Genomic DNA, 57,308 nt, shown 5'->3' on the forward strand with positions numbered 1-57,308 from the left:
CTCCGGGCGAGGCTGCTGCTCCCAGAGCCGCTCGTCCTCGGAGAGGACGATCATCGGGATATCCGGCCACAGCTCCCGGCGCAGCTGCAGGGCCAACTGGACGGCGTCGGAGCGGAAGGCGATGAGGGCATCCGGCCGGCGCTCCCGGTACTTGGCCAGATACCAGGTGTGCAGGGCGTGTGTGTAGGCAGGCCCGCGGGCCCAACCCAGATCCAGGCTCTCGACATCCAGAGTGATCGGGCCGTCCTGGGCCTCCCACAAGGAGGAGCGGAGACTGGCGACGAGCGTCGCCATGGCGGGCAGCGCCGTATCCTCGGGAATGAGCAGGAGCACGGACTTTCCAGCCGGACGCGCCTCCTGGGCCACCGCCTGGGAGGGCAGCAGCGATAGGATGCAGAAGACAAAGACCATGCGCCAGGACATGGTGGACACTTTGAACCGCATGAGGGGTATCAGGAGACTCCAACGCTGGACGGCGAGGAGCGGTTCCTCGTGTGGGCACGTTGGAGGGTGTTGAGAAGAGGTAATCAGGCCCAAGATATAGGGGTGAGGGCTGGAGCGGAGGGGCCGAGAAGGGCCGCTGCCGGGGCCAGCAAGGCCGCGCGCCGCGCCGGTACACGGGACGGTGCAACCCGTTGGGGCACACCCCTGCCCTGGCCGCCCTGGCTCGAGGAGAGAGGCAGGGAGTTGGGGCGTATTGACAGCGGCTGCGCCAGCGCCGTGCCCAGCGATGCCGCGGAAATGGCCAGACACGCCCCCTGCGTCACCGCCAGCACGGTTCCCTGGGTGCGCCGGCCGTGCTGGAAGTGGCCCACGCCGAAGGGCACCAGGTACCAGCCACGCGAGGGGGAGGCTGTTCCCCGGAGTGCCAGATCCGCCGGAGAGGGCGAGCTTCGTGTCATGACTCGCGCCGAGCCCCAGCACCGCCTCGTTTTCGGCGCGGGCCGGATCCTCCTGAGCGTGGTAGGTGGCGGCCAGCAGCAGATGGGCCTCGCCCTCCAGTTCGTCCCCGTGCAGTTGCAGTGGGTAGCATTGTAGGGCCCGGCCTCCCGGGAGCAACCTTCGTCTCAGGGCAGGCGGCAGGCGCGGAGCGCCGTCGAGCCCACCTGCACGCACGAGCCCACCGCGCCTCCGGGGCAGTCCCGGTCGAGTTGGCAGGGCTGGCGGCACTGCTTCACGGCACCGGAGGCCACACAAAAGCCGCAGCGGGCGCAGTCCATGGAGGATTCACACGTGAGGCCCACCGTCTCCGGCGGCGCGCTGGTGCACTCGTTCACGCACACCGAGTCTGGGGCACACCGGTAGTCGAGCGGGCAACTCGAATCCGTCTTGCAGATCGTCGTGCAGCGGTGCTGGGCATTGCATGTCGCGGAGCCCTGGCAGTCGAAGCTGTCGCGGCACGCCTCACCGAGCCGCGGCCCCTTCTCGCACTGGTTCCACACTTCGTTGCAGCGCGAGCCGTCCGGGCAGTCCGAGTCCCGGGTGCACGTTCGGACGCACACGCTGTCGACGCAGTCCGCCCCGGGGGTGGCGCAGTCGCAGGCCTGGGCACAGCGCTCGTTCAGGGGCACCTGTCCCGTGCAGCCCGCGTCCTCCGAAGGAGCCGAGGTCCCCCCGTCCCCTCCGTTGCTGGAGGTGGGCGCGCAGGCCCAGGTGTTGCTCCCAGGCTGCGGCACGGGCCCGCACGCGTAGCCCGGGCGGCTGCATGCCTCGCCACAGGCGCGCATGCACCGGCCCAGCTCCTTCACACACACCGAGCCCGAGGCGCAGGTGCTTCCTTCGCCGCATGGCGCAAGGCAGTAGCCGCCAGGGAAGCCCGTTCCACAGGTGAGCCCGGCGCCACACGCGGCGTCGGAGGTGCAGGCCGCACCCACCTGCGCGGACTCCCACTCCACCCGGACACACGCGCCCGCCACGCATGCCTCGCCGTCGTTGCATGGGAAGGACTCGTCGCAGCGGACCTGGATGGTGAGCGGGCACCCGGCGGCCACCAGGGCGATGAGTGCGGAGGCGATGAAGAGGAGTCGGCGCATGGGGAAACAGGGGGACTCTATGTGAGCAGGGGCGGAAGGACAGCTCCGGCAGGGGAGCCGTCCGACCGCCCTCCTGTCACAGGTTCACGCGTGGTGGAGCGAGGGTCGCGCTACATGCACACGCCGCTCATGCCCGGGAAGGAAGCGCAGTTGTTGCTGGCGCACTGTTCGTTGCTCGCGCAGGGCATGCCAGGAGCGCCGGAGCTGCAGAAGCCGAGGACCGCATTGGTATAGGGCTTCACGCAGTTCCAGTTGGAGGGGCAGTTCGAGTTGTCCTTGCACATGCCCTCCATGCAGAAGCGTCCCTTGCCGCTGAGGTAGCCGTCGTTGCAGACGGCGCCGAACTGGCCCGTCGGGCACACGCCGCTCTGCGGGCACGGCGGGAACGAGGCGCAGTAGGCGTCCTGCTTCGTGTTATTCTGCTCGTTCGGGTCGACGCAGATGGCGTACTTGTCGCAGCCGTCCTCCGCGGAGCCCGCCCTGTCCGGGTCGCACGTGGGCTTCACCTCGGGCGGCTTGAGGCTGCAGAAGTTCTTGAGACACACCTGCGTCTCGGCGCACTGGCTGTCCGAGGTGCACGTGGGCACCGTCTTGTTCTTGCAGAAGAACGGCGGGCCGATGTCCTCGGTGTCGCAGTACATGCTGTCACCGCAGTCCTTGTTGGAGGTGCAGCCCAGGGCGCAGATGCCGTTGAAGCAGAACTGGCCGTCGGGACACCTGTGGGTGGCGTTGCACAGGCCCTGCGGGAGGGTGTCTCCGCCGCCGTTGTTGCTCCCGCCGTTGTTGCCGCCTCCGTTGTTGGTGCCATTGCCTTCGCCGCCCGAGCTGTTGCCACAGCCCACCGCCAGCACCAGGAGGAAAGCCATCATCATCCGCTTCATGTGTTTGCCCTCGTGAGTCCTGCGCATCGGCCCCTGCCGGCGCAGCTGGGCACTCCCTGGGCAAGTGGAGTGCCAGGGGGCTTCGGCGCGGTGGAAGCCCACCATTTCGCGGACTTGCACGCCTGGGAGTCCCGGGAAGGCCCTCCGGCGCGGGAGGAACGTGCCAGAACTGGCACGCGCGAGGGCCCTCCCGAGGGGACACGCGTGTCAGTCCCCTTCGCCCAAGTAGCGGAACAGCGAGCCGGGGGTGACCCTGCTCGGCGACGCCTCCCACCTCATGCTTCCGTCGGGCGAAGGCGCCAACCTCGCCATGTACGACGGCGCCGAGCTCGGCAAGGCCATCGCCGCGCACCCCAATGACGTCGAGGCCGCGCTTGCGGAGTACGAGACGGCCCTGTTCCCCCGCGCCGTCGCGGTCGCCATCGACGGTGATCGCCTCCACAAGGCCCTCAGAGACGACGACGCACCTCGAGGCTTCCTCGACCTGCTCACTGGACACGCGCAGAACTGAGGTCGCCGTTTCATTGCGGTTTCGGGCCGTCCGAAATCGCAACGTCGCGAAGATCAGCGAAGGCCGGGAGCAGTGCGACAGGGCCGGAGAAGATCACGCTCTCGACGATGGACCAGGCGGGATGGCCGACGAGGGGATCGCCGGGCGCGGCGTTCCACTCCACTTCGACCGGAAGGCCGTGGTGGAACGTGCGCACACGCTGGAAAGGACGGGCGAGGCGCGGCCGCTCGTCGTCGAGGAGCCGCTCGTGACGTTTGAGCTGGCGGTGGGTGAGGTTCTCGGCGCAATCGAGGGTGATGAATTGGAGCGATGGGGTGCACGAGGCGAGGCGATCGGAGTAGTCCTTCGCGGCGAGCGCGTCGAACCACTTGATGCAGGCGGTGAGCTCGGCCCGGGTGGACTCGACATCGCCGCGCACGCTAGCAACGAAGCCCGACGTGTGTAGGAAGGAAAGGAGCCCTGTTGGGGGTAGAGGGCGGGAGCAGAGCGGGAGGTGAGGGGCGGCGAGGGACTGCTGCGCGTCGGCGAGGTGCAGCGCATGACGGCGGGAACCGGCGTCCTCCATGGCGAGATGAACGGCGCGGACGAGGAACTGCACTTCCTGCAGATCTGGCTCCTCCCCAACCAGCGCGCACTGGCCCTGCCCGCGGGCGAGTGGAGCGTCCACGCGGGGTCTCATCCCTGACATGGGTGATGGGTCTCATCCCTGACATGGGTGATGACAATGCCGCCTTTCTCCAACATTTTGAGTGGGAATTCAGCGGGGAGCCACATCGCGACCCGCCGACCTTCAGGAGAAAGACATGCGCCTCACACTGAAGCACGAGCTGCTCGCCCTGGGTCTTGTTCTCACACTCGGTGCGTCATGGCCAGCACTCGCCGAGAACGCGAAGCCGCCGCCCGAGAAGAAATTCGAGACACCGGTGGGGCTTGCGTTGAGCGTCAAGCAGATCGGCCCGGTCACCCAGACCACCGACCTGCAGATCCTCTGTGTGTTGAAGCACGATCCCGCAGGGGACCAGTACATCGAGGCGATGCAAGACTTCAATGAGAAGCAGGGGGGACTGCTCTCGGCGCTGCGCGAGCGGGGCGAGTTCGTGGGCGAGCTGGGGGAGACGCTGCTCTACACGCCGCCGCCGCGCTCCATCACGCCGAAGCGGGTGCTGCTGATTGGCATTGGGGATGCCAGGGAGCTGTCGCTGGACAGGCTGCGGTTGGCGGGACGGATCGCGGTGCGCGAGGCCGTGCGCCTGGGAGTGAAGCACGCGTCGTTCGCGCCTACGCTGCGCGATCAGGGAAGCTCGGTCATCGATGTGGGCGAGGGAGACGCGGCCGTGGTGGAGCAGGTGCTGCTGGCCTTCGACACGGAGAAGCGGCTGCAGCAACAGGGCCTGGCGCCCAGACTCCAGCTCTCGTCGTGGGTCATCGAGGCGGGTCCGAAGTACTTCGATGGCGTCATCACCCACGTGGGCGAGACGCTCCAGACCGTCAGCAAGACGCTCGAGCAGCGCGAGAAGAAACCGTACGTGAACGCGGCCCCGGCCCCCGCGAAGTAGCCACCTGCTTGGGAGGACATCAAGTCGCTCGAGTCCGTCCCCCGCCCACTCCCATGGAGCCCGCCTGTTCCCCCGTGGCCAGGGACGGGGGCTCATCATCGAGGTGATTATGCGAACCCGGCAACGTCGAATGCACCGCCTGCCCCATCGCGGATGGACCGTGCTCGCGCTGCTCGTCGTGGGGCTGCTCGTTGGCGGGCGCGCCCGGGCACAGGCCCCGCGGAAGCCGTCCTCGCCACCCCCCTTCGAGGTGCTACGCGCGGAGGAGGACTACCGCTACCTCCGCGACCCGGACGCGCCTCGCGCGCCCCTCGACGGAATGAAGTACCTCCCGCTCAACGAGAAGGGCTCTGTGTTCCTCTCGCTGGGGGGCGATCTGCGCCAGCGGGTGGAGTATTACCGCCACCCCGACTGGGCCGAGGCACCCGCTGCGGACGGCGCCTGGCTGCAGCGCTACATGCTGCACGGGGATGTGTGGCTGTGGAATCTGGCCCGGGCCTTCTTCCAGCTCAAGAGCGGGTGGACACACGGACGCGAGGGAGGCCCCGGCCCCACGGACGAGGACCGGCTGGATGTACACCAGGCCTTCGTGGAGGCCCGCCCATGGGAGCGCGCGGACGAGGGACTCCAGGTGCGGCTGGGACGCCAGGAATTGCAATTCGGCTCGGCCCGCCTCGTCTCGGTGCGCGAGGGCCCCAACGTACGCCGGACCTTCGATGGGGCACGCACGCGGCTTCGGCTCCACCAATGGGACCTCTCCGCCTTCGCCGTGAGGCCTGTCGCCACGGAGCCCGGCGTCTTCGATGACGGCCCGTTGCGCACCCAGGGCTTCTGGGGACTGTACGCGGAGCATCCCCTGCCCGTACTCCCGGGTGGGAACGTGGACCTCTACTACCTCGGCTTCTCCAACAGTCAGGCCCGCTACGCACAGGGCGAGGGCCGCGAACAGCGCCACTCCTTCGGTACCCGGTGGTGGGGGACATCCGGGCGGTGGGATTACAACCTCGAAGCCGTGCTGCAGGTGGGACGCTTCTCGGGCGCGCCCCTCCTCGCCTGGACGGTGGCGAGCGACACCGGCTTCACTCTCGAGCGCCTGCCGCTGTCCCCGAGGCTGGGGGTGATGGCGGACATCGCCTCCGGGGACCCGGACGCGGAGGCCCCGTCGCTGGGGACCTTCAATCCGCTCTTCCCGCGCGGCAGCTACTTCGGGGAGATCGCCCTGCTGGGACCCTACAACTTCATCGACCTCCACCCCGTGCTGCGCCTGCACCCCAGCCGCTCACTCGTGCTGTCGGCCGAGTGGACCGGCTTCTGGCGGCAGAGGGTGGAGGATGGCATCTATGGTCCGAGCGGTGCGCTGGTGAGACCGCCCGGCGGGAGCAGCAGCCGCTGGGTGGGGCATCAAGTGAACTTCACGGCCAACTGGCAACTCGGCCGGTACACGCACGTGTACGCCACCGCGTCACGCTTCTTCGCCGGCACCTTCCTCCAGCAGACGGGCTCCTCCCGCGACGTCATCTTCCTCCAGGCCGAGGTGTCGCTGCGCTTCTGAGGCCGGGCTTCCTTCTGAGACGCGACAGGTGCTCCTCGCCGCTCTCCACGAAGCGCCGCGCCAGCTCGACCTGGCCCTCCGCGCCATGCTCCAGCAGGTACGCCAGCTCCGAGGGCAGCAGCGCCTTGACGGTGACGAGCTTCACCTCCCCATACGGTGTGGAGAAGTATGTGGGCGGCCTACGAAGCGGCCGGGTTCTCGCGCCTCACCGTCAACCCCGCGCCCATGATCGACGTCGCCGCCCGGGTACACCTCACCGTGCACGGCTTGCTGTCAGCGACGGCGCGCGATCGCGTGAGCGAGAAGGGGTCTCGCTCTCTTGCCCGTCGTCTTCGCGGCGGCGGCTTGATAGACCGATCTACCCATGACTCGCCGCCACCTCCGCCTTCTCGCGCTCGGCGCTTTCGTCGTGGCCGTTCTCGTGGCCATGCTCCTCGAGCCCGCGTGGGTCGCCCGCAACACGGTCTTCTTGGTAGGTTTGATCGCGGCCATGCTCTGGACCATCGCACGAGATTTCGTGATGGGGGTGGTCTCCGCAGAGGACTACGATGCGCTGACGTCGTGGCTCTTCGTCGCCGGTCGTCGTGACACCTATCCGGTCGCCCAAGTCGCCATCGTGGGGTGCCAAGGCTGCTCGCGCGCCGACAGCAAGAAGCTCCGTGACGAGCTTCGCGCCGCTCGACGAGCGCTCGCCGCCGACGGCGTGTACGTCGAGCGCACGAGCTGGGAGGCGTTCGCGGATCGGCTCGACGAGGCACCGCTCGTCCCCGAGGGCGAGGACGACCTGTTCCGGCTCGCCGTGCTCGGCCAGCTCGACCGCGGGCGCGAGCGCATCGTCACCAAGGTCTCCGAGCTGCGGCAGGGCGGAAACGAGGAGGCCCACGCCCTCGCGCTGGTGCTCGAATGGATGGCATCCGGTTCGACCGACGACGCGGAGATGGATCGGCTCGCAGAGAGGCTCGAGCCCGACGAGGCGTGGGCCGGCGACTTCGACTCCTGCTGGCCATGGCTCCTCTTCGCTCGACCCAACGAGCGAGCCCGGCGCCTGCTGTTGCGGGCGCGCAAGACGTGGAACAAGGACCGCCGCGCGCTCGCGTCGGACGGCGACGGGGACTTCGCCGAGTACGTCCATCGTGAGGGCGCCGCGGTCGAGCTCTTGGCCGCCGTGGTGTCGGCTTGGGAGGGCGGCGTCTCGCGCGCCGCGCTCTCGAATGCGTTCCGCGCGTACTACGACAAGACCGTCGACTTTTACGGGCTCGCCGGCCCCGTTTCGGCCACCTGGCTCGAGATGAAGATCGCCGAAGAGCCGCTCTTGCCCGGCGAGGCGCTGGCTCGGCTTCGACCCTTGATCCACCCGCCGATCACGCCGCGCCCCGATCGAAGGGCCGCCGCCGCCCCCGCGCTCCGGGCCGTCGACGCGATCCTCGAAAAGCTCGTGCTCGGCATGGGGCTGACCGTTCGTCAGGGCCACGATGGGGTCTGGCTCGTGGCGAAGCCGGGGGAAGTCAGCCGGGACTTCATCTGATTTGAGGGTGAGGGCTGGAGCGGAGGCGCCGAGGAGGGCCGCTGACGGGGGCCGCCCGAGCAGTGAGCCCCGCACCTGCCGTGGGCAAGCCTTCAAGCGCCTCGTCCACCGTGCTCCGGGGCAGCCTCGCGAGCCGGGCCGGCACCTGCTGGTTGTCTGCCTGGAGGAGTGGCGCGTTCACGCCCGGCCTCGGACGTGAACGCTTCGAGCAATTCCACCCCGGAAGGCACCAGGGATCAGAGCGACTTCACGAAGTCGATCAGCTTGCCGCGCTCTTCCTTTGACATGGCCTTGAAGCGGTCCCGGCTCGCGCGGCCCTGCCCTCCGTGCCACAAGATGGCCTCTTCGATGGTGCGGGCACGACCATCGTGGAGGAAACGCGCACCGGGATTGGTGTGCTCGAGCAGACCCAGGCTCCACAGCGGCGCGGTGCGCCACTCCCGCCCGGTGGCGACACCTTGAGGGAAGTTGTCTCCAAGCTCAGGCCCCATGTCGTGCAGCAGCAGATCCGTGTACGGATGAATGGTCTGCTCCCGCAGCTCGGCATAGCGGTGTTCGGTTCCAGTGGTCAGCGTCGCCACGTGGCACGCATTGCAGCGAGCCTGCGTGAACAGCACGGAGCCGGCAGCGACGCGCTCCTGCATCTGACGCTCGGCCGCTTCGTCCTCCCGCATCTTCGCCAACTCAGCCTCGAGCTTGGACTGATCCGGATCCTGGACCAGCGCTCCGAAGTCCACGGCGTAATTCCGGAGAGGCTGCTCACCGGGGAAGTGGCGCTGGGGCGGGACCGCCAGGAGGCTCGTGTAATCCACGATGAGGCGCACGTTCTCGTTGCTGAGCTCCGGAGTGGTGGAATTCGCATTGCGGCAATCCACGTCGTCCTTGGCCAGGCTGCAGTTGTGGGTGGGGAACATCGACGTCGTCACGCCCATGTCGTTGTTCAGGGCGCCTGAGACCTGCTCCTCCACGGTCGAAGCCGTGCCGCGCCAACCGAAGCGACCCACGCGGATGACCGACGGGGAACGTGGATCCGGAATCAACTGAAGCTTGCCGACCGCACCATCGGGATCGTGTTGGCTCGCTTCGGCAAGGGCCTTCAGCTGCTTCTCCGGCACTGCCTCCAGGAGGCCCATCCCCACCATGTGCGGAGCCGTGTGCACCGACATGCGGGCAGGCATCTCCAGCGTATTGCCCATCCGATCCGTCAGCGAATAGATGGGCTCTTGCAGCGTGTATGCAGTGCCATCCGGATACTGCCCCGGGATCTCTCGATACGAGGTGATCTTCAGTACCGCGTTGCGTCCGTCGTACACGGTCTTGCCGTTGTTCACCACTCCCTGCCAGAGGTGCCCGCCGAAGCGGCTGTCCGGCACGAGCTCGCCGGTGGCGTCCACGTCCGCGGTGAGCACCACCATCGTCGACAATGGCGTGTTGAGCGCAGGAGAGCTCTTGCCGTTGTTCACGTGGCAGTCGATGCATGAGGCCTGCTGGAACCTGGGGCCTGCCTTGTTCATGGCAGCCGTGACAGGCGGATTGCCAGGCTCGTGGTGGCCACCGGTGAGGAAGGAGGTATGGATCAGGCGTCGCCCTTCGGTGAAGGCCTGGATGTTGCGACCCGCGATATTGAGGCTCGCCTGCATGAAATTGATGTGAGTGAACCCCGAGGTGTTTTCCTGCAGGGTCATCATCTTGCCGCCAGCCAGAGCGCTGTCCGGGATGGGAGTCGAGTCCCAGGGAATCGAGGGGGCATCACAGCAGGGGCCTCGGTACCAGGGCACGATGCCGGGAGAGCCGACGCGGTAGACGAGCGCATCCGAGTAGTAGTTGAAGCGACCGAGTTCGTCGCCCTTGGGGCCGTCCAGGAAGATGCCGAGCTCGAACTCATACAGGTCGCCCTCTCGCAGATCCCGATTGAGCGCGGGAGAGCGCGTGATCTGCTTCACCAACACGAACTCGCCGTCCGCGAGAGGAACATTGAGATCCCGATAGGTGCTTGGGCTGTTGTTGTCCGGCAGGGCGTCGTAGTTCTCGATCGGAGTCTTCAGCTCCTGGTCCTTCAGAAGGGTCCCGGGGGGCAGCTGCTTCATGCCACCGTTGTCGCCGTAGAGCGCCACCGACATCGGCAGGTAGGGCTCGTCTCCGCGCCGCCCGATGTATCCGCCCCGGAAGTTCGTCCCGTACAACCACCATTGCGGACGCACGACGATCGTCAGGATGCGGGTACCGGGCTTCTTGGAATTGGGATTGTCGTAGATGGTGATGTCGTGGGTGCGGCGCTCGAAATAGTGCGCCGCGAAGGTCATGTAGTTGTCCCCGCCCATCGGATCGCCCTTCGGGGGCATCTCGCGTGCGTGGCGGTCGCGCGTGCGTCCGCCGACCTTCGTCACGAGCGTGCCACTGGGGAGCGTGTAATGGGTCGTGGGCTGCTGCTCGGGCCAGGTCAGCTCGGTATAGCCGTCAGATCCATTGGCCGGCGCTGGCCCGTCGCCGATTTGCGCGGTGCCGGGGCTGCATGCGGCAACCGCCAGACATACCCAGGAAACCGCCGCGAACAGTGCGGGCCGGATGCTCACTCCCTGCTTTGGATTCCGACAATAGATGGCCACCTGCGAAGAACTGCTCGCGGGGGCGAACTTTTCAGGAACGCAGCTCACATTTCGACTCCTTTCAAGACAACGTGCCGCCACAACGACGAGACGACGCCGACGTCGAATCAGCTCAAGGCGCGTAGAGGCTCTTGAGCGCCTCGTACGCGGGCCGCGTGTTTCGGTCGACGTCGACGAGACCCCACCACTCCTCATTGAAGGTGCTGTCAGGGTAGGGGCCACCGCCGGGGGCAGTGCCGCCGTTGTCGTGCTGGGAGGGATTCCCGGACTTCCACCACTCGTCCGACCACTCGAAGATGGTGCCGCCGGAGCACACGCCGCCTTTGTTCGCGGTCGAGTGAGCGAGAATCTCCTGGGTCAGCTCGTGGGTCGCCTTGCCCTGGCTTTCGGGATCGTATCCGGGGATCTTCGCATTGAAGGCATCCGCACCGTACTCGGCGACGAACATGGGCTTGGGGCTGAGGTCCTTCCACCTGGTGAAGGCGTCTCCGAACGTGATTCCGCGATACATGTTCAGGCCCCAGACGTCGATGTCCGGCATTGCTTCGATGGTGGCCTTGGAGGGCAGCTCGCCATAGACGGTCGCGATGGGGTGCTTGGAATCGAGCGCCTTGATCGCGGCGGCGATCTGGTTCAAGCGAGCCATCGAGTCATTGAAGGACATATTGGTATACAGGCCGTTGTAGTTCCATTCATTGCCAAGGGACCACATGAGGATGGAGGGGTGATCCTTGAGCGCCGTGACGTGCTCGGAGGCGCGAGAAGCGGGGTCGCCACCGTAGGCGTACACGCTCATGATCACGCGGATGCCCGCGGCGTGCAGCTTGTCCAGCACCGCGGTGTCGCGGATGGTGTCGTAGGTGCGGACCACGTTGATGCCCGCGGCCTTCATCAGCGCGATATCCTTGTCGGCGAAGGCGGCGTAGTCACCCCTGGGCGGGTGGTCGTGACCCTTTCCGACAGGATTCCAGCAGACGCCCTTCAACTGGACGGCCTTGCCACCTGCCTTGATGGCTCGCCCATCCACCGAGATCGCACCGTTGCCCCAGTCGTCTGTGCCACCATCAGCGGAACCACCGTCGGGAACTCCTCCATCCGCACGCGGGCTCCCGCCATCCCCGATGGGATCGTTCGGCTCGCTGGGAGCGACCGCACAGGACTGGATTGAAACCATCAGGAGGCTGAAAACGAGGCCACGAAGTATCATAAGCGCTTTTGAAGTGGGTTGGGGTGGAAGTGCTCTTAGAAGGATGCGCCCAACGTCCAGGTCAGGCCGGAATAGCTCTCCTGGGAGATGCCTCCCTTGGTCCAGTCCGTCCCCGCTCCGGAGAATGTGTCCGCGTATTTCTGGAAGCGGTAGCGAATGCTGTAGTCGAGCGGCCCGAAGAGATCGCCACTGACTCCCGCCTCGAACCCGAAGCCGCTGCTCGACACCTCGGGACCATAACGCTCCTTCTGCTCCTGGCCCGGCTGCGGCCGGATGAAGTACAGGAAGCCCGCCTCGACCCGAGCCAGACGGGTCAGGGTCACTGACACATCCAGGCCCAACGACGCATGTGTGCGACTCGTCTTGGGAAGCAGCGCCTGGTACTCCTCGGCCACCTCGAACGAGCGGGAAATCATCCCCCCCCGAAGCCCCACGAACGCGGGGAGGGGCGTGGCCGTAAACGATAGCGGGAAGTACAAACGATAGGTGCCGAAGAGCGACCAATACATGTCCGCGGCGCTCGTGGTTCCCTCACGTCCGCCTCCGTTGACACTGACCTGGGGCCAGCGACGCGACAGCTCGGCGGTTACGCCCAGGCCCTTCAGCGCCGTGTCTCCCAGGAGGACCAGCGGAAACACATCGAGCTCGGCGCTCAAGCCCGAGTACGGACTCTGCGTTCCGAACAACAGGTAGTTCCCCGGCCTCTCCTCCACCGGCTGCGATTCCAGTTGACCGCACGACGCGATGCCGGGGGCCGCACAATAGGAGCGCCAGGTGGTGGCTCCACCGAACCTCACGGAGACCCATCGAGGCCCCATCATCGGCGCAGGAGCCTTCACCAGCGGCACTTCCTCCCCTGGAACTGCTGGAGCTGCGGGAACTGCCTCGACCTTGGCCGTGGGTTCGGCGGTGCCGGCGCCACTCGAAGCGAGTGCATCTGCCGTGGCTGGCATTGCCGCCTCCACGGACTCCTGGGGGACGACCTCCGCTGCGGCTCCGCGCAACGTCGTCAAGATCGCTTCCGCAACGCGGAAGGCGTCCTTCTGTGAAAGCTTTCCCTTCTTGAGCGGGTATGACTCGGTTCCGAGCAACCTTCCTGACGTGCTCACCACTTTCACGGTGAGCGTAGGTCCCGACACGGCTCCCCGGACGGTTGCCGCGAGCCCCAGTTCCCGCGAGAGCACGGCGATGGCCGCATCCGTGTAGGCCTCGCGTCCCCGGAACCCCAACCGTCGCGCACGGGTTTCATACAGCTTGCCCTTGACGACCTCGGAGCCCTTGGCCTGCAACGAACGTTCGAGCTGTCCCCGAACCGCGTCCCGACGGTCCCCGATGAGCTCGAGAACCGTGACGCCCTGCTCCGCACGAGCCCAGAAGGACATCAAGAGCACGCACAGAGAAACCACTGCATTCGACCACTGGCCGCGAAGAATCACTCGTCCCATACCTCTGTCACGTCGCCTTCAAAAGTGAACCGAACTCGCCTATCACCTGGGCAGCCGCAAGGTCCGGACTGCTTCGACGGTCGACGCCTCCATCTGGGCCGGCAATCCGGGGAGCAGCGCGCCGACCGAGGCGGGAACATTGAGCGGATGGATGATCGCCAACTGGACGGTCCGGTTCGGAACGTCGAGGAGGATCAAGAAGTAGCGATAGCCAGACACCGGACGGCGGAGCGCTGCACCAGGCCCACGGGTGGGGCTGGCGACCGCGCCCCGCGCCGCTTCGGTACTCGTCGATTTGTCGATCAGATCGGCCTCACTGCCCAGAGAGCCGACCTTGCACCTCGAGCCACAGGGGCCCTCGCCGACGTAGCCCGCATAGCCGAACATGTTGGTGCTGAAGACGTCGAAGTTCCGGAAGTCGTTGTTGTCGTTCACGACCTCGAAGACGTTGAACTGACCGCAGCCGTCACCCAGGTACCACTTGTCAGGCTCCTTGGCATAACAGTGGCAGCTGCCGAAGGCGCCAGCGCGCACGAGCTCTCCATGACTGAGGCCCACCCACGGGGCATCGAACCAGTTTCCGCCCGAACCCTGCGAGCAAGCATGGCCCAGCGAACCCGCGTGGGGCATGGTGGCGAGCATCACGAAGAGCTTCGAGCCAGACCAACCCCAGGTCTTCTTCTTTCCGCTACCTTGCGGCGGGCAGTACGGCACGCTTCCCGGACCGCACGCGAAGTCCTCGCTCGTCGAGACGTCGACCAGACATTCGGTCCCGATGATGCCGTCGAACCCCTTCTCCTCGGTGCTGTTCCCCTCGAAGTGGAGGCCCCGCGGGCTTTTCGGGCTCCGATCGTCCCAAGAAGACACCAGGTTCCAGGGACCCTTCGAATCGCCCGCCGGTTGATACACGGCAAACTGCTTGACCTTCATCGGACCACGCAGGGTCACGATGAGATCCTCGTCCCACGGGGTCAGCGCATTGCTTTCGATGGTATGCTTGCTGAGACAACAACCCGAGGCCTGGTAGGCATCGCAGGGCCCCGTCTCGGGATCACGCCGACTCGGGTACCAACCCGGCGCACCGATGGACTCGAAGGTGATGGTACCTCCATGCGAGACCGGGTCCAGCTCCGAAGGATCCAGGTCCGCTCCCAAGCCACCATCGACGGGACCCGGCTTGGGACCGGGGTTCTGCGTCTGGGGGCCGCCATCCGGCGACTGCGAACCGAGACCTTGCGAACATGCACACAGCAGCGCCAGGAGCAGACTCTTCACTTTGAAGTTCATACGGGTTGTCGTTGTCTCGGGTTCGTTCGTTCCGGTCAGCTTCCGGTCCTCAGCGCCGGCTGCGCCGACGACTCTGGAGGACAACCACCGTGGCGCCGAGTAGCGCGAACGTGGAAGGAGCCGAGGCGGCCGTGCATCCAAAGCCATAGTGAATGGGGGGCGCCACTGCCACTCCGTGCTGCTGGCTGTCGTTGGAGTCGGTGCGGGTCACCGCCCTGGCCCAAAGCGTGTGCTCGACCGAGCGGATTCCGAATGGAAGTGTCAAACGCCCTGCCCTGATGAACAGCGCATCATCCAGCAGGGTGGCTCCCAGCCAATGCTCGCGGCTGATGAGCTTCGGCCCGTCGATGTCGCCGACAGGGGTCAGGCTGGCCGCGAAGGCGCGGCGGGGTGCCACACCGAGCGAGGCCATGGCCCGGAAGGCTCCCGCCACCACCGCGGCGCGAACATCGGCGGCCATCACCACGGGGACCAGCACGTCGCGGACCTGGCCCTCGTTGCTCGAGGCTCCGAGATTCACCGAGCGCGAGAAGAGGCCACCCGCGCGCACCGACAACTCCGGCAGAAACCACTCCGGGCGCGAGGAACCGAGCGCGCCATGGAGGAACTGGGTGTTGGGGTTCGCTTCACCCTCCAGGTTGGGCGTCCCCCATTGGGTCTCGAGGAGCGTCTGCTGCTGGCGTGAGCCCTCGAGGCGGCTCCGTGGTTGAAGGCACGCACCCAAGAGAGAGCTCACGCGAGGAGCTCGGTGAGCTCCGCGTTCGCCACGCCTCGGGCGTCCTCTCCGAACGAGGTCACAGGCATGCCGAAGACGTGCCGCATGATGGTGTACCACATATCGCGGAGCTGCCGGTCGTTGCCCACCGAGTCATAGGCGATGTGCGTGTTCCGCTTCAGGACACCGTTGCCACCGGCGATCAGGATCGGCAGATCGAACGCATCGTGGTCGTGCGTGCGCATCTCGCTGAGGAACACGAGCGTGGTGTGATCGAGCACGGTGCCATCGCCTTCGGGGATGGCATCCAGCTTGAGAGCGAGTTCCGCCACCTTGCGGCCCATCCAGGCGTTGATGGCCGCGAAGTCGCGGTTGCTCGGCCTCACGATCTTGTACTTGCCATTCTCCGTCGTATCGGCCAGCTCGCCCTCTCCGTGCTGGCTGCCGTGGTAGTGGAGGCTGGCTCCCGCATTGTACGCGAGCCCCACGCGCGTACGGTCCGAGGCGGGGATGTTGCGATATTCGAACTCGGAACGCGCGTCATCGAGCAGGTGGGTCACCACGCGCGTGCGATCGCACTCGAAGGCGAGTGTGATGAGATCGTTCATCACGTCGGCGTGGAGCTCGTGATCGTACCCGTCCTGTCCCTGGGACAGACCCTGCTGCGGGCCGGGCGGCTCGGGCACTGCGTTGGGGGCGGGAAGCGTACGGCATGTGGCCGAGACCTGATCGGCGGCGAGCTCGAGGCTCCGCACGGTCGTCAGATACTGGTCCAGCACCTGCTGATCGCGGCTGCTCACGCGCTTCTTGATGCGATTCGTGTCCTCGCGGACCGCGTCCAGCACGCTCTTCTCTCGCGCCTTGAGCCTGGCGAGCTCCGCCGGAGTCTGAGCGTTGCCGCTTCCGACCAACGCGTCGAAAATGACACGTGGATTGACGTTCCGCTTGAGCGGCTCGGTCGGCGACTTCCACGACAGCACTTGGTTGTAGGCGTAGCTGCGGTAGTCGAAGAAGCCGGGCTTGACGCCCAGACCGGTCTGCATCGAGTTGAGGCCGGTCTGGCCCCGCAGGGTCTGCGCGATGAGCTGATCCACCGAGGTGGTGCTTCGCACCGCGGAGTCGAGGGGGAGGTTCGCCTTACGCGCGGCCTCATCGGCATCGATGCAGGTGGTGACGGCCGACATGCAACGCGCGTGCGACGGCTCGACGCTCGGGGTCGGCTTGTCGCCGTCGTTGCTCCACGTGTAGTTGCCCAGTCGGCTCACCATCATCACCTTGTGCTTGATGGGCTGGAAGGGCGTGAGCACGTTGGGCAGCTGGAACGCGTCACCCGAGACCGACGTTCCGAACGCGGGAGCCGTGCTCCACCAATCGTGCGGAGCGCCGTTGGGGAAGGCGCAGATCAACAAACGGCGAGGAATGCTCCCGGCCGCGGCGCGGGCGACGCGAGGCGCGAGCGCCTCCAACCAGGGAAGGAAAAGCGCGACGCCTGCTCCACGCAGGACGGTTCGGCGCGACAATTGGGTCTTCATGGAGCCTCCTCGGCGTGCCCACGGAAGGCGGGCGAAACCACGACCTGGTGAAGGAGCTCGCGGAGCGTTCCTGCATTCCAGGTGGATGTTAACCTGGCGACCTGTGGCTCATCGTCCGGCCCCAGGCTGCGGCGCATGGCGAAGCTGTACAGCTTCCGCGGCGCGCAAGCGCCGAGTCGCGAATCCTTCGCAAGCAGCGGCAGCAGCTCCGACACGTTGGCGATGGGTGTGCCCTCGTAGACGCCGCTCGCGTCAATGGGCTGCCCCTCGTCCTGGGTGCGGTAGCGGCCCACTGCATCGAAGTTCTCGAGGCTGAGTCCGAGTGGATCGAGCATGTTGTGGCAGCCCGCGCAGGACGGATTACGCCGGTGCGCCTCGAGTCGCTCACGGACGGTTTTGGGCGTCGGGCCATCCTGCGGCGGAAGCTCCGTGATGACTCCTGGCGGAGGCGTCATGTCGGTGCAGAAGAGCGACGTGATGACGCCCTTGGCTCGGGAGGTGGGCGAGGTGCGATCGCTGTGGGAGCTGAGCGTCAGGAAGGCCGGCAGCGTCAGGAAGCCGCGGCGCTGCAGGGTCGTCGGGTCCGCGGCGAGCAGCGGCTGGATCGCCGTGTTCGCCGGGTGCGGGGCCAGGAACAGCTCTCTCCAGGGAGTGGTCCCGGTCACGAAGCCATACAAGAAGTCGTTGGCCTGCGCCTCGACCCCCTTTGCCACCGTCGGCGTCCATTGGGGGAAGCGGCTGGTGTCGACGCTGTGGCTCGAGAGGCGCACGGTGCCGAGCCATTGGCCGAGGAAGTGGGAGACGAAGCGCTGACCTCGCGGATCCGCGAGCATCTTGTCCGTCATGGCGATCAGCGCCGCGTCATCGTCGAGCTTGCCGCTCTCGGCGATATCGAGCAGCTCATCGTCGGGCATGGAGCCCCAGAGCAGGTAGGAGAGGCGGCTCGCCAGCGCCGCGGACTCGAATGCGCTCTTCCCTTGTCCGGGACGCTCGATGCGAAGGAAGAACGATGGACTGCTGAGCATCACCCGGAGCACGTGCGCGACCGCGTCCACGTGGCCCATCTCCAGCGACTGTCTCGCCTTGTGGTAGGTCGCCATGTACGCGTCCACCTCTTCGGCGTCGAGGGAGCGGCGAAACGCGCGGCGACCCAGCTTCTTCACGAGGGACTTCGGACATTCATCATCCGTGTCACTGGTGGGAGTGCAGGTGACCAGGCGCGCGGTAAGCGCGGGCGACTCGAAGGCCTTGTCCACCACGTCGCGGGCGGCGTTGAAGACCGCTTCACTTTGAACCTGTGACAGGGAGGCGAGCACGCCCACGTTCGCGTCGAACTCGGACGCTGAAACCGCTGGGAAGTAGTCGGCCGGCCGAGACGTGACTCCGAGCAGATCCTGAATCGTCGCGTTGTATTCCGACGCTGTCAGCAGATGCGCCGACATCGTCTCGCCCTCACCTCGGTTCGACAGAGAAAGATAGGAAGATCCCTCGCATGCCGAGAGCCCGAGAAAAACACAGACTCCAACACGTTTGAAGGCCAAGCCGAGACGCATGGTCGCTCCTTGCAGAGACGCCGAAGGACCGAAAGGAGCTTCGGGAAAAGCGCATGTCTGCGAATGCCATCGCGTCTGTAGAGACTCTTGCGGCTGTATTCGGCTCAACAAAATCGACAAGCCTTGTTCGTTTGCTCGAGGTGTGGAGGCAGGCAGCGCCCGGTGTAGGTGAAGGAAGCACCTTGAGCTCTCAGTGTGCTGTGGTGTGGGTGACCATGCGTGAACACCGTGGCGTGACCTGGTTTTGCGCGGTAGTGTCTCTAAAGAGTCATGTCTGTACCCGGGCGACTCATTCCATTGCACCAGGACCCCACCGAGCTGGAGGTCGACCCGGCCGACTTCACAGCCGTGGTTCGGGCGTACCGCCCCTACATAGCGGGGGTGGTGAAGCGCATGTTGGGGCGTGACGACGAGGTCGACGACATCGTGCAGGACACCTTCGTGCGTGCCCTCGATGGTCTCAAGCGGCTCGAAAACCCCCTGCGGATCAAGCCCTACCTGGCGTCGACCGCGGTGCGGCTGACGCTGAGGCGGCTGCGAAGGCGGCGGGTGCAGCGCGCTTTCGGCCTGTGGGAGCGTTGGCACCCCACGCTGCTCTCCACGCCCCGCGCCAACGGCGAGCACCGGGCGCTGTTGAGCGACGTGTACCGGGTGCTCGACGGCAGGTCGGCGGACGAGCAGGTGGCGTGGAGCCTGCGCTATCTCGAGGGGGAGCGGCTCGAGCGCGTCGCCGAGCTGTTGGGCTGCTCGCTCTCGACGGCCAAACGACGCATCGCCGCGGTGGACGCGGCGATGGAGGAGGCGCACCGTGACTGAACTGCACCAGCGTCTGGCTGAGGCGGCGCGCTCGCTCGAACCGCAGTACTCGACCCACGAGGCGACCCTGTTCGAAGCGGAGGTGCGCCGGCGCTACCACCAACGGGCGGTGCGCCGGCGGGTGGCTCTGGCCGGGCTCGGCGTTGCGGTGCTCCTGCTGGTCGGGCTCTTCGTCCCGTCGAAGCTGCGCGGGCCCGGCGTTCCCGAGGTCGCGATCGGTGAAGACGCGCGGGTGGTGATGCCCATCGGCGCGCCGGTGCGCACCCTCCGCTCGGAGCCGGGACTCTTGTGGCTCGAGGTCGAGCGTGGCGCCATGCGCTTCAGTGTCGCCCCGCAGCACGGGCGGCTGGTGCGGGTGTCGGCTGGCGCGGTGGATGTCGAGGTGGTCGGCACTGTGTTTTCGGTCACCCGAGGTGACGAGCAGGTGAGCGTGGTGGTCACCGAGGGCCGCGTTCGGGTGCGCGCCGGAGCTCGGGAGACGCTGCTGGCGGCGGGCGAGCAAGGCACCTTCCGCGCCGAGGCGCTCGCCCCTGAAGCTGCCGGCGCGCCCGCCGGGCCTGAGAAGGTGACGACCGAGGCGGGCGAGGACGGTGGTGTGCCCGCGATGCCCGGGGCGCCGAGCGTGGCGTCGGCACCGCAGCCCCCGGGCAGGAAGAGCGTGCGTCGTCCGGCCACCTGGCGAGCGCTCGCCGAGCAGGGCAATTTCCAGACTGCATGGTCGGCGCTGCAGCGCGAGGGCGCTCCCGATGACGAGCCCGGCGATCTGCTCCGCGCCGCCGACGTGGCCCGTCTCAGTGGCCACCCCGAGGCTGCGCTCGCCCCGCTCCGCCGGGTGCTGTCGCGCTTTCGCGGTGACCCGCGCGCGTCGCTCGCCGCCTTTACCCTTGGTCGGGTGCTGCTCGACGACCTGGGCAACCCGCGAGAGGCGGCCGACGCGTTTCTCGAGGCGCACGCGCTGGCCCCGAAGGGCCCGCTCGCCCCCGACGCGCTTGCCCGCGCCGTCGAGGCCCAGGCCCGGGCGGGAGACGCCGCGGCCGCCCGCAGCACTGCCGAGCGCTTCGTCGACGAGTTTCCGCGGTCGGGGCGGGTCGACGCCGTGAGACAGTGGGGAAGGCTCGGAGCACCGTGATGTCCCCTCTTTCGTCCAGGTACCCCGGCGCCGCGCAGGGGGCCCAGGCGTGATGGTCGCTGTGGTGTGGTTGGTGGCCGCCGTCTCGATGCCTGGCTCGGGGCGTGTAGCGATGCGCGCCACGGGTTGCCCACCAGGCGTCGAACCTGAGCTGCGCCGGCTGCTGGCGGTCGAGCTCAAGGTGCCCGTCGACGCGGCGTCCAGCGAGGGTGACACGCTGGTGACCGTCGACTGCACGGCGCCGCGCTACAGGGTGGCGCTCGAGGTGTTGAGCCGAAAGCCCGAGCAGTTCGAGGTCGACACCTCCGACATCAGCGGGTTGGCCGTTCCCCGAACGGTCGCGTTGTTGGTGGCCGAAGCCGTCGCGCGGCTGTGGTCTTCGCCCCCAGCGGAGCCTCCCCACCCGCCGGTCGAGGCCCCGCCCGCCCCACAGGCCCCGCCTCCTCCACCGACCCCGCCCGCCCCGCAGGGTGCGCCCGCTCCCATCGCTGAGCCGGGCCGGGTGCAGCTCGGCCTGTTCGGTGTCGGCCGCTCGGGGGCGGTGCCGCTGTTTGGCGGGGGGCTTGCGGCCGACGTGCGGCTTGGGAGCTGGGTGGGCATGCGCCTCGACGTGGCGTCGCTGCGGGGAGGAGCACAGCGGGCCTCGGGCTCGGTGTCGGCGACGCTGGTCGATGGGGGTGTCACCTTCGACGTGCGGGCCGAGCGGGCGCGGTGGATGGTTCGGGGCGGCGTCGGGCTGCGCGGCGGGCTCGGGGTGCTCAAGGGACTGCCCGCGGAAGGGCATGTGGGGGCTGTCACGCAGGGCGTGCTCTGGGGTCCCCAGGTGGGGGTGAGCGGCGAGTGGCGGCCGTGGAGGTGGCTTGCACTCGGGCTGGGCCTCGATGGAGCCGTCTGGGCCCCGCGCCTCGAGGGCACCGTGGTGGGCGAGTCGCCCGTTCGCGTCGGCGGCGCCTTCGGCTCGCTCTGGTTCTCGGGCGGCGTGCGCGGGTGGTAGACTGGCGAAGCCGATGCGCAGACGGTCGCCCGACATGCTGGTGCTGGCGCTGGTGCTCGCGGGGTGCGAGCCGGTCAAGCTCGGTGGCGGCGCTGGGGTGGTGCTCGGTCCCGGCCCGCAGCAGTGCCGGCAGGCGTCGCTCCCCCGGGTGACCCCGCTGTTCGCCGAAGGCCCCGCCGAGACCGGCCCCATCATCCGCCACCGGGAGGACGGCGTCCTCGTCACCGAGGTCGCCGGGCGGGTGCGCGGCCGTCATGAGCGCGAGGAGCGCTTCGGTTCCTTCGACACGCGCTCGTTCGAGAACCGGAGCTACCGGCTCGTGGTCGAAGACGCGGTCGCGGCCGGCCGTTCCGAAATCAAGATCACGTACTACCCCATCGCCGATGTCTCGATGTACGGCCCAATCACCAACTTCCGCAGCTGGAAGAAGTACGGCCTCGAGGGAAACCAGAACGGGGGCTACACCTTTCACGTCAACCAGCAGATGCGTCAGGTGTCGCCGCGCCAGCTCGATCAGACGGTGACCGACAACGTCCGCGAAGGCCGGCCGCTCCGCGCGGGTGACATCCTCGACTTCGAGCTCGGCATCTACCTTGCCGGCGCCGATCCCATGGACCCCGCCCCCATTGCCGGCGGGTCGTCCTATTTCTCCGACACCTTCCGCTACCAGGTCGGCCTCGGCGGCCTCACTCCAGAGACCTTCGACTCCGCCGGCATGTTGGGGCCTCCTCCCGACGCCCGCCTCGGCGGAGGCACCACCGTGCCATTCGTCGCCCTCGCCGACGGCACCCCGGTCGAGCCGAAGTACGCGCTCTCGCAGTTGGCGCTCAACATCCAGTGGCCACACCCTCAAGGGTTTCTCGAAGGCCGCCGGCTCTTCTACACCGAGCTCGACACGGGCGCCCACGTCGAGGCGGGCAACCCGCCCCTACCGTTGCAGGACGTGCTGGGGCCGCTGTTCAACGCCAGGAGCTGCATCGCCTGCCATGCCTTCAACGGCCGCGGCGTGTTGCCGCCGGTGGGAGAGCAGGTGCAATCGCTGGTGCTCAGGCTGACCGGCGAGCCGGAATTCGGCGACCAGCTTCAGCCCCAGGAGGCCCCGGTGCGGCTTTCGCGCATCGAGCCGCAGCCGGTGACGCTCAGCGACGGCGAGGTGGTGATGCTGCACCGGCCGGTGTTCGACGCCGGCCGGCCGCTGCGCGCGTCGGCGCGGCTGGCGCCGGCTCTGGTCGGCCTGGGGCTGCTCGAGGCGGTCGACGAATCGACCATCCTGGCGGCCGCCGACGAGACCGACTGCGACGGGGACGGCATCTCGGGCCGCCCTGTGCTGAGCAGAGGCGCGCCGGGTGAAGAACCGCGGCTCGGCCGCTTTGGCTGGAAGGCTGAGCACCCGTCGGTCTCCGCGCAGGTCGACGCCGAGCTCGAGGCCCACCTCGGAGTGGGGGTGACGGCGAGCGCGCTCAGCGGCGAAGACCGGTCTCGCCTCGTCACCTATCTGCGGCTGCTCGGGGTCATACCGCAGCGCGTGACCTCGCCGGTGCAGGTCCGTCGCGGCGCCGAGGTGTTCGCCGCGGTGGGTTGTGGCGCCTGTCACCTGCGCGAGCTGACGACGGGTGGGCGCCACCCGTTCGAGGAGCTCCGTGCACAGACGGTGCACCCCTATACCGACCTGCTGCTTCACGACATGGGCGCGGGGCTGGCGGACGACTCCGGCCTGCCCGAGGCGAGTGAATGGCGCACGGCTCCACTGTGGGGCCTGGGCTTCACCGCGCAGGTGTCTGGCGCCGTCAACCTGCTGCACGATGGGAGGGCCGGCTCGGTGCTCGAGGCGGTGCTGTGGCACGGCGGGGAAGCGCAGGCGGCGCGGGACGCGGTGGTGGCGCTGCCGCGAGAAGACCGCCTGGCGTTGCTCACCTTCCTCGACAGCCTCTGACGTGCCAAAACGTGCACCGGCGCTGACCCGAGCTTCGCTCGTCGGGTCTCTCTGGACGCAGTCCGGAGACGACACATCCACCTCAGGCGTATAGAAGCCTCCGGCGGGTTCGATTCCCGTCGGGGACAACCTGGGAAGCCCAGCAATCTCAAGGGGTTGCTCCCTCCGGCATCTCTAGCCGGGAGGGTAGCGGTCGATTTCATGCAACGGTGTCGCCCGGCCTGTCTCTTCCCGTCAGGAGGGGGCGTTCATGCCCCCCCAATAACTCCTCGGGAGGACGACATGAAGGCGACGACGCGGTACCTGGTGCTTCTCTCCATGCTGGTGGTGGGCTGTGGTGACTCGAACGAAGACGATGTGGACGGGGACACCAACTCGTTCCCAGAGACCCTTGAGTGTGGCGACATAAGCTGCAAGCGCGCCACTCAATACTGCGCGACCATCGCAAACGCTGAGACGCGCTCTGTGTGTCTGAATAAGAAGGAGAGCTGCAAGAGCTGTGACTGCGTGAATATGGACACAGACCTCACCGCCCAGACCGGGCGCCAGGACTGCACCGCGACCGACAGGCTAAATGTGTACCTCTCATGCGCTTATTATGATGATGTGGACTACATCAAGACCCACTGCATAGTACGCGCTCGCTATTAGAACAGTCAGCAGAGCGCGCCCACGACCATCGAGTGCGGCGACAACACATGCCAACGCATACGCATAGGACGAATGGGAGGCCTGTAGAGAAGGTGAGGGCTGGAGCAGAGGGGCCAAGGAGGGCTGCGGACGGGTGCCGCTGAGCTGTGCGCCAGGCCGGTGGAGAGGCCGTGAGGGCAACGCCGCTCCCGGCTCGGTCCTGACAGTCAATACCCCTCTTCAAGACGGTCCGATACATTGTCGACGGCTGGGAGGAGGACCGCATCCCCTCTCAGCTCGGGGGGGCGTCTGTTGCATGCTCGACGGGTCGTCCCCTCGGAGGCCATGGTGCAGGAGGCCTGCACGTGCTGGCTCCAGATGCTGCTCGGGGTGGGGCAGACGCTGCGTAAGAGCGTGACCCACCATGAGCGAGTGGACGCGGGTGGCGGTGAAGCCGTGGAGTGCTTCGGCCTGCTTGTCGTCGGTCTTCGCGAGGAAGGCCTGCAGGTCGGCGAGGGCGGTGGCCTCGGACGTGAGCGAGCCGACCAGGTTGTGGACCGCGCCATCCGTGTCGGAGAGCGCGGCGCGGATGGCGGTGATGCCCGCCGAGCCCTGATAGACGGAGGTGTCGCCCCAGGTGAAGCTGAGCGCGGTGCCGGCGCTGTAGGCGCTGAGCGCGCAGGAGCCCCCGGGCCGGCAGCCTCGACCAGGATGACCTGGCGGAGGCGATGCTGGGGGTTCAGGAGCGCGAGACACTCGTCGCCCTCGACGCCGTCATAGTTGGCGGCGGGGAGCACGGCCTCGACGATGTTGTAGACGCGGAAGCTGGGGTCCGTGGCCTGCTGCTCGGTGGCCTGGAGGGAGTCGACGTCCGTCTCGCCGCCCTGGCAGCCGACGGCGAGGGTGGACGCAACGAGGAAGGAGGAGAATGTCAGGGATGGGCACATGCCAATTTCATGTACAGTAACGCGCGCACCGTACGCTGCTTGTCCTCCTCATCCAGTCCTTGCCAGCACGGCAGTGGCGCCAGCTCCAACTCCACCGGTTCGGCCCATTCTTCGGCGAAGGGCCCTGGCTGCGCCGCCAGGTACTCGCTCGTGCGTCCACTCCAGCGCTTCGTCCAGATGAACCACCGGAAGAGCCGCCGCGCAGGACCCAGCAACTGAGGCAGGCACGTGAGGCCCGGCCACTCGGCACTCCTCTCCACCAGTCCTTCCTTCACTCCGTGGGCGAGCATGTAGCTCAGTCGTCCCACCAACGCGGTGTCGTCCAGCACCGGCTCGGCGGAGTAGCGCTTTGACTCCGTCTCGGCGCCCCGGGGGGCCCGGAGTTCTTTGACACCAGCCCTCGAGCCGGAGATTTGTATCTCACTGTATCTGGAGCGGCTACAGACACACAACATTGAACTGAGACCGGTTCGGGACACATCCCGGATACGTTGCGGGCCTTGAATGCGGTCATCCGAGAAACAGGACCGCATCATGAATACACCGATAGAGGCTTCACTCGCATTGCTGGCCGGCACCCTCACCGTCGCCTCGACCTGCGTGCGGCAACCTACCTGATCAACAAGAAGGACCAGGGAAACCGAAGCCGCCATCCGCGCCCTGCTCGCCGAACCGAACCAAGTCTGTCGCTCCACCGTTGCATCACTCAATCCACCTGAAAGGAAGCATCATGAGCAAGATCGAAAAAGTCCTCTACACCGGCAAGACCCACACCACCGGCGGCCGCGACGGTGTCGCGCAAAGCGGCGATGGCCGCCTGAACATCAAGCTGTCCGCCCCCGGCAGCCACGGCGCCGGCACCAACCCGGAGCAGCTGTTCGCCGCCGGCTGGTCGGCCTGCTTCATCGGAGCCATGGGCCTGGCCGCCAAGGAAAAGAAGGTGGCCCTTCCCGCCGACACCGCGGTCGATGCCGAAGTCGACCTCGGTACCGGCAACGGCGGGTTCTTCCTGCAGGCGCGCCTCAACGTGAGCCTGCCCGGCCTGCCGCGCGATGTTGCGCAAGCATTGGTCGATGCTGCGCACCAGACCTGCCCGTACTCGAAGATGACGCGCGGCAACATCGACGTGAGCATCACCCTGGCCTGAAGCCCCAGTCCGTACGGAAGGAACCATCATGAAGAACCTGCTGCTCTCTCTCGCCGCTTCGAGCGTCCTTGCCGCCGTCGTACCGACGGCCCATGCCGAAGCACCCATCACTGCCGTACAGGGCACCGTCGCCAAGCCCACCATCGTGCTGATCCACGGCGCCTTTGCCGACTCGAGCAGCTGGGACGGTGTGGCAAAGAAGCTCACGGCCAAGGGCTATCCGGTGCTGAGCGTGGCCAATCCGCTGCGCAGTGTCGGCAATGACGCGCAATATGCCGCCAGCGTGATCGGCGCCGTCAAGGGCCCGTTGGTCCTAGTCGGCCACTCCTACGGCGGCATGGTGATTTCCAAGGCTGCCGAGGGCAACCCCGAAGTGAAGGCGCTGGTCTACGTCGCCGCCTTCGCGCCCGAGCAGGGCGAGACCGTCGCCGGCCTAGCCGGCAAGTTTCCCGGCGGCACGCTGGGCGATGCGCTCGCCGATCCGGTGGCGCTGGCTGACGGCGGCAAGGAGCTCTACATCCGCCAGGACAAGTTCCACCAACAGTTCGCCGCCGACGTGGCGCCCAAGCAAGCCGCGTTGATGGCCGCCGGCCAGCGCCCGGTGACCGTGGCCGCGCTCAATGAGGCCGCGAGCGGTTCTGCCTGGAAGCAGTTGCCGTCCTACTTCGTCTATGGCACCGCCGACAAGAACATCCCGCTCGAAGGCCTGCGCTTCATGGCCAGGCGCGCCAACCCGAAGGATGTCGTCGAAGTGAAGGGCGCTTCGCATGTGGTCATGGTCTCGCACCCGGATGCGGTAGCGAAGGTGATCGAAGAGGCTGCCCAAGCAAAGTAATCAATACCGACCGGATCGGCATGCACTGCCGATCCGGCGAACAATCCTCGAATGAGAAATTCATGTCAGAAGAATTCAACCAGCAGCGTCGCGGTTTTCTCGGTACGGCAGCCTTCGGCCTGCTTGCAACCCAGCTCGGCCTGATGGGCAATGCCGAAGCCGCGCCGGTCGTGCAAGACAGCACCCCCAGCGACAGAGGTATCACCGACGCCGGCACCCGCTTCTCGACGCTGAAACAGATCAAAGCCGGCGTGCTCAACGTCGGTTATGCCGAAGCGGGCCCCGCCGATGGCTACCCCATCCTGCTGCTGCATGGCTGGCCCTATGACATCCACGCGTTCGTAGACGTCGCACCCATCCTTGCCGCAGCCGGCTATCGCGTCATCATTCCGCATTTGCGCGGTTACGGCACGACGCGCTTTCTCTCTGCCGATACGCTGCGCAACGGGCAGCAGTCCGTGTTCACCGCCGATGCGATTGCCTTCATGGATGCGCTCAAGGTCGACAAGGCCGTCGTCGCCGGTTTCGACTGGGGCGCGCGCATCGCCGACACGCTGGCCGCGCTGTGGCCGGAACGTTTCACGGCGCTGGTGTCGGTCAGCGGCTATCTGATCGGCAGCCAGGAGGCGAACCGAAAGCCCCTGCCGCCCAAGGCCGAGCTGCAGTGGTGGTATCAGTACTACTTCGCCACCGAGCGCGGCGAGGCGGGTTATCGGCAATACACGCACGAGTTCGCCCGACTGATCTGGGAACTGGCGTCGCCGCAGTGGAAGTTCGACGATGCGACCTTCGCGCGCTCCGCTGCGTCGCTCGACAATCCCGACCACGTCGCGATCTCGATCAGCAACTATCGCTGGCGTCTGGGCCTGGCGCCGAGCGAGGCGAAGTACGAAGCGCTGGAAAAAAAGCTCGCGCAGTTTCCCAACATCACTGTCCCGACCATCACGATGGAGGGCGACGCCAATGGTGCTCCGCATCCGGACCCCAAGGTCTACGCCAAGAAATTCCTAGGAAAGTACGAGCATCGCCACCTTACCGGCGGCATCGGCCACAACCTGCCGCAGGAAGCACCGCGCGCATTCGCCCAGGCGGTTCTCGACGTGGCGAAGCTGGTTGCACGCTAAGCTACAAAACGAAAGGCCCGGTACCGGACGGTAGCGGGCCTTTTGCCATCAGTGCTGGATTTCGTTCAGACCTTCTTGGGCAGGCCCCGCAGCGAGAAGCGCGGCAGCGTCCCGTTCAGGCCTCGGTCGGAGCCAGGAGAGACCGCGTGCCGCGCCGGAGGGCCTGGGCGCGCCCGGCGATCAGCCGCACTACCACCGCGGTGAACAGCAGCGCCGAAGGCACGGCGTACCAGTAGTTCATCGGCACGCGCTTGAAATACGAAAAGGTGAACACCGCCGCGATTACCCACATGCCGGTGACGTGCAGCCGTCGCCAGGCGGTCGGGCCCATGCGCCGGGCAAGACCGCGATGGGAGGTCACCGCCAGCAGCAGGATGGACACGTAGCCGAGCGTGCCGGGCAGGTTGGTCAGGGTGGAGCGGCTGGGCCAGAACTCGGGATTGAGCTGGCCGAAGGCGTAGATCGCGATCGCGTGCAGCAGGTGCGAGAACGCGAACGACAGGCCGACGATGCGACGCTCGCGCAGCAATGCCTGGGTGAACGGGCCGGGCAGCAGCGAGGCGAAGGAGGACGCGGTGAACGCGGCCAGGAACAGCACGAAGGAGGTACGGGCGGTGACGCGGATGGCGCGGCGGCTGCCTTCCACGGCGTCGGGGCCGAGCAGATAGGCGGCGCCCGTGGCGCCCATCAGCAGCGCGGCCAGCATCAGGAACAATTTCCAGCCGCCGAAGCGGCGGGGCGAGGGGAGCGGGTTCTCGCGGATGGGGGAGGCGGGATGCTGCGTTGACATGGACGGCTCCTGGCAAGGGTGGCGGTGAGCGGAGGGTGGCCATTGCAAGGGGGCGAGGTATCCGTACCGTGTCGGGCGGGCCGTCGTTTTGTCAGCGCCTGTGTCGCGGACGGCGGTCGATACATTGCGATACGAAGTGCCCGGCGGCGGGCGCGGTGGGAGACTGGCACGGGGAGAGGTCACGCGACCGTGCATCGGCGTGGCCGGCGCGGGCGTTGTGTGTCGAAACGTAGCCCCGCGCCGCGCCGACACCTTGTGTGACAAGAAGCCGGCCGCGCGGAAACAGCGGAGATACAGTCCTGGCCCGCAATGGGCGCTCCTCTTCCACAGGAGTGCATTCCATGATTCGCAAGACGATGCTGGCCGCGCTGATGGCCACCGCCCTGATTCCGGCCGCCGCGGGTTCGCGTCCGGTGCATGTCGAGCCGGCCGCGCCCACGGTGAGCCTGGTGCATGGCGCCTTCGCCGACGGTTCGAGCTGGAGCAAGGTCATCCCGCGCCTGGAGGCCAGGGGAGCGCCCGCCTTGGCCGTGCAGAACCCGCTGACGTCGCTGCAGGACGACGTGGCAGCCACGCGCCGCGCCATCGCCGCCGCGCCGGGCAAGGTGGTGCTGGTCGGGATGCTGTCCCATCCAGGTGAGGTCGCCGACGTCATCCTCGAGGCCGCCGGGGCGAAGTCGGCCGCTCCGTTGCCGGCCAAGGCGGGTGGCTGACATGTGGGCCTTCGTCCTGGCCGCGCTGGCTGGCGTGGCCACCATCCTCTCTCCGTGCGTGCTGCCGATGCTGCCCATCGTGCTGGCGCGCGGGGCAGGCGGCGACCGCCGCGAACCGCTGCTGATCGTCGTCGGCTTCGTTGCCTCCTTCGCCGCCGGCGGCATCGCCATCGGAGCGCTGGCGGCGTCCTCCGGCCAGTTCGAGGCGGGCGTGCGCGTGGTCGCGCTCGTGGTGCTGCTGCTGGCCGGGCTGGCCTGCGTGTGGCCGACGCCATTCGAACGGCTGCGGCAGCGCTGGCTGGCCGGCTTCCGTCTGTTCGCCTGGCAACCGCGAGCGGCTGGCGCGGGCGGCGCGCTGCTGGTCGGAGTCTCGCTTGGCATCGCCTGGACGCCATGCGCCGGGCCCGTGCTGGCCTCGGTGCTGGCGCTGGCCGCCAGCGCCCAGGCCACCGCGCGCGCCTGCGCCCTGCTCGGCGTGTACGCGCTCGGCGCGGCCACTCCGTTGCTGGCCCTGGTCCACGGCGGTCGCTGGGCCAGTGCCCGGCTGCGCCCGCTGCAACGCCACACCGCCTGGGTGCGGCGCGGCTTCGGCGTCTGCGCCGTGGCCATGGCCCTGCTCCAGTTGTGGCAGCTCGATGCCGCGCTCACCGCGCGACTGCTGCCATGGCTGCCCTCCATCTCCACCGGACTGTGAACATGCCTACCTTCCTTCGTGTCTTTCTCATCGCCGCCATCGCCGCCGTGTCCATCGTGCTGGCCTGGTCCTCCGCTCGCGCCGACGAGGCGCGGCTGGCCACTCTCACCACCGCGCCGGACTTCAGCGGCGGCGGTGAGTGGATCAACAGCCCGCCGTTGCGCATGTCGCAGCTGCGCGGCAAGGTCGTGCTGGTCGAGTTCTGGACCTACTCGTGCATCAACTGCCTGCGCGTGGCGCCTTACGTCTCGCAATGGCACGCGCGCTACGCCGATCAGGGCCTAGTCGTGGTGGGAGTGCACACGCCCGAATACGGCTACGAACGCGTGGGCGCCAACGTGCGCGAGGCGGTGCGGCATCTGGACATCCAGCATCCGGTGGTGCAGGACAACGGCTATCGGATCTGGAACGCCTATGGCAACCAGTACTGGCCCGCGCTCTACTTGATCGACAGAGAGGGCAGGGTGGTATACCGCCATTTCGGCGAGGGTGCCTACGACCGCACCGAGGCGCGGATCCGGGCCCTGCTGGCCGCGCGCTGAGTCCGGTGCGCTAACATGGCGGTGGCCGCGGCGCGGCCGTCGCCATCCTTCTCCCGGACGACACCATGGCTCATACAGACCACATCCTCATCGTCGACGACGACCGCGAGATCCGCCGCATGGTCGGCGATTACCTGCAGCGCAACGGCCTGCGCACCACGCTCGCCGCCGACGGCCGCGAGATGCGCGCGGCGCTGGACACCAGCGACGTCGATCTGATCGTGCTCGACGTGATGATGCCCGGTGAGGATGGTCTGTCGCTGTGCCGCAACCTGCGCGCCGGCAAGCACCGCGGCGTGCCGGTGGTGATGCTCACCGCGCGCGACGACGAAACCGATCGCATCATCGGCCTGGAGATGGGTGCGGACGACTACGTGGTCAAGCCGTTCTCCGCGCGCGAGCTGCTGGCGCGCATCAACGCGGTGCTCCGGCGCACGCGCATGCTGCCGCCCAACCTGCAGGTCACCGAGGCCGGCCGGCTGATCGGCTTTGGCCAGTGGCGGCTGGACACCGCCGCGCGCCACCTGCTCGACGAAGATGGCACCGCCTATCCGCTCAGCGGCGCGGAGTTCCGCCTGCTGCGCGTGTTCCTCGACCACCCGCAGCGCGTGCTCAGCCGCGACCAGTTGCTCAACCTCACCCGGGGCCGCGACGCCGAGCTGTTCGACCGCTCCATCGACCTGCTCGTCAGCCGCCTGCGCCAGCGCCTGCGCGACGACGCGCGCGAGCAGGCCTACATCAAGACCGTGCGCAGCGAGGGCTACGTGTTCTGCCAGCCCGTGGTCCTGCTCGGCGAGAACGCATGAACGCCGCCCCGAGCACCGGCTGGCGGCGCCTGCTGCCACGCACCCTCGCCGCGCGCCTGGCCCTGATCCTGTTCTCCGGATTGCTGCTCGCGCACGCGCTGTCCTTCGCTCTGCTGTTCTCCGAGCGCTACATGGTCGCGCGTTCGATGATGCTCACCCACCTGGACCAGGACGTGGTCGTCAGCGTGGCCCTGCTCGAACGCCTGAGCCCGGCCGAGCGCGCGCGATGGGCGCCCCGCCTGGAGCGGCGCACCTACCGCTACCTGCTCGGCCCGGCGCGGCCCGGCGTGCCGCTGACCAGCGACCGGGCGCGCGAGGTCACCGCCCTGATCGACCGCAGCCTGGACCATCGCTACCGCTTGCAGGCGCGCACGGTGTCCACCTCGCCGGAGCGCTTCGAGGTGCAGCTCACCCTGGCCGATGGCCAGCCGCTGACCATCGAGGTCACGCCCTCGGTGATGCCGATCGCGCGCTGGCTGCCGGTGGTGCTGGCGGCGCAGCTGGCGCTGCTGTTGCTGTGCGCGTGGCTGGCGGTGCGGCTGGCGACGAGGCCGCTGGTGCAGCTCGCCGACGCGGTCGAGCGGCTGGACCCGGCGCGCGCACATCCGCCGCTGCCGCGGGAAGGGCCGGTGGAAGTGGTCAAGGCCGCCACCGCGTTCAATGCGATGCAGGCACGCATCGGCCACTATCTCGCGGAGCGGTTGCAGATCCTCGCCGCGATCTCGCACGACCTGCAGACTCCGATCACGCGCATGAAGTTGCGCCTGGAAGCGATGGAGGAGGGCGCCGACCGCGATCGCCTGATCGACGACCTGGAGCAGTTGCTGCAACTGGTGCGCGAGGGCATCGCCTACGCGCGCAGCACCCACGGGGCCACCGGCCCGGCGGTGTGGCTGGACCTGCACGCATTGCTCGACAGCGTGGTGTGCGACTACCAGGACGCGGGCAAGCCGGTCACGCTGGGCGAATGCGCGCGCGCTTCGTTGAGCACGCGGCCACCGACATTGCGGCGCATCGTCGAGAACCTGATCGACAACGCGGTGAAGTACGGCGGCAGCGCCGAGGTCGGCGTGCGCCGGCTCGACGACGGGCGCATGGCCGTGGACGTGTGCGACCGGGGCCCGGGCATTCCCGAACAGGAGATGCAGGCGGTGCTGCAACCGTTCTACCGGCTGGAAAGCTCGCGCAACCGCGATACCGGCGGCACCGGGCTGGGGCTGGCCATCGCCCAGCAGTTGGTGGTCACGCTGGGCGGCGAGCTCGTGCTCGCCAACCGTGACGGTGGTGGCCTGCGCGCGACGCTGCTGCTGCCGGTGGCGCCGGCATCCACGCCCACGCCGGCGCGCTAGCCGGCCCGCTGGCGCTTCACGGGATGAGCAGGAGCTTACCGGTCGTGCGGCGGCTTTCCATGTCCGCATGGGCCCGCGCGGCTTCGGCCAGCGGATAGACGCCCCCGATCCTGACCTTCAGCGAGCCGGCGGAGATCCAGTCGAACAGGCGCGCGGCGCGGCTGCGCAGCAGCTCGCTGGTCGCGATATGGTCGGAGAAGACCGCGTAGCCGATCTTGATGCTCTTGGGCAGGCTCATCAAGTCGATGGGCCCGGGCCCGCCGAGCACCGGCCCGTACCAGCAAAAGGTCCCGCTGCGGCGCAAGGAGGCCAGGGAGGCCTGGAAGGTCTTCGGACCCGAGCCGTCGTAGACCACGTGCACGCCGTCGCCGCCGGAGAGACGGACCGTCTCGTCGGCGAACCGGCCCTCGTCGTCGACGATCACATGGTCGGCGCCCGCCTCGCGCGCGACGGCGACCTTGTCCGCGTGCGACACACGGCCGATGACCTTGCCACCCCTCAGCTTGATGATCTGGGTGAGGAGCAGGCCAAGGCCGCCAGCGGCGGCATGGACGAGCGCGACCTCGCCGGGCTGCACGGGGTGGAAGTCGGTGGCGAAGTGGCTCGCGGTCAGACCCTGCATCATCACCGCCGCTGCCGTGCGATCGTCGATGGCGTCGGGCAGTGGCACGAGCGCGTCGGCCGGGATGGCGACCCGTTCGGCGTAGCTGCCGGGCGCGTAGACCCAGGCGACCCGGCGTCCCACCCACGTCGGATCGACGCCGGCTCCGACCGACAGGACCCGCCCGGCGCCCTCGACGCCCAGGACCTTCGGGTCTGGCTTGTCGCTCCAGGCGAGCCCCCGCCGCACGCCGGTGTCCATGAAGTTCACGCCCGCCGCGGCGATCTCGACGAGCGCCTCGCCCGGCCCAGCGACCGGCTCGGGACGCTCGACGAACGCCATGACCTCGGGCCCGCCCTGGCGGGTCATCACGACAGCTTTCATCGTTCTCTCCTTGAGTTGAATGTTCATTCCAGAATCGCGCAAAAAAAGAGAAGCTCACCGCAGGGCGCGCAGCGCGAGACGGCCCAGGCCGCGGAGCTGGTCGGTGTCGGCGCCTCCCCGGGCGGCGATGCGGATGGCGGCGAAGCTCGAGATGAGGAAACCCGCCGCCTCTTCGGGGTTCAGATCGACGCCGACGTCGCCGTCGGCCTGGGCCGCGCGCACGCGTTCGACGATCGCGCGGTGCAGCGCCCGCTCGGCGGCGTCGTGGATCTTCGCCAGCTCGGCCCGCGCGCGGCCGAACTCGCAGATGGACCCGATCCCCAGACAGGCCTGCCCGGCGTCCTCGACCAGGCGCTCCACCATGGCCCGAAGGCCTTCGATGGCCCGCGGCCGACTGCGCAGGGCCGCGACGTGGGCGCCGCCTTCCAGGGCCGAATAGCGCTGTACGGCGGCGCAATAGAGGCCCCATTTGTCGCCGAAGGTGTCGTAGAGGCTCTGGCGGCCGATCCCCATGGCCTTGACCAGCATGTCGGCCGAGGTCCCCTCGAAGCCATGCTCGCGGAACACGCCGATCGCGGCGTCCAGCGCCTCATCCGTGTCGAACGCCTTGGGTCTGGCCATGGTCGTTGGATACAGGGTTTTGGAACAGATAGTCAAGAAAGGGCGGTGGGCCGCCGCTCTTTTCCGATCCAGGTCAGTTTGGTCACGTCGAGCACCGCCCGGGCGAAGGCCTTGGGCGCCTCCTGCGGCAGGTTGTGGCCGATCCCGCCGGAGATCAGGCGATGGGCGTAGGGCCCGGAAAACTTCGCCCTGTAGGCCGCCGGCTACGGATGGGGTGCGCCGCGTGGGAGTGGTCACCGAGGTGTACGGGCGGATGGAGCGGGCAACCTGACGCCAGCGTCCTCACCCTGCGCGAGCTGTGCATGGTGCTGCGGGTGGATGCCAGTGCCGCCCTGGGACTGCAAGCGGGCGAGGCGACGGCCTGGTTGAAGGAGTCCGAGCTCACCTCGGAAGAATCGCCGCAGATGCGCCGTCTGCTGCGCACCTTGCGCCAGTTGGACGACAAGCAGCTCACCGCTGTCGGTTACATGGCTCGCAGCCTCGTGCCGCCCGAGGCCCGTTAGCTCTCATCGGAGAGGTGGGTATCAGCCGTCTCCAGCAGCTTGCGCAAGAGCGCCAAGCTCTCCGGCGGCCACGCCTGCAAGACAAAGATGGTGGTTCTACGCATTGTTTTCGATTCGCGAAAGACAACAGTGAACCGCCAGAAAATCATTATGGCAAGTGGGTGACCCCTGCCATTACTACCTGGTATGAATTGACTGGGGATGGTATTGGTAATCAGGAGATGCGGAATAAGCTGAATGGCTTCAATTATGGCTCCGCATCCATCAAAGTAAAAGACAGCGCATTCCTGTCATTCCTCAACACCTGGAAGCCATCGAATTATCCGACGTTTACCCAACAGAGTATTGAGGCATCAAATCCTGTGTCCAAGAAGGATGGAAAGACTGTTGAGGGAGCGTCTAATAAGGCGGCGTCCAAGAAGGATGGAAGGCCTGTAGAGGGAGAGGGCAAGAGCGGCGGGACAGAGGCGGGCCGCTGACGGGGGCCGGCCGAGCAGTACGCCAGGCGGGGAACAAGTCCTTTGACACCTTTCCCGCGGGGGTCAGCGGGCCGCTGACGGTGGCGCCGTCGTAGAACACCACCAGGGTGACACCGACGTTGTCACCCTTTCGCAGTCGTCTGAGTGATGCCTGGAGGCTACCCATGGAACCATAGGGTGAAAGTCCCAAAGCGGTAAAAGGTCGAGGCCTCATAGCTCGGATGGCACCGACAGGGGAGACCCCTGCGGTGAAGCCCATCGACAAAGCCCCGGAAAGCGGGGTGAGCGAGTGAGCGGGCCGCAACGACGAGTGAACACCCGGTAGAGGCCTCGTGACTCGTCAACTCCGGATGCCGAGCCGACTCAGACGCGGCGAAGGCAACAGGACTCCTCCGAAGACGACCTTGGGGAGAGTCCATCCGGCGGGGTGGAGGGTGGCGGCACGCCCATACGGCCATGGGTGGAAACAGGGAAGGGCTCCCCGCCCCGCGGAGAAAGCCCGCGGAAGCAAGGTAGCCCTCGACCCGACCACCCTTTCGTGGCTCCGTGCACAGACGGTGCACCCCTATACCGACCTGCTGCTTCACGACATGGGCGCGGGGCTGGCGGACGACTCCGGCCTGCCCGAGGCGAGTGAATGGCGCACGGCTCCACTGTGGGGCCTGGGCTTCACCGCGCAGGTGTCTGGCGCCGTCAACCTGCTGCACGATGGGAGGGCCGGCTCGGTGCTCGAGGCGGTGCTGTGGCACGGCGGGGAAGCGCAGGCGGCGCGGGACGCGGTGGTGGCGCTGCCGCGAGAAGACCGCCTGGCGCTGCTCGCCTTCCTCGACAGCCTCTGACGTGCCAGAACGTGCACCGGCGCTGACCCGAGCTTCGCTCGTCGGGTCTCTCTGGACGCAGTCCGGAGACGACACATTCTTGGCCACCTCCGCCTGCGTAAGGCCCAGCCGCAGGCGAGCAGCTCGGGCCGCGTCTCCCAGCGCGTGTCGCAGCTTCTCGTCCATGGTGTCCGTCTACCCCAACAGGAAGGGGACCGCGATGATCATAGGGAGATGCTCCCGATTTCGTTCTGTCAGCCCTCCCGCGGTTTCGAACGCCCCGGCCACCTCGCCAATCGGTAGGGTTATCCGAATTCGAGCAAGACCCCCGCCCCTGGGGGACAGGGGTTCCTTTCTCATGGGTCCAATTTCAAGTGGGCCTCCGCCATCTTCGAGATGGCCTCAGAGGCTGGATGGGTCATGGCGAGACTGCACGAGCGCACCGTCGCCGTAGCCAGCACCTCCCGGGTGAGCCAGAGTGCGCGCCCTCGCCCCGACGTCCGGGGCGGACGATCGTCCGCTCCTCCGAGTCTCAATCCCTCTCTCTCGCAACCGCGTAGGGGGGGGCAAAATCCTTGCCATCCTGGATGTGCTGTGCAGAGTGCCCGTGCGGTCTTCGATGCCGAGGAGGCATGATGCGTCAATCCAGGATGTTCGCAGTAGCGATGCTGCTGGGAGGGCTGGTGGCCTGCACCGAGAGCCAGGGGCCCAAGGGAGACACGGGGCCCCAGGGGCCCAAGGGAGACACAGGCCCCCAGGGTCCCGCCGGCACTTCGCTCCCCGTCGCCGTGTGGCGGGATGCGAACAACACGTTGATCGGCCCGGGAGTGAGCGTGGACGACATCGACGATGTGCCCTATTTCGATTCCAGGGGCCTCATCTGGTTCCTGGATGGGTCGACCGGAAATATCCGGAAGAAAACGGCTTCCATCTACTACGACGGCGTCGGTTGCACGGGCACTGCATATATCTCCACATACCGCATGCCCCGGCTCGTTTTCTCGGTGGCTGGCGACGCCCCCGATACATTCCGGACCCTGCCCGATACGTTCACCGCCACGACGGTCCAGACCAAGTCCTACCGGAACAGCGCGGGGGTTTGCGCCAACTACACGGATGAGGTCCAGGTCGTGCCGCCCGCGGACACTCTGCCCGCGACGCCCATCGTCAAGCCCACCATCAACTTCGTGGGCCCCCTCCGCCTCGTCGTGCAGTAGCCTCCGGGCCTCCAGGCGGTGCGGCCCGAAACCCGCCTCACCCCCTCCCGCTGCCAGACTCGTTTCCGCCGGCTGGAGCATGCGGTGCATTGAGCAGTCTTCAGGACTTGAGACGAAGGATATACGTCAAGGCGAAGGCCGAACCGTCCTGGCGCTTCTGGGGATTGTTCGTCCACGTGTGCAAGTGGGAGACGCTGCGCGCTGCCTATGAGATGGCCAGACAGAACAACGGGGCACCCGGTAGTGACGGGGTCACGTTCGAGGCCATCGAAGCAGGTGGGGTGGACGCCTTCCTGGGACAGATTCGAGATGAGTTGAGCTCGGGGCAGTACCGTCCCATGCGCAACCGGAAGAAGGAGATACCGAAGGATGGCGGCAAAGTGCGCGTCCTGTCGATCCCCTCCATCCGGGACCGAGTGGTGCAGGGTGCGCTCAAGCTCATCCTGGAGCCGATTTTCGAAGCCGGCTTCCAGGACGGCAGCTATGGCTACCGTCCCAAGAGAAGCGCACACGATGCGATTGCCCGTGTCGCTCAAGCCATCGTCCATGGCAAGACGCGCGTTATCGACATTGACCTGCGGGCCTACTTCGACAACGTGCAGCACCATGTGCTGCTGACGAAGGTCGCCCTGCGCGTCAATGACGACGACGTGATGCACCTGCTGAAGATGATGCTGAAGGCGAACGGAGAGCTCGGAGTGCCGCAGGGAGGAGTGCTGTCGCCCGTACTCAGCAACCTCTACCTCAACGAGGTGGACCGGATGCTGGAGCGGGCCCGCGAGGCGACGAGGGAGAAGGTAAGGACGCACGTGCAGTATGCGCGTTACGCCGACGACCTGGTCGTCCTCGTGGACCCCACCCGCGGGTACGCGTGGCTGGAGGGAGCGGTGGTCCGGCGGCTGAGGGAACCCCGATGCCGAGGGAGCAGCAATACTCGCCCGGGAGCGGCTCCGGCGTTAAGAGACGTCCCAAGCCCAGAGTCGCGAATGATGATCGATCTCCAGAAGCTTGCTGCCGTTCCCAACCCCACCCTGCTCCGGAGCCCCGAGGTCGAGCGCGGAATTGCCGATTCCGTCGCCTACCTCGGCTCGGACGCCGCGCTGCGCGGCATCGAGCTCGATCCGTACTGGCCCAAGTGGCACTCCCCGTGGTGGCACATGCTGCTGCTCCACGAGCTCGGCGAGGCACGCCAGATCCCAGCGCGTGCCTCCGCGGCGATGGCCGCGAGGATCGATCGCATCCTGCACCTCTTCCCGATCCACCCGAGCGATGCTCCGGGCGCCGACCTGCAGCGCGACAGCGCCTGTCACTGCGCCCTCGGCACGATGTACCCGGTGCTGGCCGCGTGCGGCATCGACGTCGAGCGCGCGCTGCCCTGGGTCAGGCCCTGGTTCGTGCGCTACCAGATGGCCGACGGCGGCCTCAACTGCGACAACACCGCGTACCTCCAGACCGGCGAGTGCCCGAGCTCGATGGTCGGGACTGTCCCGCCGCTCGATGCCATGCTTCTCGGCGGACCCGGGATGGCCGAGCAGCGCGCCTTCGTCGCTCGCGCGGGGGGCTTCATGATCGATCGTGCCCTCATCCACGGCTCGCGGACCGTGCACAACGCCGAGGAGCGCGACGCGGCGGCGGCCTGGCGCGCGCTCACGTTCCCGCGCTTCTACTTCTATGACGTGCTGCGCGGGCTGGCGGCCCTGGTGCGGTGGGCCGAGGCGACCGAGCAGCGGCTGCCGCGGGCCGCGGTCGCGACCGTCGTCAATGCCCTCGTCGAGCGCTGGCCCGATGGCGTCGTGCGCGTCGAGCGCCAGGCCCATGCCGGGAAGACGACGATCCTCCCGACGGTCGACCGCTCGCCCAGCCCGCGCGCGCCGACCTCGACGTTCCCGCTGCTCGACGCCACCAGCAGGCTCGGTGAGCCGTCCGAAGCGCTGACGCGGCAGTGGTCAGAGGCTCGCGCCGGCCTGCTCCGGCTCGCCCACATGGGGCGCCTCGTCGCCTAGTCCAGTCTTGTGCTCTCGGATGCTGAGTCGGTAAGCAGGTCGGCCGGGAAGCCTCGGCGCTGGTGCTCGCGGGGCACTTCGCTGTAGAAAGAGCACGGCGATCCAGAGGACGGGCGGGGGGCTGCCCGAGGACCCTGGCGCCTCGTCAGCCGCCCTGCGCTGGCGACTCATGCCCCGCCTGGCACACGCCACGGCACCTGTCCCTTCCATGCGTAATGCCATCGCGTGCGCCCTCACCTGGGTTCGGGAGCAGTCATGACAGCGAGCAACCCGCAGCACTGGCGCTCGGGGCTGCCCCCGGCGGCAGAGCAAGTGCTCCCATTGCTCCTCGGCTGCCTTGGCCTCGTCGGGGCCTACCTCGTCCTCGCGGAGGTCAACTATGTCTTCGTCATCCCTCCGCAGAAGAGCTCCATCTTCTGGCTGCCGAGCGGCATGGCCCTGGCCTGGTTCCTCCGCACGCCCCGCTCTCGCTGGCCCGCCTGGCTCCTCGCCATCTTCGTCGCAGGGACGTTGATCAACCTGCGCCATGGCCTCCCACTCTCCGTCTCCCTGGCTTGGGGGGTGGCGGACTGTTCTCTGCCTCTCACCACCGCCTGGCTCCTCCGCCCGCCGACAGGCCACCGTTTCGTGTTCAGGCGCGCTGGGGACGTCATCCGCCTGGCCGTGCTGGGCGCCGGGCTCGGCGCACTCCCAGGCGCGCTCCTCGCCGCGGCGGTCAACGTCACATGGCTGGAGCCAGGTGAGTTCTGGTCCAAGGTGGCCAGCTGGTGGAGCAGCGATGCCCTCGGGGCGATCCTCGTCGGTCCCTTCTTCCTGACCTGGAAGGCGCCCGAGAGGCCTCGCTTCGGCCGCGCTGTCGAAGCCGTGGCCTTGCTCGTGCTGCTGACGACCGCGGGGTGGTGGGTGTTCGCCACCATGCGGCCGCGTGAGCTCGACGCGGCGCTTCCCTTCTTCCTGCTCCCCGTGATCACGTGGCCGGCCTTCCGGCTGGGAGTGCGAGGCGCGACGGCAGCCACGGTCATCCTCGATCTGATGGCGACCTGGTACACGCATCACGGGCGCGGCCCCTTCGCCATGCTGAGCATCGCCGTCGGCACGCGCGTCCTGAACCTGCAGCTCTACATCGCGTTCCTCAGCGTCTTCGTCCTGATCCTGGCGGTGGTCGTCGTCACGGAGCAGCAGGCGCGCGCCGCCGCCGAGCAAGCGGAGGAGCGCGCCCGGTTTCTCGCCGCCGCGACCGAGAGCCTGTCGGCCTCGCTGGACTACGCGGAGAGCCACGCCAAGCTGCCGCGGCTGTGCGTGCAGTCGCTGGCGGACTGGTGCGTGCTCGACGTCGTCGAGGACACCGGGCTGCGGCGCCTGGGCTCCGCGCATCGAGATCCCTCGAAGCAGAGGCTCCTCGAGGAGCTCACGGCGCGCTATTCGCCCGACAGCCGCTCGCCTCAGCCCGCGGCTCAGGTTCTCCGCACGGGTGAGCCGCTCCTGCTGCCTCAGCTCACCGACGAGGCCATCCGGGCGAACAGCGTCGACGAAGAGAACGCGCGCCTGGTCCGGGAGCTGGGCACGCGGACGGTGATGGCCGTCCCGCTCGCCGTCCGCGGGAAGATGATCGGTGTGCTCACCCTCTCCTCGGCGATCCCAGGCCTCGTGTACGGCCCCGCCGATATCGTGTTCGTGAGCGAGCTCGGGCGCCGGGCCGCGATCGCGCTCGAGAACGCACGGCTGTACGCGGACGTGCAGCGCGGCAAGGCGGAGCTGCGCCGGGCCAACGACGAGCTCGAGCAACGGGTGGAGGAGCGCACGCGCGAGCTCAAGCAGGCCCAGGCGCGGCTGGTGGACACGGCGCGCGAGGTGGGCATGTCCGAGGTGGCCTCCAACGTGCTGCACAGCGTGGGCAATGTGCTCACCAGCGCCATCATCAACCTGGAGACCATGTCGAAGGCGGTGGGCTCCTCTCGCATCGGCCGGTTGAAGCGGGCCACGGAGCTGCTGCTGGAGCACCGGGACACCCTGGCGGACTTCCTGGCCCCGGGAGCGCGCGGCAATTACCTGCCAGAGTACCTCTCAGCGGTGGCTGACGACCTCGCGGTCGAGCAGTCCCGCCTGCTGGAAGACATGGATGCGTTGGGCCGGCACGTCGAGCACATCCGCAAGATCGTCCATGTGCAGCAGAACTACGCCAGGACCGCGCTCATGCCGGAGGAGTGCGACCTGGTTCAGCTCATCGACGACGCCCTGCGCATCCAGCTGGCGGCGCTCCAGCGCCACGGGGTGACCGTCCGGCGTGAGCTGTCACAGGTACCCCGGCTGAAGGTGGACAAGCACAAGGTGCTGCAGATCCTCGTCAACCTCATCAGCAACGCGAAGGACGCCCTGGACGCGGTCCCCGAGGGGAGCCGCAACCTGAGCGTGCGACTCAGCGCGGAGGGGAAGCTGGCGCGCATCGAGGTGCGGGATGACGGAGGGGGAATCGCGCCGGAGGTGCGGGAGAAGCTCTTCGTGCACGGCTTCACCACGCGCAAGGACGGCCACGGCTTCGGACTGCACACCAGCGCGCTGGCGGCGCAGCTTCTCGGGGGGAGCCTCATGCTGGAGAGCGAGGGCCTGGGCAAGGGCGCCGTGGCCACGCTGGAGATTCCGCTCCCCTGAGCTTCACGAGGGCCTCATCCCACGCTCCGACAGGACAAGGGGGAGGATGGACGTGAAGATGAACGTGCTGCCCGGTTACACCCTGGACGAGCTCGTGCGTCGGGACGAGAGCGCTGTTCTCTACCGGGGAGTGTCCTCGGACGGGCGCCGCGTGATCGTCAAGACGCTGTGCTCCCAGCAGCCCTCTCCGAGAGAGCTCACGGAGCTCCGCCATGCGTTCGAGCTCGGGCGTGAACTCGACTCTCCGGCTGCGGTGCGCGCGCTGGCCTTGGAAACGGCTGGCAACCGCTCCTCCCTGGTATTCGAGAACAGTGGAGGCGGCGGGAATCGAACCCGCCGCCGGAGGCTTCCGGAGAGAGCGCTACAGAATGGAATGTCCCCCCTTCCGCCGCCTCCTGCGGGCGGCCGCGCCTGGAGCGATGGGAGCCCGAGTGGTGGCCCAGACACCCTGAGCCCACCTGGGATCAGCGCCCGCGCTGGCGGATGTAGTCGCGGGCCCCGGGTCCTTCTGGACCGTTGCCGGTCTTGATGTTCTCGGGGAGCTTGTCGAACAGGTTGGCTGCCCAGTTGGTCATCTTCCTGCCGGAGCGTGAAGTGGAACCCGTTTCTGGACCGCCCCGCCATCGAGGTCATCAACTGCCCCGGGTAGCGGACTGAGAGACGGGGACGCTCCGCCAGGCAGTGCCAGCCCGCTCAGGGCTTCGGCCAGAGCCGTACCCAATCGTCCTGGATGAGCTTGCCGCTCACCCGGTCGGTGCTGCCGCTCGCCATGAAGTCGCGGGGACCGCGCAGGGCGAGCGTCCCAGCCTCGAGCCACAACAACAACAGGACGCACGAGGCAAGCACCGGAAGTCTCCCGGCCAGCGAGGGGCGGCTGTCGGTGAATGCCTTCAGGGGCAGCAGGAGCAGCGGCAGCAGCGTGGGAAAGAGGACCAGCATGCCGCGCGTGTACCCGAAGAAGGCCAGGGTGATGAGCGCGCGGTGCAACAGCACCAGGGTGAACAGGCTGAAAACCCGGTGCGGCGCGCGCAACGAGAGCCCCGCTCCCACCAGGAGCAGCAGCGCGAGCGGCCACTTCAGCCAGGTGCTCTCCGGGACGAAGACATCCACCGGCGCACGGGCCCCCTCGAGTCCTCCAGGCAGGTTGGAGGCGCCATACCCCAGGCTCAGGCCGTCCAGCCAACGCCCCAGCTTGGCGGCCAGCAGGCGGACCGCGCCGGCCGGGTGCTCGCCCATCCATCGCAGGCCTTCCTCGTAGCCGTGCAGCAGCAGGTGGCGCTGGGAGGAATTCGCCGCGTCCAGCCACCCGTCCTGGCCGAGCCGGTTGACCAGGTCCGGCGTGAAGCCGCCCGTGGCTCCGGCGTGATTGGCCATGGCGAAGCTGATGGGGCCATAGACGGTAACCGGAGCCACCACCGGCAGCGGCTCGAGCTCCGGCGTGCGTGCGTTGAGTTCCTGGAGCACGCGCGCGTTGTGGAGCCCCCACGGCGCGAGCACCACCAGGGACACGCCCACCGCCCCCGCCCACCGCACGAGTTGCGCGCGCACCGGGGCCCGCCGGTCCCGGTGGAGCCAGGCGTAGACGAGGAGGAAGGGCCACAGGTGCAGGTGCTCGGCCCGGGTCAGCGCGCCCAGCCCCATCACCCCGCCCAGGAGCACCGCGCCCCGCCACGGCAACCCGCTCCGGTGCTCGAGCATCAGCCAGCACGTGGCCGACAGGAAGAGCACGTACAGCACCTCGTTGCTGTACGTCGTCGAGAGCACCAGCCATCCGAAGCTGGCCGAGAAGAGCACCGCTGCCAGCAGGCTCCACCCCACTCCGAGCACCCGGCGCCACCACCACCAGGTGAAGGCCACCGTGGCCGAGTTCAACAGCGCCAGGCTCAGCTTGTAGGGATGGGCGCTGCCTCTCGGCTCCCCCAGGAGCTGGTACAGCAGCCCGAGGCTCCAGGAGAACAACGGTGGGTGGTACGGGAGCGACGCCTGCGCGGGCCGCCCCCGGGCCCAGTCGAGGGCATAGGTATGGAAGAAGCGCGAGTCCCCGTAGAAGAAGATGGAGAACGGCCAGTTCCGATCCATCGACGCCTCGAGGAACAGCAGCCGCAGCACGAGGCTCAACAGGAACGTCCCGGCCACCCCCACGGCCACGGGGCGCCGCATCAGGAATCCAGGAACGCTGAAGCTTGACGGTTTCATGAAACCTCGTTGAGCCTTCCATCGCTATTTCTCATAGCTAGCTAGTAAACGCACTCCCAGCCAGGGCAGTATTCACGGCCCGTCCGGCTCTCTCCGTACGACGAGAGAAACGGGCGAATCCAGTCCCCCCGTAGGTCCAACCCAAGAGGTGTGACATGAAGCGTTTCATGGGCGCCGCAGCACTTGCCACCGTGCTGAGCTCCGGCGCGAGCTGGGCTGTGCATCCCGAGCATGGGCCGTCGCGAAGCGCCGTGGCCCGCAATGCCTTCTTCAATTCCGAGCTCTCCATCAGCTCGAACAACCTCGAGCTCGGTGAGGCCCGGGCGAAGAGGATGCTGGACCCCGCGAGGGAGCGGGCGTTGAGCGACTTCTTCCAGCGCTACGGGAAGGACACCAACGTCTACTTCGAGCCGCGCTCGGGAGCGGCCACCGGTATCCATACGCACATCCCGATGATCCCGGGCAACGGCCTGGACAACCGGGTGACGCTGAGCAACCTGGGCCAGAGCCTCGGCCGCGCGGTGTCCACGGTGGACGAGGCCCTGGTGGGCGAGCTCGTCGTCAAGTTCGCCCGCGATAACGAGGAGGTGCTGGGCATCGATGTGTCGCAGCTCGGCACGCCGCGCGTCACGCAGGTCACCGAGCACCTCTGGCAGGTCCACATCCCGCAGCAGCTCCAGGGCATCCCCGTGCGCGAGGGCCGGCTGGCGGCCACCATCAGCCATGGCAACCTCGTGCTCATCGGCACCGAGGGGTGGGCCGACGTGAAGATCCGCACCCTGCCGCTCGTCTCCGCGGATCAGGCGATGGAGCGCGGGCTGGGTCGCGCCGGGCTGGCCCACAGCCCGAAGTCCATCTGGAAGGACGCGAGCCTGGAGGTGGTGCCCATCTCGAAGGGTGAGGGTTACGGCCACAAGCTCGTCTGGACCTACGGCTTCCAGGACGAGGGGGACGATGCCACCTGGGAGGTGCTCGTCGACGCCCACACGGGTGAGGTGATCGCCCTCGAGGACAAGAACCAGTACCTCGACGCGTCCATCACCGGCGGCGTCTACCCGCTGACCAACACGGAGACCTGCCCGACCGACGGGACGTGCGGCACGATGCAGGCCAACTACCCCATGCCGTGGGCCAACACCGGCCTGGCGTCGCCCAACAACTACACCAACGGCGCGGGCGTCTTCAGCTACACCTCCGGAACCGTCACCACCACGCTGAGCGGCAAGTACATCGGCATCAGCGACAGGTGCGGTACTGTCAGCAACAACTCCACCACCGGCAACATCAACCTGGGCGGCACCAACGGCCAGCACGACTGCACCACGGGAAGCGGCTCCGCGGGCAACACCCCGGCGGCCCGTGCCGCGTTCTACGAGCTGAACAAGCTGGCGGAGCAGGCGCGCGGCTGGCTCCCCTCCAACACCTGGGTCAACGCGAAGCTCACCGCCAACGTCAACATCGCCAGCACCTGCAACGCCTACTGGAGCGCCGGGACGGTCAACTTCTACCGGAGCGGCGGCGGCTGCCGGAATACCGGTGAGATCGGCGCGGTGTTCGACCACGAGTGGGGCCATGGCATGGACGACAACGATGCCAACGGCACGCTGAGCGCCTCCAGCGAGGGGTACGCGGACATCGCGGCCATCTACCGGCTGCAGACCTCGTGCGTGGGCCACGGCTTCTTCGCCACGAGCAACAGGAGCTGCGGCATGACGGCGGATGGGACGGGCTACAACCAGAACGAGGCGCAGACGGGCGCGGCGCACTGCGATCTCAACTGCTCGGGCGTGCGCGACGCGGACTGGGCGCAGCACTCGGACAACACCCCGGACACTCCGCAGAACCACGTCTGTGTCCGGTGCACCACCTCCACTGGCCTGTGTGGCCGCCAGACGCACTGCGCCGCCGCGCCCACCCGCCAGGCCGCCTGGGACCTGGTGGCCCGCGACCTGCGCGCCGCCCCGTTCAACTACGACGCGAACACCGCCTTCATCGTCGGCAACAAGCTCTTCTACCAGGGCAGCGGCAACGTCGGCTCGTGGCACGCCTGTGACTGCACCGCCAAGACCTCCAGCGGCTGCGGCTCCACCAACGGCTACATGCAGTGGCTGGCCGCCGATGACGACAACGGCAACCTCAACGACGGCACGCCGCACATGACGGCCATCTACAACGCCTTCAACCGGCACAACATCGCCTGCGCCACCCCGGTGCCGCAGAACGGTGGCTGCTCGACCGGTCCCACCGCGACGCCCTCCGCCACGCTCACCCCCGGCACCCGCCAGGTGGCGATCTCCTGGACGGGCGTCACCAACGCCGCCAAGTACTGGGTGCTGAAGACCGAGGGCCACGCCGGCTGCAACTTCGGCAAGGCGCTCAAGGCCACCGTCACCGGCACGACCTGGACGGACACCGAGGTCCTCCCGGGCCGGCAGTACTGCTACTCCGTGGTGGCCGCCGGCTCGAGCAACGCCTGCTACACCCAGGCCAGCACCTGCTCCTGCGTCACGCCCAACTAATCCTCCTCGGCCCCGACGAATTCGAATCCCGTCGCCTCCACTCTTCAGGGCTCCAGGTTCTCCGGAACCTGGGGCCTTTTGTTTTTTCGGGGGAGCACTGGTGCCAAGGCGCCGGTCGCGTCCTTTGACACCATCGTATGCGCCGTTCCAAGAAGGATGTCGCTGGTCGCCCTTACGACTCGGCACGGGGACAAGTCCGTGTGACATGAAGGTGCAGGTTTAGCTCCCCTCGCGGGGCGGCGACGCCTCGGTGAACTGCAGACCGTGCGCCACTTTAACAAACACACGCGGCGCAGCGATCAACGGCTCCACTGAGCGGCTCGCGACGGATCCTGCCTTTCGCATCGAGCGGGAAGATATAGAAGAAGCGAAGTCTCGAAGCGGAGCCAGAGACCGAGCCCAGCCCATTGGCCAGGACGAGATAACGTTCCTTGCCCCACTCGAGTCCGAACGCCTGGTGTCCTTCTTCGAGCCAACCTCCGAAGGGAGCGTCGCGCGCCACCACGCGAAAGACTTTCGCTCCGAGGGTTCCAGCCCCTGCCTGTCATTGGCATGCAGGTGCGTGTTGGCGTGCAGGGGAAGCCCTCCAGCAAGGCGCACCGGGGTTGCTTTCGGGGAGGGGGCCGGACGTCCACCTCCGTCCAACGCAGCCGCTGCTGCAGCGAGTGCGCCTGCCAGGCCTGCAGCGCGTCCTCGGGCCCTTCGGCGGCGGCTGGCCCGGGCGCTGCGGTTGTCCGGCGCCCCCGCGGAGGCCTGTCAGGAGGCTCGGCGGGCCTGGACGGAGAGGGGCCCTGGCGCGCGGGTAGTCCTCGAGGCGCGGGCCGAGCTGGGGCCCTGCGCCCGCTAGCCCGTCGATTTTCCGCAACACGCTGGAGCGTCCTCAACACAGCTCGGAGTAGGGCAGGGGGCGGCGTAACTGGCCGGAACTCCTACGGAACCGCTCTCGACCGCTCTGGAGCGCTCTCGCAGGAAGCCTCCAGGTCGCTTCTGGAGGTGCGGGTTGCCGGCTCCCGGTGCGGGGCCGAGAACATTGCACTGCCGTTATTGGCGAATTGCCAATAATATGGCCCCATGGGTCCTCCGGTGCGTGCCGCGGTGCTGCAGGTGGTGAATGGTCCCTTTGCCATCGACGAGGTCGAGCTCGAGTCGCCACGGACGGGCGAGCTGCGGGTGCGGGTGACGGCGAGCGGCATCTGTCACACCGACCTCACCTACCGGGCGGGCGCGGGCCGCTTCCCGTTCCCCGCCGTGCTCGGCCACGAAGGCGCGGGCGTCGTGGAGGCCGTGGGTGACGGCGTGACGGACTTCGTGCCCGGCGACGCGGTGGTGCTCAGCTACTTCTCGTGCCGCGCGTGTGGCACGTGCGCACGCCGCCATCCCGCGTATTGCGAGCACGGGTACGCGGGGAACTTCTCCGGTGCCAGGCCTGATGGCTCCTTCCCCATGCGGTGGCACGGTGAGCCGATTCGCTCCAGCTTCTTCCACCAGTCCTCGTTCGCCACGCACGTGCTGGCGCACCAGCACAACGCGGTGAAGGTCGACGCGTCCGCGCCGCTGGAGCTGCTCGCGCCGCTGGGCTGCGGGTTCCAGACCGGCGCGGGCGCGGTGCTCGAGGCGTTCCGGCTCGAAGCCGGGCAGCAGCTCGCGGTGTACGGAGCGGGCGCCGTTGGCCTCGCGGCCATCATGGCGGCGCGAGTCGCCGGCGCGGCGCGCATCATCGCCGTGGACCTCCGCGCGGAGCGGCTCGAGCTGGCGCGCGAATTGGGCGCCACCGACACCTTCCTGGCGCACGAGCCCGAGCTCACGAAGACGATTCTGAAGCGAACCCGGGGCGGCGTGGACCTGGCCCTGGAGTGCGTGGGCTCACCCCAGGTGCTGCGTCAGGCGTTCGACGTGACGCGGCCCCTGGGCACCTGCGCGTTGCTCGGCCTGCCGGGTCGCGGCGCGGAAGTCTCGCTCCCGATGATCCCGCTCCTCTCTGGGAAGAAGCTGGTGGGCATCCTGGAGGGGAATGCCGATCCGAAGACCTTCATTCCGCGCCTGGTCTCCCTGCACGCGGAAGGACGGTTTCCCATCGAGAAGCTGAGCCGCCCCTATGCCTTCGAGGCCATCAACGACGCGGTTCACGACATGGAGACGCGCACGGCAATCAAGCCGGTGCTGCACATGCACGGAGGAAGGACGCCATGACCTTCGACGAAGCAGTGAAAGCAGGGAACATCAATACCGAAGCGGCGCTCGCGTTGTTCGACAGCCTGCCCACGTTGGAGCTCGCCTTCATGCGCGGCAAGTGGAAGGGCAGCGAGCTTCGGACGGGGCACCCGATGGACGGAATGCTCAGCGCGACCGGCTGGTACGGCAAGCAGTTCATCGACGCCGAGAGCGTGCACCCGCTGCTGTTCTTCACGGAGGACCGCGCGTCGGTGTTCCCGGTGGACCCACGCAAGTGGCCGTCGCCGAGGATTCAAGGCTTCGTGGGCCCGCACCGGGCCGACGTGGAGACCGGGCAGTTCAAGGCGCGGCTGCGCATGACGGAGTACCGCGGGAAGCTCAGCGCGACGATGATCTACGATGACCGGCCCACCCTCGACGTGTTCCGGAGGGTCGACGCGGACACGGTGCTCGGCGCGATGGATGCGCGAGGAATGGCGGCGCCGTACTTCTTCGTCCTGCGCCGCGATTCCGGCGTCCCTCCCCTTTCGGTGAGGGACGGCGCATAGGACTGCCAGAGGACTTTCGCGCAGGCGGCGGGTGCTACACCCGCTGCCCATTCACAAGAAGCGCTTGAAGAGGCCGAGCTTTCCGCCATAGGGCGGGTAGCGCAGCTTCATGTCGAGCGCGAGGGGCCGCTTCACCACGCTCTTCTTGTGACTGAAGGCATCGAAGCTGGCCTGACCGTGATAGCCGCCGAGCCCCGACTCGCCCACTCCTCCGAAAGGAAGCCCCTCGACGGCGAAGTGAACGCACACGTCGTTGGCGACCGCTCCGCCGCTCGAGGTCTCCCTGAGGACGCGCTCGTTCACCGCCGCGTCGCGCGCGAAGCTGTAGAGGGCGAGCGGCTTCGGACGGGAGCGCACGAAGCGGATGGCGTCGTCGATGCTCGGACAGTCGACGAGCGGGAGCAGGGGACCGAAGATCTCCTCCTGCATCAGCGGACTCGACAACGGTGCATCGGTGATGACGGTGGGCGCGAAGTAGCGGCTGGGCGCGTCGCGCTCGCCGCCGAAGGCGATCTGACCGTCGGCCGCGAGCGCGGAGATGCGCTCGAAGTGGCGAGGGCTGACGATGCGGCCATAGTCGCCGCTCGTGAGCGCATCGGCACCGTAGAAGCTTCTGACGGCTTTCTGGACCAGGTCGATGAAGCGGCCCTTGAGCTCGGGTGGAATGAGCACGTAATCCGGTGCGACGCATGTCTGTCCGGCGTTGACGTACTTGCCCCAGGCGATGCGTCGCGCGGTGATCTCCAGGTCCGCGCTTCTGTCGACAATGCAGGGGCTCTTTCCACCCAGCTCGAGAACGGTGGGCGTGAGGTGCCGGGCGGCGGCTTCGGCCACCACCCGGCCCACCTGGGTTCCACCGGTGAAGAAGATGAGGTCCCAGCGCTCCGCGAGGAGCGCCTGGCTCGCCTCCGAGCCCCCCTCGACGACCGAGACGACTTCCGCCGGGAAGGCCTCGCCCAGCATCCGCCTGAGCACATCCGAAGTCGCGGGTGACAGCTCGCTGGGTTTCAACACGGCCGTGCAGCCCGCGGCGAGTGCCCCGATGAGCGGCGCCATCGACAACTGGTAGGGGTAGTTCCAGGGCGAGATGATGAGCGTCACGCCGAGCGGATCCGCGTATTGGTAGGCCCGCGCCGGCTGGATGATGAGGGGCGCCGACCCCCGCCGCGGCTCCATCCACGCCTTCACGTTCTTGAGCGCGTTCTTGAGCTCGCCGTAGATGTTCCCGACCTCGGTGAGGTAGGCCTCCTCCGGACTCTTCGAAAGATCCGCCTTGAGGGCGGCGAGGATCTCCTCCTCGTACTTACGCGCCGCCCGGCCGAGCGCCTGCAACTGCTCCCGCCGCCAGTGGAGCGGGAGCGTGACTCGGGTCTCGAAGTAGGCACGCTGTTTTTCGACGAGCGCCTTCGTGTCGAGCGAAGGCGGAACGGCGGCGAGGGTGTTGAGACTCCGAGCCATGGGACTTCTCCTTCCGTGGGAGGGGGCTACTTCAGGAACTCGCCTCTTTCGGCCTTCGCGACGAGCGACGCGGGCGGCAGGAAGTGCTTCCCGTAGCGCTCCGCGAGCTCGCGCGCGCGGGTGACGAAGCCGCGCGGCCCCGTGCCGGTACGCCCTTCGTAGCCGTTGATGTATTGCACGACACCTCCCGTCCACGGCGGGAAGCCGATTCCGAGGAGGGAGCCCACGTTCGCGTCGGCGGCGGAGCGGAGGACGCCTTCGTCGAAGCACTTCACCGTGTCGATGGCCTCGGCGAACAGCATCCGCTCCTTCATGTCCTCGAAGGGGATGGTGTAACCGGGCCGGGTGTAGTGCTGGGCAAGCCCCGGCCAGAGGCCCGTGCGCTTGCCATCCACGTAGTCATAGAAGCCGCCTCCGGTGGAGCGGCCCTTGCGCTGGTACTGATCGATCATCGCGTCCATGACCGCGTAGCTGCCGTGGTCCATCCACGGCTGGCCAGCGGCCTCGGCGGCGGCCTTGGTCTCGAGGCGGATCTTTCGCGGCAGCGTCAACGTCAATTCGTCCACCAGCTGGAGCGGAGCCGCGGGGTAGCCCGCCTGGAGGCCCGCCTGCTCGATGGAGGCAGGCGAGATCCCCTCGCCCACCATGGCGATGGCCTCGTTGAGGAACGTGCCGATCACCCGGCTGGTGAAGAAGCCCCGGCTGTCGTTGACGACGATGGGCGTCTTTCCAATCTGGACCGCGATGTCGATGGCCTTCGCCAGCGTGGCGTCGCTCGTCGTCTTGCCCGCGATGAGCTCGAGCAGCGGCATCTTGTCCACCGGGGAGAAGAAGTGCATCCCGACGAAGTCGGCCGGCCGCTTCACGCCCTCGGCGAGCAGGGTGATGGGCAGGGTCGAGGTGTTGGAAGCAAGTACCGCGTCCGGGGCGACCACGCCTTGAATCTCCTGGAAGACCTGGTGCTTGAGCTTCACGTCCTCGAAGACCGCTTCGATGACCAGGTCACAACCCGCGAGCGCGGCGGCATCCGCGGCGGGGTGGATTCGCGCCAGGAGCGCGTCGCCCTTCTCCTTCGTGGACTTGCCCTTCTGGATGGCCTTCTCCACCAGCTTGACGGAGTACTGCTTGCCCTTCTCGGCGGAGGCGAGGCTCACGTCCTTGAGCACCACGTCGATGCCGGCCTTGGCGCACACATAGGCGATGCCGGCGCCCATCATCCCGGCGCCGAGGACACCGACCTTCTTCGCCGTGTGCTGCGGGAAGCCCTTCGGACGGCCGCCGCCCGACTTGATGTGCTGCATGTCGAAGAAGAACGCCTGAATCATGTTCTTCGCGACCTGGCCGGTGACGAGCTCGGTGAAGTAGCGCGACTCGATGGTGAACGCGGTGTCGATGTCCACCTGCGTGCCCTCGACGGCCACCGCCATGATGGCGCGCGGCGCGGGCATGTTCGCGCCCTTGAGTTGCTTGCGCAGGTTGGCGGGGAACGCGGGCAGATTCGCCGCGAGGGATGGCGAGGACGGGGTGCCGCCCGGAATCTTGTGGCCCTTCTGGTCCCACGGCTGCTGCGCCGTGGGGTTCGCCTTCACCCAGGCCCTGGCCGCGGGCAGGAGCGCGTCCACCGAGTCCACCACCTCGTGCACGAGGCCCAGTTCCTTCGCCTCCTGCGGCCGGTAGCTCTGGCCCTGGAGCAGGACCTTCATCAGCGCGTCCACGATGCCGAGCATGCGCACCGTGCGCACCACGCCTCCACCGCCGGGAAGCAGCCCGAGCGTCACCTCTGGCAGCCCTATCTGCACGCCCTTGACGTCGGCGACGATGCGCCGGTGACACGCGAGCGCGATCTCGAGCCCACCCCCGAGCGCCGCGCCGTTGATGGCCGCGACCACGGGCTTGCCCAGGGTCTCCAGCGTCCGCAGCTGCGCTTTGATCTCCTGTCCGAGCTCGAAGACCTGCTTCGCCTCGTCCTTCTTCACGTTGCGCAAATCGTTCAGGTCACCGCCCGCGAAGAACGTCTTCTTCGCCGAGGTGATGATGACGCCCGTGAGGGTGTCCTTCTCCTTGACCAGGCGGTCCACGGTCGCGCGCATGGACTTCACGTACGCGGCGTTCATCGTGTTGGCGGACTGGCCCGGATCATCCAACGTCAAGACCACGATGCCGTCGGCGTCTCGCTCCCAGCGGATGGTGTTCTGCTCGCTCATGGGTTCGCTCGAATGTTGTCGATAAAAAGAGGAGGAAGAGATTCAAACGCGCTCGACGAGGGTGGCCACGCCCATCCCGCCGCCGACGCACAGGGTGACGACCGCGCGGCGTGCCTTCCGCCGCTCGAGCTCGTCCACCACGGTCCCGAGAATCATCGCGCCAGTGGCCCCGAGCGGGTGGCCCATGGCGATCGCGCCACCGTTGACGTTGAGCTTCTCGCTCGGGATGGCGAGATCCTTCTGGTACTTGAGGACCACGGAGGAGAAGGCCTCGTTGAGCTCGAAGAGGTCGATGTCCCGGATGGAGAGGCCGGCAATGTCGAGCAGCTTCCGGGTGGCCGGAATCGGGCCGGTGAGCATGAGGGTCGGGTCCGCGCCGGACGTGGCGACGGCGACGATGCGCGCCCGCGGCGTGAGGCCGAGCTCCTTGCCGACCTTCTCCGAGCCCAACAGCACGAGCGCCGCGCCATCGACGATGCCGGACGAGTTCCCCGGCGTGTGCACGTGGTGGATCTTCTCCACGAAGTGGTACTTCTGCAGCGCCACCGCGTCGAAGCCGCCGGCCTCGCCGACCCCGGCGAAGGATGGGTTGAGCTGACCGAGCGAGGCCACGGTGGAGTCCGGACGCATCTGCTCGTCGCGGTCGAGCACGGTGAGGCCGTTCTGGTCCACCACCGGGACGACGGAGTTCTTGAAGTATCCGGCGGCCCAGGCCCTGGCCGCGCGCTCCTGCGACTGCGCGGCATAGCGGTCCACGTCCTCGCGGGTGAAGCCCTCCATCGTCGCGATCAGGTCCGCGGAGATGCCCTGAGGCACGAAGTAGGTGTCATAGTTGGTGGCGGGGTCCTGGGCCCAGGCGCCGCCGTCCGAGCCCATCGGGACGCGCGACATGCTCTCCACGCCACCCGCGATGACCAGGTGTTCCCATCCCGAGCGCACCTGCTGGGCGGCCATGTTCACCGCGGTCAGGCCCGAGGCGCAGAAGCGGTTGAGCTGGACTCCGCCGGTCGTCTCCGGGAGGCCGGCCGCGAGCACCAGGGTCCGGGCGATGTCCGCGCCCTGGTCTCCGACCGGGGAGACCACGCCGAGCACCACGTCGTCGATCCGCTGGGGATCCAGCTTCGGGTGACGCTTCTTGAGCGCATCCACCAGGCCGACGAGCAGCGATAGGGGCTTGATTCCGTGCAGCGCGCCCTTCTTGCCCTTGCCGCGGGGGGTGCGAACGGCGTCGAAGATGAAAGCTTCCTGGCTCACCGGGAGCCTCCTTGCGAAACGGTTGGAGTGGTTCAGAGGGAACGGGCGACGAGCTCTTTCATGATCTCATTCGCGCCGGCGAAAATCCGCAACACGCGGGTATCGGCGAACAGGTGGGCAATGGGGTATTCTTTCATGTACCCGTACCCGCCAAAAAGTTGCAGGCAGCGATCCACGACGATGCATGCCTGGTCGGTCACCCAGTATTTGGCCATGGCCGCCGTGGTCACGTCGAGCTGGCCCTCGATGTGGGATTGGATGCAGTCATCGATGAAGGTGCGGCAGACGCGCTTCAGGGTCGCGCACTCCGCGAGCTCGAAGCGCGTGTTCTGCAAGGCGATGAGGGGCTTGCCGAAGACGTGACGCTGCTTGGTGTACTCGACCGTCAAATCCACGGCGCGCTCGAGGCTCGCCATGCCCATGAGCGCCACGATCAGCCGCTCCTGGGGCAGCTGCTGCATCATCTGGACGAAACCATGGCCCTCCTCGCCGCCGAGCAGATTGACGGCGGGGACCTTCAGGTCATCGAAGAAGAGCTCGGTCGTGTCCTGGCCCTTGCCGCCAAGCTTGTCGAGGATGCGGCCCCGCGTGAAGCCGGGCGTCGTGTCGGAGACCTCGGCGCACAACAGCGAGATGCCGGCGTGCCCCTTCGCATCCCCCGTCCGCACGGCGATGATGATGAAGTCACAGACGTGGCCGTTGGAGATGAAGGTCTTCGCGCCGCTCACCCGGTAGAAATCACCGTCCCGCACCGCGCGGGTGGAGATGGCCTGGAGGTCCGAACCCGTCCCCGGCTCGGTCATGGCGATGGCCCCCACCCACTCGCCGCTCGCGAGCCTGGGCAGCCACTTCTGCTTCTGGGCCTCGGACGCATAGGCGAGGAGGTAATGCGCGACGATGGCGCAATGCACGCCGAAGCCCATCGAGGGGTCCCCGGCGCGGATCTGCTCCTCGATGAGGACCGCCTCGTGCGCGAACGTGCCACCGCCTCCGCCGTAGGCCTCCGGAATGGACATGCACAGGAGCCCAAGCTCGCCTGCTCGCCGATAGAGCGCCTTGTCCGGATAACCCTGGGCCACGTGCTTGGGCACGTTGGGAAGGACCTCTTTCGTGAAGTAGGCGGCCGCGAGCCCGCGCACCTGCTCGAGCTCGTCCGAGCTCCATGGGGAACGTCTCGTCATGTCTGCCTCTCTCTTCTCAGGTTCCGCTCTAGAGTCCGAACGTCTTGCCGATGATGTCGCGCTGGATTTCGTTCGTGCCGCCATAGACGGTGGAGATCACCGTGGCGCGCAGATGCGACTCCATGTCGTACTCGAGGGCGTAGCCGTAGCCCCCCATCATCTGCATGCCTTCGAGCGCCACGCGCTTGGCCGTCTCGGTCGCCTTCAGCTTCGCCATCGACGCCTCGCGGGGGAGCCTCCGTTCGGGTGCCTCGTCCGCCATCGCGGCCACGCGGTAGATGAGCAGCTCACAGCAATCGAGCTCGGTGGCGAGGTCCGCGATCCGGTGCTTGAGCGCCTGGAAGGAACCAACCGGCTTGCCGAACTGCTTGCGCTCCTTCACGTATGCGACGGCGTCATCGAAGGCGCGCCGGCCGCGGCCGAGCATGGACGCGGCGAGGAGGAGCCGCTCGCTGTTGAGCCCCGCCATCAGCTGGGGCCAGGCCTGGTCCACGGTTCCGACCACGGCGCTCTCGGGCAGGAAGCAGTCGGTGAAGTAGACGTCATTCACCTCCTTGCCGCCCATCGTGGGGATGCCACGAATCTCCATCCCGGGCGTGCCCGCGGGGACGCAGAACATGGTGAGGCCCTCGTGCCGCGAGCTCGAGGCGTGGGTGCGAGCCACGAGCAGGATGTGGTCCGCGAAGTGTGCGTTCGAGCACCAGGTCTTCTGCCCGTTGATGATGAATCCTCCCGGGGTCCGGGTCGCGCGGCAGGTGATCGCGGCGACGTCCGAGCCGGCCCCGGGTTCTGAAATGGAGACCGCCTCCACGCGGCCGCGGGTGATTCCGCCGAGAATCGTCTCGCGCTGGGCCTCGGTCCCGAACTTCGCGTACGGACCGGCGGCGACCGCCGTGGTGATATAGCCACCCACCGGGGCGAGCCCGTACGCGGTCCGCTCGGCGAAGAGACAGATGTCGGACATGCCGCCGTCCGAGCCGCCATACTTCGACGGGATGCCCACCCCGAGCCAACCGAGCTCGGCCATCTGAGCGTAGAGGGCGGGGTTGTGGGCCTCGGTACCGTTCCCGGTCAAGGCGTCGCGTTGCGCGCGCGTCCCCGTCTTGGCGCGGCAGAACGCGTCGATGGCGGCGGCGAACGAAGCTTGCTCCGGTGTTCTCGCATGCATGGGAGTCCCTTGGGTGGTGGTTCGGGAGGTGGGGGGTCAGGCGTTCGCGTAGAGCGTGGCGATGCGCTCGGCGTACTGCTCGAGGATCACGCGGCGCTTGAGCTTGAGGGTGGGCGTGAGCTGGCCCGTCGCGGGAGACCACGCCTCGGGGACCACCTCGAAGCGCTTGATCTGCTCCGCTCGGGAAAGCCGGGCGTTGGTCGAGGCAACGAGCGACTCGAGCTCGGCGCGAATCGCCGGATCGCGCGCGAGGTCGGCGAGCGACCGCGGCGCGAGGCCATGAGCCTTGGCCCAGAGCGGCGCGGCGTCCGGGTCGAGCGAGACGAGTGCCGTCACGTAGGGCCGGCCATCGCCAATCGTGATCGCCTGACCGACGAGCGGATGCGCGCGCAGCATGCCCTCGAGCCGGGATGGCGCGATGTTCTTCCCGCTCGAGGTGATGAGGAGCTCCTTCTTGCGGTCGGTGATGGTGAGGAAGCCG

General features: G+C 67.6%; 49 protein-coding genes and 3 pseudogenes (2 of these 52 running past the window's edge). 29 read left to right on the forward strand and 23 right to left on the reverse strand.

What is annotated here, in order from left to right; all coding sequences use genetic code 11:
• The 3 genes from JRI60_RS14115 to JRI60_RS14125 all read right to left on the reverse strand — a co-directional run.
• A protein-coding gene (locus tag JRI60_RS14115; RefSeq protein ID WP_204226352.1) for a sensor histidine kinase crosses the window boundary here: on the reverse strand, positions 1-423 show its start. It extends 1,488 nt beyond the left edge of the window; the window shows 423 of its 1,911 coding nt (coding positions 1-423); it begins with the start codon at positions 421-423; its stop codon lies off the left edge, out of view.
• 644 nt (positions 424-1,067) lie between these two features.
• The gene (locus JRI60_RS53330; protein ID WP_239470516.1) at positions 1,068-2,033 is read right to left on the reverse strand and encodes a hypothetical protein; all 966 of its coding nucleotides are present in this window, start codon (positions 2,031-2,033) and stop codon (positions 1,068-1,070) included.
• A 110-nt stretch (positions 2,034-2,143) separates the two neighbouring features.
• Positions 2,144-2,914, reverse strand: a complete 771-nt coding sequence (locus JRI60_RS14125) for a Dickkopf N-terminal cysteine-rich domain-containing protein (protein WP_239470517.1) — start codon at positions 2,912-2,914, stop codon at positions 2,144-2,146.
• Between the two features lie 247 nt (positions 2,915-3,161).
• Between JRI60_RS14125 and JRI60_RS14130 the strand changes: the two genes are divergently transcribed.
• Positions 3,162-3,425 (forward strand): FAD-dependent oxidoreductase, encoded by a 264-nt coding sequence (locus tag JRI60_RS14130; protein WP_239470518.1) that lies wholly within the window; start codon positions 3,162-3,164, stop codon positions 3,423-3,425.
• 10 nt (positions 3,426-3,435) lie between these two features.
• Here the strand turns inward: JRI60_RS14130 and JRI60_RS14135 are convergent, their stop codons facing one another.
• Entirely contained in the window at positions 3,436-3,843 is a 408-nt protein-coding gene (locus tag JRI60_RS14135) for a hypothetical protein (RefSeq protein WP_204226353.1), read from the reverse strand.
• A 63-nt stretch (positions 3,844-3,906) separates the two neighbouring features.
• Between JRI60_RS14135 and JRI60_RS14140 the strand changes: the two are divergent.
• The 3 genes and pseudogenes from JRI60_RS14140 to JRI60_RS14150 all read left to right on the forward strand — a co-directional run.
• Positions 3,907-4,062, forward strand: a pseudogene (locus JRI60_RS14140) (pirin family protein); the annotation flags it as partial.
• Positions 4,063-4,228: 166 nt separating this feature from the next.
• Positions 4,229-4,981 (forward strand): M17 family peptidase N-terminal domain-containing protein, encoded by a 753-nt coding sequence (locus JRI60_RS14145; RefSeq protein WP_204226355.1) that lies wholly within the window; start codon positions 4,229-4,231, stop codon positions 4,979-4,981.
• A 130-nt stretch (positions 4,982-5,111) separates the two neighbouring features.
• Positions 5,112-6,533 (forward strand): alginate export family protein, encoded by a 1,422-nt coding sequence (locus tag JRI60_RS14150; RefSeq protein ID WP_204226356.1) that lies wholly within the window; start codon positions 5,112-5,114, stop codon positions 6,531-6,533.
• On the opposite strand, the gene JRI60_RS14155 is transcribed toward JRI60_RS14150, so the two are convergent.
• Positions 6,496-6,678 carry a hypothetical protein gene (locus tag JRI60_RS14155; RefSeq protein WP_204226357.1) on the reverse strand — a complete coding sequence of 61 codons (183 nt, stop codon included), beginning with the start codon at positions 6,676-6,678 and terminating at the stop codon, positions 6,496-6,498. The genes JRI60_RS14150 and JRI60_RS14155 overlap by 38 nt on opposite strands.
• A 219-nt stretch (positions 6,679-6,897) precedes the next feature.
• Between JRI60_RS14155 and JRI60_RS14160 the strand changes: the two genes are divergently transcribed.
• Complete coding sequence (locus tag JRI60_RS14160; protein WP_204226358.1) at positions 6,898-8,058, forward strand: hypothetical protein; 1,161 nt, start codon at positions 6,898-6,900, stop codon at positions 8,056-8,058.
• A 236-nt stretch (positions 8,059-8,294) separates the two neighbouring features.
• Here JRI60_RS14160 and JRI60_RS14165 read toward each other — a convergent pair whose 3' ends face one another.
• The 7 genes from JRI60_RS14165 to JRI60_RS14195 all read right to left on the reverse strand — a co-directional run bounded on the left by JRI60_RS14165 (position 8,295) and on the right by JRI60_RS14195 (position 18,403).
• On the reverse strand, positions 8,295-10,631 hold the full coding sequence (locus JRI60_RS14165) for a di-heme oxidoredictase family protein (protein WP_204226359.1): 2,337 nt from the start codon (positions 10,629-10,631) through the stop codon (positions 8,295-8,297).
• 145 nt (positions 10,632-10,776) lie between these two features.
• The gene (locus JRI60_RS14170; protein WP_204226360.1) at positions 10,777-11,691 is read right to left on the reverse strand and encodes a glycoside hydrolase family 2 TIM barrel-domain containing protein; all 915 of its coding nucleotides are present in this window, start codon (positions 11,689-11,691) and stop codon (positions 10,777-10,779) included.
• A 215-nt stretch (positions 11,692-11,906) separates the two neighbouring features.
• Positions 11,907-13,316: a hypothetical protein gene (locus JRI60_RS14175; protein WP_204226361.1), complete on the reverse strand. Its 1,410-nt coding sequence runs from the start codon at positions 13,314-13,316 to the stop codon at positions 11,907-11,909.
• Between the two features lie 42 nt (positions 13,317-13,358).
• The gene (locus JRI60_RS14180) at positions 13,359-14,603 is read right to left on the reverse strand and encodes a DUF2403 domain-containing lipoprotein (protein ID WP_204226362.1); all 1,245 of its coding nucleotides are present in this window, start codon (positions 14,601-14,603) and stop codon (positions 13,359-13,361) included.
• Between the two features lie 49 nt (positions 14,604-14,652).
• Complete coding sequence (locus tag JRI60_RS14185) at positions 14,653-15,339, reverse strand: MYXO-CTERM sorting domain-containing protein (protein WP_204226363.1); 687 nt, start codon at positions 15,337-15,339, stop codon at positions 14,653-14,655.
• Positions 15,336-16,850: a DUF1552 domain-containing protein gene (locus tag JRI60_RS14190; protein WP_204226364.1), complete on the reverse strand. Its 1,515-nt coding sequence runs from the start codon at positions 16,848-16,850 to the stop codon at positions 15,336-15,338. Before JRI60_RS14190 ends, JRI60_RS14185 begins: the two co-directional genes overlap by 4 nt.
• Entirely contained in the window at positions 16,847-18,403 is a 1,557-nt protein-coding gene (locus JRI60_RS14195) for a DUF1588 domain-containing protein (RefSeq protein WP_204226365.1), read from the reverse strand. The genes JRI60_RS14190 and JRI60_RS14195 overlap by 4 nt, the downstream gene beginning before the upstream one ends.
• 393 nt (positions 18,404-18,796) lie before the next feature.
• Between JRI60_RS14195 and JRI60_RS14200 the strand changes: the two genes are divergently transcribed.
• The 6 genes from JRI60_RS14200 (at position 18,797) to JRI60_RS14225 (ending at position 24,521) form a co-directional block, all read left to right on the forward strand.
• Positions 18,797-19,219 (forward strand): RNA polymerase sigma factor, encoded by a 423-nt coding sequence (locus JRI60_RS14200; RefSeq protein ID WP_239470790.1) that lies wholly within the window; start codon positions 18,797-18,799, stop codon positions 19,217-19,219.
• Positions 19,212-20,348: a FecR domain-containing protein gene (locus JRI60_RS14205; RefSeq protein WP_204226367.1), complete on the forward strand. Its 1,137-nt coding sequence runs from the start codon at positions 19,212-19,214 to the stop codon at positions 20,346-20,348. The genes JRI60_RS14200 and JRI60_RS14205 overlap by 8 nt, the downstream gene beginning before the upstream one ends.
• 49 nt (positions 20,349-20,397) lie before the next feature.
• On the forward strand, positions 20,398-21,342 hold the full coding sequence (locus tag JRI60_RS14210) for a hypothetical protein (RefSeq protein WP_204226368.1): 945 nt from the start codon (positions 20,398-20,400) through the stop codon (positions 21,340-21,342).
• Positions 21,343-21,376: 34 nt separating this feature from the next.
• Positions 21,377-23,275, forward strand: a complete 1,899-nt coding sequence (locus JRI60_RS14215) for a di-heme oxidoredictase family protein (protein WP_204226369.1) — start codon at positions 21,377-21,379, stop codon at positions 23,273-23,275.
• A 282-nt stretch (positions 23,276-23,557) separates the two neighbouring features.
• On the forward strand, positions 23,558-23,926 hold the full coding sequence (locus JRI60_RS14220; RefSeq protein ID WP_204229506.1) for a hypothetical protein: 369 nt from the start codon (positions 23,558-23,560) through the stop codon (positions 23,924-23,926).
• 403 nt (positions 23,927-24,329) lie between these two features.
• A complete protein-coding gene (locus JRI60_RS14225; RefSeq protein WP_204226370.1) occupies positions 24,330-24,521 on the forward strand; it encodes a hypothetical protein in 192 nt (63 codons plus the stop codon).
• 315 nt (positions 24,522-24,836) lie between these two features.
• Here JRI60_RS14225 and JRI60_RS14230 read toward each other — a convergent pair whose 3' ends face one another.
• Complete coding sequence (locus JRI60_RS14230) at positions 24,837-25,181, reverse strand: hypothetical protein (protein ID WP_239470519.1); 345 nt, start codon at positions 25,179-25,181, stop codon at positions 24,837-24,839.
• 401 nt (positions 25,182-25,582) lie between these two features.
• Here JRI60_RS14230 and JRI60_RS14235 point away from each other — a divergent pair, with 401 nt between their 5' ends.
• The 3 genes from JRI60_RS14235 (at position 25,583) to JRI60_RS14245 (ending at position 27,958) form a co-directional block, all read left to right on the forward strand.
• Positions 25,583-25,999, forward strand: coding sequence for an organic hydroperoxide resistance protein (locus tag JRI60_RS14235; protein ID WP_204226371.1), 417 nt, complete (start codon positions 25,583-25,585; stop codon positions 25,997-25,999).
• A 28-nt stretch (positions 26,000-26,027) separates the two neighbouring features.
• Complete coding sequence (locus JRI60_RS14240; protein WP_204226372.1) at positions 26,028-26,834, forward strand: alpha/beta fold hydrolase; 807 nt, start codon at positions 26,028-26,030, stop codon at positions 26,832-26,834.
• A 62-nt stretch (positions 26,835-26,896) separates the two neighbouring features.
• Entirely contained in the window at positions 26,897-27,958 is a 1,062-nt protein-coding gene (locus tag JRI60_RS14245; protein WP_239470520.1) for an alpha/beta fold hydrolase, read from the forward strand.
• A 115-nt stretch (positions 27,959-28,073) separates the two neighbouring features.
• Here the strand turns inward: JRI60_RS14245 and JRI60_RS14250 are convergent, their stop codons facing one another.
• Positions 28,074-28,748, reverse strand: coding sequence for a ferric reductase-like transmembrane domain-containing protein (locus JRI60_RS14250; RefSeq protein ID WP_204226373.1), 675 nt, complete (start codon positions 28,746-28,748; stop codon positions 28,074-28,076).
• A gap of 341 nt (positions 28,749-29,089) precedes the next feature.
• Between JRI60_RS14250 and JRI60_RS14255 the strand changes: the two genes are divergently transcribed.
• From JRI60_RS14255 to JRI60_RS14275, 5 genes are all read left to right on the forward strand, one after another.
• Positions 29,090-29,461 carry a hypothetical protein gene (locus JRI60_RS14255; protein WP_204226374.1) on the forward strand — a complete coding sequence of 124 codons (372 nt, stop codon included), beginning with the start codon at positions 29,090-29,092 and terminating at the stop codon, positions 29,459-29,461.
• A gap of 1 nt (position 29,462) precedes the next feature.
• A complete protein-coding gene (locus tag JRI60_RS14260; RefSeq protein ID WP_239470791.1) occupies positions 29,463-30,155 on the forward strand; it encodes a cytochrome c biogenesis CcdA family protein in 693 nt (230 codons plus the stop codon).
• A 2-nt stretch (positions 30,156-30,157) separates the two neighbouring features.
• The gene (locus JRI60_RS14265; protein ID WP_239470521.1) at positions 30,158-30,697 is read left to right on the forward strand and encodes a thioredoxin family protein; all 540 of its coding nucleotides are present in this window, start codon (positions 30,158-30,160) and stop codon (positions 30,695-30,697) included.
• 65 nt (positions 30,698-30,762) lie between these two features.
• Positions 30,763-31,503, forward strand: coding sequence for a response regulator (locus JRI60_RS14270; RefSeq protein ID WP_204226376.1), 741 nt, complete (start codon positions 30,763-30,765; stop codon positions 31,501-31,503).
• The gene (locus tag JRI60_RS14275) at positions 31,500-32,852 is read left to right on the forward strand and encodes a sensor histidine kinase (protein WP_204226377.1); all 1,353 of its coding nucleotides are present in this window, start codon (positions 31,500-31,502) and stop codon (positions 32,850-32,852) included. The genes JRI60_RS14270 and JRI60_RS14275 overlap by 4 nt, the downstream gene beginning before the upstream one ends.
• Before the next feature lie 16 nt (positions 32,853-32,868).
• Here the strand turns inward: JRI60_RS14275 and JRI60_RS14280 are convergent, their stop codons facing one another.
• Entirely contained in the window at positions 32,869-33,837 is a 969-nt protein-coding gene (locus JRI60_RS14280) for a quinone oxidoreductase family protein (protein ID WP_204226378.1), read from the reverse strand.
• 54 nt (positions 33,838-33,891) lie between these two features.
• Positions 33,892-34,458 (reverse strand): TetR/AcrR family transcriptional regulator, encoded by a 567-nt coding sequence (locus JRI60_RS14285; RefSeq protein ID WP_204226379.1) that lies wholly within the window; start codon positions 34,456-34,458, stop codon positions 33,892-33,894.
• A 209-nt stretch (positions 34,459-34,667) separates the two neighbouring features.
• Between JRI60_RS14285 and JRI60_RS14290 the strand changes: the two genes are divergently transcribed.
• The 7 genes and pseudogenes from JRI60_RS14290 to JRI60_RS14315 form a co-directional block, all read left to right on the forward strand.
• Positions 34,668-34,961 (forward strand): XRE family transcriptional regulator, encoded by a 294-nt coding sequence (locus JRI60_RS14290; protein WP_204226380.1) that lies wholly within the window; start codon positions 34,668-34,670, stop codon positions 34,959-34,961.
• A 14-nt stretch (positions 34,962-34,975) separates the two neighbouring features.
• A complete protein-coding gene (locus JRI60_RS14295) occupies positions 34,976-35,440 on the forward strand; it encodes a hypothetical protein (RefSeq protein ID WP_204226381.1) in 465 nt (154 codons plus the stop codon).
• A gap of 557 nt (positions 35,441-35,997) precedes the next feature.
• The gene (locus JRI60_RS53335; RefSeq protein ID WP_239470522.1) at positions 35,998-36,279 is read left to right on the forward strand and encodes a di-heme oxidoredictase family protein; all 282 of its coding nucleotides are present in this window, start codon (positions 35,998-36,000) and stop codon (positions 36,277-36,279) included.
• A gap of 611 nt (positions 36,280-36,890) precedes the next feature.
• A complete protein-coding gene (locus JRI60_RS14305) occupies positions 36,891-37,475 on the forward strand; it encodes a collagen-like protein (RefSeq protein ID WP_204226383.1) in 585 nt (194 codons plus the stop codon).
• An 89-nt stretch (positions 37,476-37,564) separates the two neighbouring features.
• On the forward strand, positions 37,565-39,478 hold the full coding sequence (locus JRI60_RS14310; protein ID WP_204226384.1) for a reverse transcriptase domain-containing protein: 1,914 nt from the start codon (positions 37,565-37,567) through the stop codon (positions 39,476-39,478).
• A gap of 255 nt (positions 39,479-39,733) precedes the next feature.
• Positions 39,734-40,597: pseudogene (locus JRI60_RS53340) on the forward strand (MASE1 domain-containing protein); the annotation flags it as partial.
• A gap of 216 nt (positions 40,598-40,813) precedes the next feature.
• Positions 40,814-42,127, forward strand: a pseudogene (locus JRI60_RS14315) (sensor histidine kinase); the annotation flags it as partial.
• A 693-nt stretch (positions 42,128-42,820) separates the two neighbouring features.
• Here the strand turns inward: JRI60_RS14315 and JRI60_RS14320 are convergent.
• A complete protein-coding gene (locus JRI60_RS14320; RefSeq protein WP_204226385.1) occupies positions 42,821-44,323 on the reverse strand; it encodes an ArnT family glycosyltransferase in 1,503 nt (500 codons plus the stop codon).
• Between the two features lie 155 nt (positions 44,324-44,478).
• On the opposite strand from JRI60_RS14320, the gene JRI60_RS14325 reads away from it, so the two are divergent.
• From JRI60_RS14325 to JRI60_RS14335, 3 genes are all read left to right on the forward strand, one after another.
• On the forward strand, positions 44,479-46,842 hold the full coding sequence (locus JRI60_RS14325) for a PepSY domain-containing protein (RefSeq protein WP_204226386.1): 2,364 nt from the start codon (positions 44,479-44,481) through the stop codon (positions 46,840-46,842).
• Positions 46,843-47,913: 1,071 nt separating this feature from the next.
• Entirely contained in the window at positions 47,914-49,032 is a 1,119-nt protein-coding gene (locus tag JRI60_RS14330) for an NAD(P)-dependent alcohol dehydrogenase (RefSeq protein ID WP_204226387.1), read from the forward strand.
• Positions 49,029-49,562, forward strand: coding sequence for a DUF4334 domain-containing protein (locus tag JRI60_RS14335; RefSeq protein ID WP_204226388.1), 534 nt, complete (start codon positions 49,029-49,031; stop codon positions 49,560-49,562). The genes JRI60_RS14330 and JRI60_RS14335 overlap by 4 nt, the downstream gene beginning before the upstream one ends.
• A gap of 51 nt (positions 49,563-49,613) precedes the next feature.
• Here JRI60_RS14335 and JRI60_RS14340 read toward each other — a convergent pair whose 3' ends face one another.
• The 6 genes in view from JRI60_RS14340 to JRI60_RS14365 are tightly spaced (at most 42 nt apart) and all read right to left on the reverse strand, a layout consistent with a single transcriptional unit that may run on beyond the window.
• Positions 49,614-51,020, reverse strand: a complete 1,407-nt coding sequence (locus JRI60_RS14340; protein ID WP_204226389.1) for an aldehyde dehydrogenase family protein — start codon at positions 51,018-51,020, stop codon at positions 49,614-49,616.
• A 26-nt stretch (positions 51,021-51,046) separates the two neighbouring features.
• Entirely contained in the window at positions 51,047-53,224 is a 2,178-nt protein-coding gene (locus JRI60_RS14345) for a 3-hydroxyacyl-CoA dehydrogenase NAD-binding domain-containing protein (RefSeq protein WP_204226390.1), read from the reverse strand.
• Positions 53,225-53,266: 42 nt separating this feature from the next.
• The gene (locus JRI60_RS14350; protein ID WP_204226391.1) at positions 53,267-54,478 is read right to left on the reverse strand and encodes an acetyl-CoA C-acetyltransferase; all 1,212 of its coding nucleotides are present in this window, start codon (positions 54,476-54,478) and stop codon (positions 53,267-53,269) included.
• 32 nt (positions 54,479-54,510) lie between these two features.
• Positions 54,511-55,659 (reverse strand): acyl-CoA dehydrogenase family protein, encoded by a 1,149-nt coding sequence (locus tag JRI60_RS14355; protein WP_204226392.1) that lies wholly within the window; start codon positions 55,657-55,659, stop codon positions 54,511-54,513.
• 28 nt (positions 55,660-55,687) lie between these two features.
• The gene (locus JRI60_RS14360; RefSeq protein ID WP_204226393.1) at positions 55,688-56,827 is read right to left on the reverse strand and encodes an acyl-CoA dehydrogenase family protein; all 1,140 of its coding nucleotides are present in this window, start codon (positions 56,825-56,827) and stop codon (positions 55,688-55,690) included.
• A 36-nt stretch (positions 56,828-56,863) separates the two neighbouring features.
• On the reverse strand, positions 56,864-57,308 hold the 3' end of the coding sequence (locus JRI60_RS14365) for an AMP-dependent synthetase/ligase (RefSeq protein ID WP_204226394.1). 1,394 nt of this gene lie beyond the right edge of the window; only the last 445 of its 1,839 coding nucleotides appear in the window; its start codon lies beyond the right edge, outside the window — the gene reads right to left on this strand; the stop codon is at positions 56,864-56,866.

This window comes from Archangium violaceum, from assembly GCF_016887565.1.
GTDB classification, from domain to species: domain Bacteria; phylum Myxococcota; class Myxococcia; order Myxococcales; family Myxococcaceae; genus Archangium; species Archangium violaceum_B.

Bases quoted from the DNA above. Each gene is read 5' to 3' on its own strand.
- JRI60_RS14125 (WP_239470517.1), bottom strand. From the start codon at position 2,914: ATGAAGCGGATGATGATGGCTTTCCTCCTGGTGCTGGCGGTGGGCTGT.
- JRI60_RS14355 (WP_204226392.1), bottom strand. From the start codon at position 55,659: ATGACGAGACGTTCCCCATGGAGCTCGGACGAGCTCGAGCAGGTGCGC.
- JRI60_RS14330 (WP_204226387.1), top strand. From the start codon at position 47,914: ATGGGTCCTCCGGTGCGTGCCGCGGTGCTGCAGGTGGTGAATGGTCCC.
- JRI60_RS14160 (WP_204226358.1), top strand. From the start codon at position 6,898: ATGACTCGCCGCCACCTCCGCCTTCTCGCGCTCGGCGCTTTCGTCGTG.
- JRI60_RS14215 (WP_204226369.1), top strand. From the start codon at position 21,377: ATGCTGGTGCTGGCGCTGGTGCTCGCGGGGTGCGAGCCGGTCAAGCTC.
- JRI60_RS53330 (WP_239470516.1), bottom strand. From the start codon at position 2,033: ATGCGCCGACTCCTCTTCATCGCCTCCGCACTCATCGCCCTGGTGGCC.
- JRI60_RS14150 (WP_204226356.1), top strand. From the start codon at position 5,112: ATGCACCGCCTGCCCCATCGCGGATGGACCGTGCTCGCGCTGCTCGTC.
- JRI60_RS14270 (WP_204226376.1), top strand. From the start codon at position 30,763: ATGGCTCATACAGACCACATCCTCATCGTCGACGACGACCGCGAGATC.
- JRI60_RS14325 (WP_204226386.1), top strand. From the start codon at position 44,479: ATGAAGCGTTTCATGGGCGCCGCAGCACTTGCCACCGTGCTGAGCTCC.
- JRI60_RS14235 (WP_204226371.1), top strand. From the start codon at position 25,583: ATGAGCAAGATCGAAAAAGTCCTCTACACCGGCAAGACCCACACCACC.
- JRI60_RS14190 (WP_204226364.1), bottom strand. From the start codon at position 16,850: ATGAAGACCCAATTGTCGCGCCGAACCGTCCTGCGTGGAGCAGGCGTC.
- JRI60_RS14220 (WP_204229506.1), top strand. From the start codon at position 23,558: ATGAAGGCGACGACGCGGTACCTGGTGCTTCTCTCCATGCTGGTGGTG.
- JRI60_RS14320 (WP_204226385.1), bottom strand. From the start codon at position 44,323: ATGAAACCGTCAAGCTTCAGCGTTCCTGGATTCCTGATGCGGCGCCCC.
- JRI60_RS14245 (WP_239470520.1), top strand. From the start codon at position 26,897: ATGTCAGAAGAATTCAACCAGCAGCGTCGCGGTTTTCTCGGTACGGCA.
- JRI60_RS14360 (WP_204226393.1), bottom strand. From the start codon at position 56,827: ATGCATGCGAGAACACCGGAGCAAGCTTCGTTCGCCGCCGCCATCGAC.
- JRI60_RS14200 (WP_239470790.1), top strand. From the start codon at position 18,797: ATGTTGGGGCGTGACGACGAGGTCGACGACATCGTGCAGGACACCTTC.
- JRI60_RS14305 (WP_204226383.1), top strand. From the start codon at position 36,891: ATGATGCGTCAATCCAGGATGTTCGCAGTAGCGATGCTGCTGGGAGGG.
- JRI60_RS14285 (WP_204226379.1), bottom strand. From the start codon at position 34,458: ATGGCCAGACCCAAGGCGTTCGACACGGATGAGGCGCTGGACGCCGCG.
- JRI60_RS14225 (WP_204226370.1), top strand. From the start codon at position 24,330: ATGAGCGAGTGGACGCGGGTGGCGGTGAAGCCGTGGAGTGCTTCGGCC.
- JRI60_RS14275 (WP_204226377.1), top strand. From the start codon at position 31,500: ATGAACGCCGCCCCGAGCACCGGCTGGCGGCGCCTGCTGCCACGCACC.
- JRI60_RS14250 (WP_204226373.1), bottom strand. From the start codon at position 28,748: ATGTCAACGCAGCATCCCGCCTCCCCCATCCGCGAGAACCCGCTCCCC.
- JRI60_RS14265 (WP_239470521.1), top strand. From the start codon at position 30,158: ATGCCTACCTTCCTTCGTGTCTTTCTCATCGCCGCCATCGCCGCCGTG.
- JRI60_RS14340 (WP_204226389.1), bottom strand. From the start codon at position 51,020: ATGGCTCGGAGTCTCAACACCCTCGCCGCCGTTCCGCCTTCGCTCGAC.
- JRI60_RS14335 (WP_204226388.1), top strand. From the start codon at position 49,029: ATGACCTTCGACGAAGCAGTGAAAGCAGGGAACATCAATACCGAAGCG.
- JRI60_RS14345 (WP_204226390.1), bottom strand. From the start codon at position 53,224: ATGAGCGAGCAGAACACCATCCGCTGGGAGCGAGACGCCGACGGCATC.
- JRI60_RS14240 (WP_204226372.1), top strand. From the start codon at position 26,028: ATGAAGAACCTGCTGCTCTCTCTCGCCGCTTCGAGCGTCCTTGCCGCC.
- JRI60_RS14290 (WP_204226380.1), top strand. From the start codon at position 34,668: ATGGGGTGCGCCGCGTGGGAGTGGTCACCGAGGTGTACGGGCGGATGG.
- JRI60_RS14145 (WP_204226355.1), top strand. From the start codon at position 4,229: ATGCGCCTCACACTGAAGCACGAGCTGCTCGCCCTGGGTCTTGTTCTC.
- JRI60_RS14175 (WP_204226361.1), bottom strand. From the start codon at position 13,316: ATGGGACGAGTGATTCTTCGCGGCCAGTGGTCGAATGCAGTGGTTTCT.
- JRI60_RS14180 (WP_204226362.1), bottom strand. From the start codon at position 14,603: ATGAACTTCAAAGTGAAGAGTCTGCTCCTGGCGCTGCTGTGTGCATGT.
- JRI60_RS14195 (WP_204226365.1), bottom strand. From the start codon at position 18,403: ATGCGTCTCGGCTTGGCCTTCAAACGTGTTGGAGTCTGTGTTTTTCTC.
- JRI60_RS14255 (WP_204226374.1), top strand. From the start codon at position 29,090: ATGATTCGCAAGACGATGCTGGCCGCGCTGATGGCCACCGCCCTGATT.
- JRI60_RS14260 (WP_239470791.1), top strand. From the start codon at position 29,463: ATGTGGGCCTTCGTCCTGGCCGCGCTGGCTGGCGTGGCCACCATCCTC.
- JRI60_RS14280 (WP_204226378.1), bottom strand. From the start codon at position 33,837: ATGAAAGCTGTCGTGATGACCCGCCAGGGCGGGCCCGAGGTCATGGCG.